Annotated in this window: 53 protein-coding genes, 1 other RNA gene and 1 other annotated feature (1 of these 55 running past the window's edge); of the genes, 22 read left to right on the forward strand and 32 right to left on the reverse strand. The window is 51.3% G+C overall.

Translation table 11 applies throughout. The features are described 5' to 3' along the window. Positions 1–63: 63 nt before the first annotated feature. From A7589_RS04370 to gsk, 3 genes are read right to left on the reverse strand one after another with little or no spacing between them, the layout of a single operon-like run. Positions 64–516, reverse strand: coding sequence for a hypothetical protein (locus A7589_RS04370; RefSeq protein ID WP_001261324.1), 453 nt, complete (start codon positions 514–516; stop codon positions 64–66). A 14-nt stretch (positions 517–530) separates the two neighbouring features. Further along, positions 531–1,004, reverse strand: coding sequence for a hypothetical protein (locus A7589_RS04375; protein WP_235613309.1), 474 nt, complete (start codon positions 1,002–1,004; stop codon positions 531–533). Positions 1,005–1,027: 23 nt separating this feature from the next. Beyond that, complete coding sequence (gene gsk / locus A7589_RS04380; RefSeq protein ID WP_000671589.1) at positions 1,028–2,332, reverse strand: inosine/guanosine kinase; 1,305 nt, start codon at positions 2,330–2,332, stop codon at positions 1,028–1,030. Positions 2,333–2,483: 151 nt separating this feature from the next. Between gsk and aes the strand changes: the two genes are divergently transcribed. Further along, positions 2,484–3,443, forward strand: a complete 960-nt coding sequence (aes, locus tag A7589_RS04385; protein ID WP_108188740.1) for an acetyl esterase — start codon at positions 2,484–2,486, stop codon at positions 3,441–3,443. Here aes and hemH read toward each other — a convergent pair. The 8 genes from hemH to A7589_RS04435 all read right to left on the reverse strand — a co-directional run bounded on the left by hemH (position 3,440) and on the right by A7589_RS04435 (position 11,498). Further along, a complete protein-coding gene (gene hemH, locus A7589_RS04390; protein WP_001250101.1) occupies positions 3,440–4,402 on the reverse strand; it encodes a ferrochelatase in 963 nt (320 codons plus the stop codon). The two genes, aes and hemH, sit on opposite strands and share 4 nt — an antisense overlap. 131 nt (positions 4,403–4,533) lie before the next feature. Beyond that, entirely contained in the window at positions 4,534–5,178 is a 645-nt protein-coding gene (gene adk, locus A7589_RS04395; RefSeq protein WP_001313630.1) for an adenylate kinase, read from the reverse strand. Between the two features lie 217 nt (positions 5,179–5,395). Further along, positions 5,396–7,270 (reverse strand): molecular chaperone HtpG, encoded by a 1,875-nt coding sequence (gene htpG, locus A7589_RS04405; protein ID WP_000678201.1) that lies wholly within the window; start codon positions 7,268–7,270, stop codon positions 5,396–5,398. 109 nt (positions 7,271–7,379) lie between these two features. Then, positions 7,380–7,985 carry a recombination mediator RecR gene (recR, locus tag A7589_RS04410; protein WP_001195025.1) on the reverse strand — a complete coding sequence of 202 codons (606 nt, stop codon included), beginning with the start codon at positions 7,983–7,985 and terminating at the stop codon, positions 7,380–7,382. Then, a complete protein-coding gene (locus A7589_RS04415) occupies positions 7,985–8,314 on the reverse strand; it encodes a YbaB/EbfC family nucleoid-associated protein (protein ID WP_001515903.1) in 330 nt (109 codons plus the stop codon). The genes recR and A7589_RS04415 overlap by 1 nt, the downstream gene beginning before the upstream one ends. A 52-nt stretch (positions 8,315–8,366) precedes the next feature. Then, positions 8,367–10,298: a DNA polymerase III subunit gamma/tau gene (dnaX, locus tag A7589_RS04420; protein WP_108188741.1), complete on the reverse strand. Its 1,932-nt coding sequence runs from the start codon at positions 10,296–10,298 to the stop codon at positions 8,367–8,369. Beyond that, positions 8,970–9,034 (reverse strand) — a sequence feature (DnaX frameshifting element). Its footprint overlaps the gene before it by 65 nt. Before the next feature lie 118 nt (positions 10,299–10,416). Then, positions 10,417–10,968: an adenine phosphoribosyltransferase gene (apt, locus tag A7589_RS04425; protein ID WP_001515901.1), complete on the reverse strand. Its 552-nt coding sequence runs from the start codon at positions 10,966–10,968 to the stop codon at positions 10,417–10,419. Between the two features lie 152 nt (positions 10,969–11,120). Beyond that, entirely contained in the window at positions 11,121–11,498 is a 378-nt protein-coding gene (locus A7589_RS04435) for a DUF454 family protein (RefSeq protein ID WP_001188909.1), read from the reverse strand. A gap of 69 nt (positions 11,499–11,567) precedes the next feature. Here A7589_RS04435 and priC point away from each other — a divergent pair, with 69 nt between their 5' ends. Together priC and rsmS are read left to right on the forward strand one after the other, a co-directional pair. Continuing rightward, positions 11,568–12,095, forward strand: a complete 528-nt coding sequence (priC, locus tag A7589_RS04440; protein ID WP_000858963.1) for a primosomal replication protein N'' — start codon at positions 11,568–11,570, stop codon at positions 12,093–12,095. Between the two features lie 13 nt (positions 12,096–12,108). Beyond that, positions 12,109–12,276: a pleiotropic regulatory protein RsmS gene (gene rsmS, locus A7589_RS04445; protein WP_000051155.1), complete on the forward strand. Its 168-nt coding sequence runs from the start codon at positions 12,109–12,111 to the stop codon at positions 12,274–12,276. A 205-nt stretch (positions 12,277–12,481) separates the two neighbouring features. Here the strand turns inward: rsmS and mscK are convergent, their stop codons facing one another. Together mscK and acrR are read right to left on the reverse strand one after the other, a co-directional pair. Next, on the reverse strand, positions 12,482–15,844 hold the full coding sequence (gene mscK, locus A7589_RS04450; RefSeq protein ID WP_000177767.1) for a mechanosensitive channel MscK: 3,363 nt from the start codon (positions 15,842–15,844) through the stop codon (positions 12,482–12,484). Between the two features lie 121 nt (positions 15,845–15,965). Further along, entirely contained in the window at positions 15,966–16,619 is a 654-nt protein-coding gene (gene acrR / locus A7589_RS04460) for a multidrug efflux transporter transcriptional repressor AcrR (protein ID WP_000101733.1), read from the reverse strand. Between the two features lie 141 nt (positions 16,620–16,760). Here acrR and acrA point away from each other — a divergent pair, with 141 nt between their 5' ends. From acrA to pdeB, 7 genes are all read left to right on the forward strand, one after another. After that, on the forward strand, positions 16,761–17,954 hold the full coding sequence (acrA, locus tag A7589_RS04465) for a multidrug efflux RND transporter periplasmic adaptor subunit AcrA (protein WP_010354108.1): 1,194 nt from the start codon (positions 16,761–16,763) through the stop codon (positions 17,952–17,954). A 22-nt stretch (positions 17,955–17,976) separates the two neighbouring features. Beyond that, on the forward strand, positions 17,977–21,126 hold the full coding sequence (acrB, locus tag A7589_RS04470; protein WP_001132458.1) for an efflux RND transporter permease AcrB: 3,150 nt from the start codon (positions 17,977–17,979) through the stop codon (positions 21,124–21,126). A gap of 555 nt (positions 21,127–21,681) precedes the next feature. Next, a complete protein-coding gene (tomB, locus tag A7589_RS04475; protein ID WP_000344801.1) occupies positions 21,682–22,077 on the forward strand; it encodes an Hha toxicity modulator TomB in 396 nt (131 codons plus the stop codon). Between the two features lie 4 nt (positions 22,078–22,081). After that, positions 22,082–22,300, forward strand: coding sequence for a hemolysin expression-modulating protein Hha (gene hha, locus A7589_RS04480; RefSeq protein ID WP_001280991.1), 219 nt, complete (start codon positions 22,082–22,084; stop codon positions 22,298–22,300). Between the two features lie 171 nt (positions 22,301–22,471). Then, positions 22,472–23,023: a maltose O-acetyltransferase gene (maa, locus tag A7589_RS04485; RefSeq protein WP_000102547.1), complete on the forward strand. Its 552-nt coding sequence runs from the start codon at positions 22,472–22,474 to the stop codon at positions 23,021–23,023. 114 nt (positions 23,024–23,137) lie between these two features. Continuing rightward, complete coding sequence (locus tag A7589_RS04490; RefSeq protein WP_010354104.1) at positions 23,138–23,608, forward strand: YlaC family protein; 471 nt, start codon at positions 23,138–23,140, stop codon at positions 23,606–23,608. A gap of 162 nt (positions 23,609–23,770) precedes the next feature. Further along, a complete protein-coding gene (gene pdeB / locus A7589_RS04495; protein ID WP_108188743.1) occupies positions 23,771–25,321 on the forward strand; it encodes a cyclic di-3',5'-guanosine monophosphate phosphodiesterase PdeB in 1,551 nt (516 codons plus the stop codon). A 38-nt stretch (positions 25,322–25,359) separates the two neighbouring features. On the opposite strand, the gene A7589_RS04500 is transcribed toward pdeB, so the two are convergent. Next, entirely contained in the window at positions 25,360–25,713 is a 354-nt protein-coding gene (locus A7589_RS04500) for a DUF1428 domain-containing protein (RefSeq protein ID WP_000878148.1), read from the reverse strand. 118 nt (positions 25,714–25,831) lie between these two features. Next, an RNA gene (gene ffs / locus A7589_RS04505) (signal recognition particle sRNA small type) lies at positions 25,832–25,928 on the reverse strand. A 162-nt stretch (positions 25,929–26,090) separates the two neighbouring features. Between ffs and A7589_RS04510 the strand changes: the two genes are divergently transcribed. Then, the gene (locus A7589_RS04510; protein ID WP_000409916.1) at positions 26,091–26,402 is read left to right on the forward strand and encodes an MGMT family protein; all 312 of its coding nucleotides are present in this window, start codon (positions 26,091–26,093) and stop codon (positions 26,400–26,402) included. Positions 26,403–26,432: 30 nt separating this feature from the next. On the opposite strand, the gene A7589_RS04515 is transcribed toward A7589_RS04510, so the two are convergent. Then, positions 26,433–27,005, reverse strand: coding sequence for a YbaY family lipoprotein (locus A7589_RS04515; RefSeq protein ID WP_105282606.1), 573 nt, complete (start codon positions 27,003–27,005; stop codon positions 26,433–26,435). Positions 27,006–27,222: 217 nt separating this feature from the next. On the opposite strand from A7589_RS04515, the gene tesB reads away from it, so the two are divergent. Beyond that, complete coding sequence (gene tesB / locus A7589_RS04520; RefSeq protein ID WP_010351654.1) at positions 27,223–28,083, forward strand: acyl-CoA thioesterase II; 861 nt, start codon at positions 27,223–27,225, stop codon at positions 28,081–28,083. Between the two features lie 48 nt (positions 28,084–28,131). Here the strand turns inward: tesB and amtB are convergent, their stop codons facing one another. The 6 genes from amtB to cof form a co-directional block, all read right to left on the reverse strand. Beyond that, positions 28,132–29,418 carry an ammonium transporter AmtB gene (gene amtB, locus A7589_RS04525; RefSeq protein WP_000685029.1) on the reverse strand — a complete coding sequence of 429 codons (1,287 nt, stop codon included), beginning with the start codon at positions 29,416–29,418 and terminating at the stop codon, positions 28,132–28,134. Positions 29,419–29,447: 29 nt separating this feature from the next. Beyond that, entirely contained in the window at positions 29,448–29,786 is a 339-nt protein-coding gene (gene glnK, locus A7589_RS04530; protein ID WP_000780338.1) for a P-II family nitrogen regulator, read from the reverse strand. Positions 29,787–30,145: 359 nt separating this feature from the next. After that, positions 30,146–31,927: a SmdB family multidrug efflux ABC transporter permease/ATP-binding protein gene (locus tag A7589_RS04540; RefSeq protein ID WP_001256162.1), complete on the reverse strand. Its 1,782-nt coding sequence runs from the start codon at positions 31,925–31,927 to the stop codon at positions 30,146–30,148. Further along, positions 31,920–33,692: a SmdA family multidrug ABC transporter permease/ATP-binding protein gene (locus A7589_RS04545; RefSeq protein WP_001235591.1), complete on the reverse strand. Its 1,773-nt coding sequence runs from the start codon at positions 33,690–33,692 to the stop codon at positions 31,920–31,922. The genes A7589_RS04540 and A7589_RS04545 overlap by 8 nt, the downstream gene beginning before the upstream one ends. A 29-nt stretch (positions 33,693–33,721) precedes the next feature. Further along, entirely contained in the window at positions 33,722–34,180 is a 459-nt protein-coding gene (gene decR / locus A7589_RS04550) for a DNA-binding transcriptional regulator DecR (RefSeq protein ID WP_000884589.1), read from the reverse strand. A gap of 152 nt (positions 34,181–34,332) precedes the next feature. Beyond that, positions 34,333–35,151, reverse strand: coding sequence for an HMP-PP phosphatase (gene cof, locus A7589_RS04555; RefSeq protein ID WP_010354098.1), 819 nt, complete (start codon positions 35,149–35,151; stop codon positions 34,333–34,335). A 99-nt stretch (positions 35,152–35,250) separates the two neighbouring features. Here cof and A7589_RS04560 point away from each other — a divergent pair, with 99 nt between their 5' ends. Together A7589_RS04560 and queC are read left to right on the forward strand one after the other, a co-directional pair. Then, positions 35,251–36,951 (forward strand): SgrR family transcriptional regulator, encoded by a 1,701-nt coding sequence (locus A7589_RS04560; protein WP_105282605.1) that lies wholly within the window; start codon positions 35,251–35,253, stop codon positions 36,949–36,951. Between the two features lie 64 nt (positions 36,952–37,015). Next, a complete protein-coding gene (gene queC / locus A7589_RS04565) occupies positions 37,016–37,711 on the forward strand; it encodes a 7-cyano-7-deazaguanine synthase QueC (protein WP_000817217.1) in 696 nt (231 codons plus the stop codon). A 51-nt stretch (positions 37,712–37,762) separates the two neighbouring features. Here the strand turns inward: queC and fadM are convergent, their stop codons facing one another. The 9 genes from fadM to bolA all read right to left on the reverse strand — a co-directional run bounded on the left by fadM (position 37,763) and on the right by bolA (position 48,101). Then, the gene (gene fadM / locus A7589_RS04570) at positions 37,763–38,161 is read right to left on the reverse strand and encodes a long-chain acyl-CoA thioesterase FadM (protein ID WP_001194535.1); all 399 of its coding nucleotides are present in this window, start codon (positions 38,159–38,161) and stop codon (positions 37,763–37,765) included. 105 nt (positions 38,162–38,266) lie between these two features. Continuing rightward, positions 38,267–38,638, reverse strand: a complete 372-nt coding sequence (locus A7589_RS04575; RefSeq protein ID WP_000680286.1) for a helix-hairpin-helix domain-containing protein — start codon at positions 38,636–38,638, stop codon at positions 38,267–38,269. A 150-nt stretch (positions 38,639–38,788) separates the two neighbouring features. Next, positions 38,789–40,660 carry a peptidylprolyl isomerase gene (gene ppiD, locus A7589_RS04580; RefSeq protein WP_000969348.1) on the reverse strand — a complete coding sequence of 624 codons (1,872 nt, stop codon included), beginning with the start codon at positions 40,658–40,660 and terminating at the stop codon, positions 38,789–38,791. A gap of 191 nt (positions 40,661–40,851) precedes the next feature. Then, complete coding sequence (hupB, locus tag A7589_RS04585) at positions 40,852–41,142, reverse strand: nucleoid-associated protein HU-beta (RefSeq protein WP_254892905.1); 291 nt, start codon at positions 41,140–41,142, stop codon at positions 40,852–40,854. Between the two features lie 190 nt (positions 41,143–41,332). After that, positions 41,333–43,687, reverse strand: coding sequence for an endopeptidase La (gene lon / locus A7589_RS04590; RefSeq protein ID WP_001295325.1), 2,355 nt, complete (start codon positions 43,685–43,687; stop codon positions 41,333–41,335). A 187-nt stretch (positions 43,688–43,874) separates the two neighbouring features. Continuing rightward, on the reverse strand, positions 43,875–45,149 hold the full coding sequence (gene clpX, locus A7589_RS04595; RefSeq protein ID WP_000130305.1) for an ATP-dependent protease ATP-binding subunit ClpX: 1,275 nt from the start codon (positions 45,147–45,149) through the stop codon (positions 43,875–43,877). A gap of 125 nt (positions 45,150–45,274) precedes the next feature. Further along, the gene (gene clpP, locus A7589_RS04600) at positions 45,275–45,898 is read right to left on the reverse strand and encodes an ATP-dependent Clp endopeptidase proteolytic subunit ClpP (RefSeq protein ID WP_000122253.1); all 624 of its coding nucleotides are present in this window, start codon (positions 45,896–45,898) and stop codon (positions 45,275–45,277) included. Positions 45,899–46,143: 245 nt separating this feature from the next. Further along, on the reverse strand, positions 46,144–47,442 hold the full coding sequence (gene tig / locus A7589_RS04605) for a trigger factor (protein ID WP_108188742.1): 1,299 nt from the start codon (positions 47,440–47,442) through the stop codon (positions 46,144–46,146). Positions 47,443–47,783: 341 nt separating this feature from the next. Beyond that, the gene (gene bolA / locus A7589_RS04615; RefSeq protein ID WP_000973458.1) at positions 47,784–48,101 is read right to left on the reverse strand and encodes a transcriptional regulator BolA; all 318 of its coding nucleotides are present in this window, start codon (positions 48,099–48,101) and stop codon (positions 47,784–47,786) included. Positions 48,102–48,405: 304 nt separating this feature from the next. Between bolA and A7589_RS04625 the strand changes: the two genes are divergently transcribed. From A7589_RS04625 to A7589_RS04665, 8 genes are all read left to right on the forward strand, one after another. After that, the gene (locus tag A7589_RS04625) at positions 48,406–48,984 is read left to right on the forward strand and encodes a lipoprotein (protein ID WP_000473501.1); all 579 of its coding nucleotides are present in this window, start codon (positions 48,406–48,408) and stop codon (positions 48,982–48,984) included. 43 nt (positions 48,985–49,027) lie between these two features. Beyond that, positions 49,028–50,503 carry a muropeptide MFS transporter AmpG gene (ampG, locus tag A7589_RS04630; RefSeq protein WP_000098461.1) on the forward strand — a complete coding sequence of 492 codons (1,476 nt, stop codon included), beginning with the start codon at positions 49,028–49,030 and terminating at the stop codon, positions 50,501–50,503. A gap of 458 nt (positions 50,504–50,961) precedes the next feature. Continuing rightward, positions 50,962–51,909, forward strand: a complete 948-nt coding sequence (cyoA, locus tag A7589_RS04640) for a cytochrome o ubiquinol oxidase subunit II (RefSeq protein WP_001239436.1) — start codon at positions 50,962–50,964, stop codon at positions 51,907–51,909. 21 nt (positions 51,910–51,930) lie between these two features. Next, positions 51,931–53,922: a cytochrome o ubiquinol oxidase subunit I gene (cyoB, locus tag A7589_RS04645; protein WP_000467154.1), complete on the forward strand. Its 1,992-nt coding sequence runs from the start codon at positions 51,931–51,933 to the stop codon at positions 53,920–53,922. Next, a complete protein-coding gene (locus tag A7589_RS04650; RefSeq protein WP_000179822.1) occupies positions 53,912–54,526 on the forward strand; it encodes a cytochrome o ubiquinol oxidase subunit III in 615 nt (204 codons plus the stop codon). The genes cyoB and A7589_RS04650 overlap by 11 nt, the downstream gene beginning before the upstream one ends. Then, on the forward strand, positions 54,526–54,855 hold the full coding sequence (locus A7589_RS04655; RefSeq protein WP_000019801.1) for a cytochrome o ubiquinol oxidase subunit IV: 330 nt from the start codon (positions 54,526–54,528) through the stop codon (positions 54,853–54,855). Before A7589_RS04650 ends, A7589_RS04655 begins: the two co-directional genes overlap by 1 nt. Positions 54,856–54,866: 11 nt before the next feature. Next, entirely contained in the window at positions 54,867–55,757 is an 891-nt protein-coding gene (gene cyoE / locus A7589_RS04660) for a heme o synthase (RefSeq protein ID WP_000971333.1), read from the forward strand. A 150-nt stretch (positions 55,758–55,907) separates the two neighbouring features. Then, on the forward strand, positions 55,908–57,272 hold the full coding sequence (locus tag A7589_RS04665; protein ID WP_001000995.1) for an MFS transporter: 1,365 nt from the start codon (positions 55,908–55,910) through the stop codon (positions 57,270–57,272). Between the two features lie 138 nt (positions 57,273–57,410). Here the strand turns inward: A7589_RS04665 and yajQ are convergent, their stop codons facing one another. Continuing rightward, positions 57,411–57,671, reverse strand: partial view of a nucleotide binding protein YajQ gene (gene yajQ / locus A7589_RS04670; RefSeq protein ID WP_001138897.1) — the 3' portion only. It continues 231 nt past the right edge of the window; 261 of the gene's 492 nt are visible here — the last part of the coding sequence; its start codon lies off the right edge, out of view; the stop codon is at positions 57,411–57,413.

Genomic DNA, 57,671 nt, shown 5'->3' on the forward strand with positions numbered 1-57,671 from the left:
TGGAAACGCCACCGGCGGGCGAGGTGGTGACGGGGTAAACGCAGGTTGCCGGACGCCGGGTGCTTATCCCGCGTTGGGGGCAATCCATTCCGAGGCTACGTCCCATGAAATGAAGCCCTCTTCCCACCGGGTACGATCAAGCAGCCCTTTATCTGGCTGAATATTGGCAGCATCTTCCTGAAAATAGAGGCAGGCTCGTTCGCGGGCCTGCTCTGCCAGTTCTGCAGTGGTATAAATGCCGAGAAAAGCGTAATCATCGGTCTCATCATCCCGGATGTGCCACAGGCTGAAAACTACCTGGTCGACGGGATCGTCTGCCTGTGTAACGGGAAAATCTCCCCAAAGATCCTGATTAAGGATGTATTCAATAAACTGAAAATTTTCCGGATAATCCACAAAACCAGGCTTATGTTCCACGTCTTTTTTGGCCTGCAAGGCTAGTTCATAACGGGTGTAAATGCCGATACCTTTCATATCGCCAAAATGCGTATGTTGCAGATACCAAACCGTCCTCATCCTATGCATCCTTGTCAGAAGTAAAAAAAGACGCCAGTACTGACTGCCAGCGCCAGGCGTGTTTGTGATAGTAAGATGGTGAGGAATGAGTTTTCTGGGTGGGATATGAGCGTTTGTTCAATAAGCGCAACCATGTGTTTAATCTTGTGTATATCCGTTACATGCTCGTCTTCAAAGTCATCGATACAGATATTTAAGCTGGCGTTGAGCAAGGTAATGATGTCAGTTTCAGCTAATGCCCGTTCGTCGGTGGCGTTTAACACCACCTCAAACAGATCGCCTGGCTTGCAGCAATCATAATCAAGGCGTTCCATTGCCTGTTGTGTGAGCGGCACAGAAATGCATTTCATCTGCTGCTTGATCCTGAAAATTAACCATCCCTGGATTGCGCTGGTTGGATAAACCGCATTGCCGGATGCGATGCTGGCGCATCTTATCCGGCTTACATGTACCTCTTCCGTAGGTCGGATAAGGCGTTTACGCCGCATCCGACTGTCATTGGTTCGATGGCTTAACGATCCCAGTAAGACTCTTCCAGGCTGTCTTCTCGCTCCGGCAGACCGCGCGTTAAGCGTGGTGAATGCTGGTTAAGCACCTGATAACTGACGCGGTTAGCATATTTACACACCTGTGCTAACGACGAATAAGTCAGCCAGGTGAATTTATGCTTGCTGGAATTTGGCACGTTAGTGCGGTGATAGCTATTGGCGGTAATGTCATGCAACAACGCGGCCAGCGCACCGTCTCCGGCACCGTTGGTGTTCATGATTTTTTCTGGTCCGCCCATGTACGGCGCAATGTGCGAATAGACGCGCAGCGGATTCTGGCAATCTTTGTGGCGCATGGCGCGGCTAAACTCATACTGGTTAAATTCCGCGATAGCGCCCGGCAAGAGCGGATGCTGGGTTTTGCGTTTCGCTTCGTCTTCCGTAAAGCCCGCCATATACAAGCCGATGGGCCCGGCGGTGCACAGCACCAGATCTACCCAGTCCAGCGCCTTGTCAGATGCCAGCAGCGGATCGCTTTCTCCGGTCAACGCTTCGGCTTCTTCTTCGTTCATCGCGAGGATGGAGACGTGCTCTTTGAGGAATTGCTGCCACCATTGCGGATTCTCGGCGATGACAAATTTAGTACCCAGCGTTAGCACCACCGGTACGTTATATTTTTTGGCATACTCAATGGCTTTCATGGTCGCTTCCGGCATCGGTTCACCCGGCTTGCAACGCACCAGATAGGACGTTAATACCAGCGCCGACGCTCCGGCGATAACATCTTCCGGAATGCTTTCTGCCCGTAACTGGTTCATATGACCTGGACTGATAGCAAAGGTACGTTCGCCAGACTCGCCAATCAGCGTAAAGCAACGACCAATCGGGCCATCCACGCCCTGCAGATAGTTAAGATCGGTACGGCTGGATGTATTGCACAAGTAACGATAGGCGTAGCTGCCAATTTCAATATTGCTGCACATCACGCCCAGCAGCACCGAACGGTCGTCTGCCAGTACAGAATAGTTGTGCATAGTATTGCCAATAGTGCCACCTGCAAACTGATGAGTAATCAGGTTTTTCTGTTTCAGCTCCTGATAAAGTGCTTCAGCAACATCATCTTCAATGACCAGTGAATGCCCGGCGCTTAATCCATAACGTTCAATAAAATCGTCTTCCACTTTGGCTTCAATATCCACCAGCGTCTGGTCGATACCGACCACCCAGGCTGCGCTGGTTTCGTTTTCTGGTTGGATTTGCTGCAACAGCGGATCGCGTGCATTTACGGGGAAGTAATGTTTGGATTTACGTTTGCCGGGAAATTTCATGGTTGTTTTTACGGGTGGTTAACTGAGCGGCGAATGTTAACACAATCATGCCTGAACGCGCGAGACGCAGGCAGTTTCAATATCAGCCGACGGGATCGCATTTTCATGGGAGATGTTCCTTACAATGACGCAATTTGAAAGGAGTTTTTGCATGAAGCCGGAAAACAAACTACCCGTGCTGGAGCTAATCTCTGCCGAAATGAAGGCGGTTGTTAATACTCTTCAGCCCGATTTACCGCCCTTGCCCGCAACGGGAACGATTGCCGAACAACGCCAGCATTACACGCTTGAGCGCCGATTCTGGAATGCTGGCGCTCCAGAAATGGAAACCAGAGCTTACGCGGTTCCGACAAAATATGGTCAGGTAGAAGCACGGCAATTTTGTCCGAACCCGGATAGCCCGGCGACGTTGTTTTATCTGCATGGCGGCGGTTTTATTCTCGGCAATCTCGATACCCACGATCGCATTATGCGCCTACTGGCAAAGTACACCCAGTGTACGGTGATTGGTATTGATTACACCCTTTCGCCTGAAGCGCGTTTTCCGCAAGCGATAGAGGAAGTCGTGGCTGCCTGTTGTTACTTCCACCAGCAGGCGGGCGATTATCAGATCAATATGTCACGCATTGGTTTTGCCGGTGATTCCGCTGGCGCCATGCTGGCGCTCGCCAGTGCTTTATGGTTGCGTGATAAGCAGATCGATTGCGGCAAAGTTGTGGGCGTTTTGCTGTGGTATGGGCTTTACGGATTACGCGATTCCGTGACTCGCCGTCTGTTGGGCGGTGACTGGGATGGCTTAACGCAACAGGATTTGCAGATGTATGAAGAGGCGTATTTAAGCAACGAAGCAGACCGCGAGTCGCCGTATTACTGCCTGTTTAATAACGATCTCACTCGCGATGTGCCCCCCTGCTATATCGCCGGTGCAGAATTCGATCCGCTGCTGGATGACAGTCACCTGCTTTACCAGACATTGGCGGCGCATCAGCAGCCCTGTGAGTTCAGACTCTACCCAGGCACGCTGCACGCCTTTTTGCATTATTCACGAATGATGAAAACCGCCGACGATGCTCTTCGCGACGGCGCTCAATTCTTTACCGCCCAGCTTTAGCGATACGCTGCAACAAGATTAGCCATCATTTCGATATGTTCCGGCGTGGCATTAAGCGCCGGAATATATTCGTATTTTTTACCGCCTGCACCGAGGAAGACTTCACGGTTTTGCTCGGCAATCTCTTCTAGTGTTTCCAGACAATCCGCAGCAAAGCCCGGACACATCACCTGAATATGGCCGACACCTTTTTCTCCCAGCATTTTCAGCGTTTCGTCGGTATAAGGCATCAACCAGGGTTCCCGACCAAAGCGCGACTGAAAGGTCATCATCACTTTTTCCGGAGCCAGACCGAGCGCAGAAGCCAGCTCGCGGGTCGTTGTGCGACAACGTTGCGGATAATCATCGCCTTCATCGGCATAACGCTGGGGAATACCGTGATAAGAGAGTAAAAGTAAATCTGGTTCGCCATGTTTGGCAAAAGAAGCACGAACACTGTTCGCCAGTGCATTAATGTAATCGTGGTTATCGGCATAATCGCGAATAAACGATATCCCCGGAATGCTACGTTTGCGCGCCAGAATGCGAGCCAGTTCATCCCACACCGCACCGACCGTTGAACAGGAGTATTGCGGGTAGAGCGGCAGCACCACGATATGATCAACATGTTCAGCCAGTAGTTCATCTACGGCGCTTTCCAGCGATGGCGTGCCGTAGCTCATTCCCAGCGCCACGGGCGTATCCGGTAAACGTTGTGCCAGCGCCTGCTGTTGCTGGCGGCTGTAAACCATCAGTGGCGAGCCACCTTCCATCCAGACAGAGGCGTACAGCTTCGCCACACGCGGCGAGCGCAGCGGCAAAATCACGCCGCGCAGCAATGGCCACCACAACAGCCGTGAAGTATCGACTACGCGTCTGTCGCTTAAAAATTGTTTCAGGTAGCGTTTTACCGCTTCAGGTGTGGGGGCATCGGGTGTGCCCAGGTTTGCCAGCAGGATACCGGTTTTTGTCTGACGCATTACCGCCTCTTATCGATTCAACTTGTTGATAATTGTAGCGGAAAAGTGAGGAAGAAGAACTAATTGCTGTAAGAGGTATTGCCTGAGGAGGATGAGCAGACCTGCCCGAAAGCAGATCTGCTGCAACTTGATTAGCCGAGGATTTTTTCCAGAGCCGCGCGAACTTCAGCAACCGGTTTGGTGCCGTCGACTTTCGCGTATTTGGTGTTGCCCGCTTCCGCTTCTTTAGAGTAGTAGCCGATCAGCGGCGCAGTCATCTGATGGTATTCAACCAGACGTTTACGCACGGTTTCTTCCTGATCGTCTTTACGGGTAGTCAGTTCTTCACCGGTAACGTCGTCTTTGCCTTCGACTTTCGGCGGATTGAATTTAACGTGATAAACACGACCAGACGGCGCGTGAACGCGGCGGCCTACGATACGGTCAACAATCAGTTCGTCCGGTACGTCAAACTCCAGAACGTAGTCAACGTTGATGCCCGCTTCTTTCATCGCGTCTGCCTGCGGAATGGTACGCGGGAAGCCGTCAAGCAGGAAACCGTTACGGCAGTCTTCCTGAGCAATGCGCTCTTTAACCAGCGCGATCACCAGTTCGTCGGTGACCAGTTTGCCAGCATCCATAATGTCTTTTGCTTGTTTACCCAGCTCGGAGCCAGACTTGACCGCAGCACGCAGCATATCGCCAGTGGAGATTTGCGGAATACCATATTTCTCCATGATGAACTGAGCCTGAGTCCCTTTCCCCGCGCCCGGAGCGCCAAGCAGAATGATACGCATTGCGAAAATCCCCTTAAAATGTGTCGAATTTTTTGAAAAAGCGATAAACGATACCACCATCAGGCGATTGCCTCAAGAAAGGCACCTGGGGCTGAAACGGTTAAGGGGAGATAATTTGCGGAAAGTGCAGATAATGAAAAGAAAAATGCCGGATGACACGAAGGTCATCCGGCACCACATTCAGCTGTATGCCGGATAAAATTCATCCGGCATTACATCAGGAAACCAGCAGCTGGTTCATACGACGAATAAACAGGTTCGGATCTTCCAGCGTGCCGCGTTCTGCCAGCAGCGCCTGATCCAGCAGCAGTTCTACCCACTCGCTGAACTTCGCTTCATCTTCAGTATCTGCCGCACGTTTCACCAGTACGTGATCCGGGTTCAGTTCGAAGATGTATTTCACTTCTGGCACTTTCTGGCCCGCCGCAGCGAACAGTTTCGCCATCTGGGTGCTCATTTCGTCCGCATCAGTAGACACAATCGCTGGCGTATCGGTCAGACGGTGGGTCAGACGGACATCTTTCACACGCTCGCCGAGCAGTGCTTTCACGCGGTCAATAAACGGAGTCAGTGCTTTCTCCGCTTCTTTCGCGCTCTCATCAACTTCGTCAGCCAGTTTTTCCAGCGACTCGTCAACTTTAGACACAGACTGGAACGGCTTGCCATCGAACTCAGTCAGATAGTTCATCATCCACTCATCGATGCGGTCGGAAAGCAGCAGAACTTCGATACCTTTCTTACGCAGCAGTTCCAGGTGCGGGCTGCTTTTCGCTGCCGCGTAGCTGTCTGCGGTGATGTAGTAGATTTTCTCCTGCCCTTCTTTCATGCGGGAAACGTAGTCTTCCAGAGACACGGTTTGCGCAGAAGAGTCGGTATGAGTAGAAGCAAAACGCAGCAGTTTGGCGATCGCTTCCTGATTAGCGAAATCTTCCGCCGGACCTTCTTTCAGTACCAGGCCAAACTGTTGCCAGAAGGTCTGGTATTTTTCCGCGTCATCTTTCGCCAGTTTTTCTAGCATTTGCAGCACGCGTTTGGTCAGCGCATTGCGCAGGTTACGGGTTACTGTGCTGTCCTGGAGGATTTCACGGGAAACGTTCAGCGGCAGATCGCTGGAGTCAATCAGACCACGCACGAAGCGCAGATAGTTCGGCATGAACTGTTCTGCGTCGTCCATGATGAACACACGCTGGACGTACAGTTTCAGGCCGTGTTTGTGATCGCGGTTCCACATATCCCACGGTGCCTGCGACGGAATGTACAGCAGACTGGTGTACTCTTGCTTACCTTCAACGCGGTTATGGCTCCAGGTCAGCGGATCGTTAAAGTCGTGGGCGATGTGTTTGTAGAACTCTTTGTATTCTTCATCGGTGATTTCCGACTTGTTACGCGTCCACAGCGCCTGCGCTTTGTTGATTTTCTCCCAGGAAATAACGGTTTCGCCGTCTTTCTCTTCGCGTTTTTCGATCTCTACCGGCAGCGCGATATGGTCGGAGTATTTGCTGATGATGGAGCGAACGCGCCAGTCATCGAGGAATTCATCCTCGCCTTCGCGCAGATGCAGGGTAATTTCAGTACCGCGATCTTCTTTGGTGATATCGGCAACGGTGTATTCACCTTCGCCCGCCGATTCCCAGAAGACGCCGTTTTCTGGTTTTTCACCTGCTGCACGAGTGCGCACGGTCACTTTATCGGCCACGATAAACGCAGAGTAGAAACCAACACCAAACTGACCGATCAGCTGGCTGTCTTTCGCCTGGTCAGAACCCAGGGATTCGAGGAACGATTTGGTGCCGGATTTAGCGATAGTCCCCAGATGGTCGATCACTTCGTCGCGGGTCATCCCCACGCCGTTGTCGGAAATAGTCAGCGTGCGCTTGTCTTTGTCGAAAGAGACACGAACGCGCAGTTCGCCATCACCTTCGTACAGGTCCGGGTTAGAGAGCGCACGGAAACGCAGCTTGTCCGCCGCATCGGAGGCGTTAGAGATAAGCTCACGCAGGAAGATTTCTTTATTGGAATAGAGAGAATGGATCATCAGGTGCAGAAGCTGTTTCACTTCTGACTGAAAACCACGAGTTTCTTGTCCTTTCATGTAGGTCTACCTCAATAATGCCATTTTAAGGTTAAAAACAGGATGAGGGAGAGATGGGGACAAGGGAGAATAATTTCAAGCGAGAGCAGGTGATCCTGCTCTCGTTTGTTTAAAAACGAATCTTATGACGCCCGGCAAGGGAATGCGACAACGTGGTGCCGTCGACCATTTCCAGCTCGCCGCCAACCGGTACGCCATGAGCGATTCGGCTGGCTTCCACGTCATATTGCGCGCAAAGCTCGGCAATGTAGTTAGCGGTAGCTTCACCTTCAACCGTGGGATTGGTGGCGAGGATCACTTCAGTGATTTTTTCCTCTGCCAGACGCTGTTCCAGACGATCAAGCCCGATATCATCCGGACCGATGCCGTCCAGCGGTGACAGGTGCCCCATCAACACAAAATAACGACCTGAAAACTGCCCCGTCTGCTCAATGGCGTAAATGTCCGCCGGACTCTCCACCACGCAGATTTGACCGTTTTCCTGACGACGCGGATTCGAACAGATGTTACAGACTTCCTGTTCGGTGAAAGTGCGGCAATCGGCGCAGTGGCCGATTTCCGACATCGCCCGGGTGAGCGCCTGCGCCAGACGCATCCCGCCGCTACGATCGCGCTGAAGCAGCGTGAACGCCATACGCTGCGCCGACTTCGGGCCTACGCCCGGCAGACAGCGCAGTGCTTCCATAAGCTGTGTTAACAGCGGGCTGGTTTGCATCAGAACGGCATCTTAAAGCCAGGCGGCAGCTGCATTCCGGAGGAAACAGAGGCCATTTTTTCTTTCTGAGTTTCTTCGATACGACGTGCTGCATCGTTGAATGCCGCAGCCACCAGGTCTTCCAGCATCTCTTTGTCGTCTTCCAGCAGGCTTGGGTCGATCTCAACGCGACGGCAGTTGTGTGCGCCGTTGATGGTCACTTTAACCAGACCTGCGCCGGATTCGCCGGTCACTTCCAGCTTCGCGATTTCTTCCTGCATCTGCTGCATTTTTTCTTGCATCTGCTGGGCCTGCTTCATCAGGTTGCCCAGACCGCCTTTACCAAACATAGGTTTCTCTCTCAATCACGTTAAGGATGACGATCGTAAGCTGTGCTTACGATCAAATGGGGCGGATACTTTCTTCATCCAGCTCCGCATCGAAGAATCGACGCAGGGTCTGAATATTATTATCCGCAATAATGGACTCGCGCGCCTGCGCAAGTTTTTCTTCGTATATCGCCTGACGCCACTCCAGCGGCGTACGCACCGCTGGATTATCATCTTCAACGATAGTCAGTTCAACCGTTGAGCCATTTAACGTACTCAACGCTTCAGCCAGTTTTTGTTGTGCACCGCTGTTATTCAAATGACGCAGAGAGGAGCGCAAATGCAGACACACCGTGTTGCCGTTCTCCTCTTTCCAGGCATTTAACGCCACCTGTTCGACCAGTTTTGGTAGCGAAAGTTGGCTCACCTGTGCTGCCCACGGATCGCGCTCAATGGCTTCTGCCGCCAGCTTCGCCGCCAGCTCTGGCGTTTTTTCATGTTCCAGCGCCTTTTTCAGCGCCTTTGGCGTGGCGACCACTTCTTTTTGTTGCATCACTGGGGTGGTAGCCTTCCAGCGATACGCTTCTTTTTTGGCTGGCGCTTTTTCCAGCGCCGATGGTGCCGGACGCGACTGAACGCGATCGGTGACCGAAGCCAGTCTTTCCAGCGCAGCGTTATTCACCGGCCGCGCGCGGGTAGCGGCTGTCGGTTCACTCTTTTTTGCTTTGGTTGCTCCCTGTGCGCGCTGTAGTTGCTGGCGCGCCGCCAGCACCTGGCTGGTGGTTTCTGAGAGCGGAACGGTCGGTGCCTGCTGCGGCGCTGATTGCGGCTGTGGCGGCACCTGCATTGGTGTCATTACCGCCGTCGGCGCGACTGGCGCAAAGGACTGGCGCGACACTTCCGGTTCGGGTAGCGGCATACGCGGATGGAACGCCAGCGCGCGCAATAGCGTCATTTCAACGCCCATGCGTCTGTCTGGCGCATACGGTAATTCTTTGCGACCAATCAATAGCGTCTGGTAGTAAAGCTGAATATCTGTTGGCGGTATGGTGCGTGCCAGTTCGCGCATCCGCAGCTCAATGGCGGCCATATCATTGCCAAGCGCAGCAGGCGAAAGCTGTACCATCGCAATGCGGTGCAGCAGGCCGAGCATTTCCACCAGCAACGCTTCCCACTCGATACCACGGGCAGCGGCTTCGTTAATCAGCGCCATTACGCGCTCGCCGTCGGCTTCCACCATCGCTTCTACCAGCGACAGCGCCTGATCGTCGTCGAGCGTACCGAGCATCGAACTGACCGCCTGGGTCGAAACCTGACCATCACCGCTGGCAATCGCCTGGTCAGTCAGACTTAACGCGTCTCGCAGGCTGCCTTCAGCGGCGCGCGCCAGCAGTTGCAGCGCCCGAGGCTCGTGGGCGATATGTTCTTCGTTGAGAATGTGCTCAAGCTGATGACGAATTTGCTCGACATCCAGCGCCTTGAGATGAAATTGCAGGCAGCGCGACAAAATCGTCACCGGCAATTTCTGCGGATCGGTGGTTGCCAGCAGAAACTTCACATGCTCTGGTGGCTCTTCAAGGGTTTTTAACAGTGCGTTGAAGCTGTGGCGCGACAGCATATGCACTTCGTCGATCAGATAGACTTTAAAGCGACCGCGCGCTGGCGCGTACTGAACGTTATCCAGCAGGTCGCGGGTATCTTCGACTTTGGTGCGCGAGGCGGCATCGATCTCAATCAGATCAACAAAGCGCCCCTGTTCGATTTCGCGGCAGTTATCGCATACGCCGCACGGCGTCGCGGTAATACCTGTTTCGCAGTTTAGCCCCTTCGCCAGCAGTCGGGCGATAGAGGTTTTTCCGACGCCACGGGTGCCGGAAAAAAGATAAGCATGATGAATACGCCCTAACGACAAGCCGTTCGCCAGTGCGGTCAGCACATGTTCCTGGCCGACGACGTCAGCAAAGGTTTGTGGGCGCCATTTTCGGGCTAAGACCTGATAACTCATTGGCAGGCTCTGAAACGCTGGAAGGTGGATTCACGAAGGGGTAATGCTAACACAGCCCCGTCAGAACGGCGAGGCTGAATGTACATCTTGTGCTGCCCATGGCGCGGGCTGTCGAAAATTAGTGGCCCGGGAACGGGACAAGGCTATAACAGGTAATGCCTTGATTTTCGAGACGCTGTTCACCGCCGAGGTCGAACAGATTAATGATGAATGCAGCGTCAGTGACTTCACCGCCCAGACGACGGATCAATTTCACTGTCGCCTCAATGGTGCCCCCAGTTGCCAGCAAATCGTCGACTACCAATACTTTGTCACCAGGTTTAATGGCATCAACGTGGATTTCCAGCTTATCGGTGCCGTATTCCAGTTCGTAAGTTTCGCTGATGGTTTCGCGCGGCAGTTTGCCCGGTTTACGTACCGGTACAAAACCTACGCCCAGACCCAATGCTACCGGAGCACCAAACAAGAAGCCACGTGCTTCGGTGCCGACAACTTTGGTAATACCCGCATTTTTGTAACGCTCAACCAGCAGGTCGATGCTGAGAGCGTAAGCTTTCGGGTCTTCCAGTAAGCTGGTGACATCGCGGAACAGAATGCCGGGTTTTGGGTAGTCCTGAATGCTTTTGATGCTATTTTTGAGATACTCAAGCTGCTGTGCAGTCGCGGTCATAAGTGTATGCCTGCTTGTTACGGTGGTACTCACGGCGCGTTTTAAACGTATCAAAAGTAACTTTTGTTTAACCTTTGACCGCCTGCGCCTGTGCTCGAAAACGCCAGAATGTACTGGCTGTGGGCGATAATTGCAACAGCGATTGTTGTGCTTCAGTGCTTTTCTTGCTTTTCATCAATCACCGGGATTCGCCACATAAAAATCAGCAAACAAGTGAGGATCACCAGCAACAAAATGCGTACCCACGTCATATGCACAAACCACAGTGAAATAGCAAAAGTCACGAGTATCAATAAAATCGCCCGTGGTTTTGCGCCACGCGGCATTGCATGGTATTTCTGCCAGAAGCGTAAATAGCTACCAAACCATGAGCGATACAGCAGCCAGGCGTGAAAACGCGGGGAAGAGCGGGCAAAGCACCAGGCAGCCAACAGGATAAACGGCGTAGTCGGTAATACCGGTAATACCACCCCCAGCGTACCCAACACTACCGCCAGCCAGCCAATGATGATTAAAATGATTCGTTGCATATTGAGTGTTGTCAGCTTACAGAGTGGCTACTTTAGCATAACAATTATCATTTTCATTGAGGTCTTATCGTGAAAACGACCCTGCTGCTGGAAAAACTGGAAGGTCAGCTCGCCACGCTGCGCCAGCGTTGTGTCCCGGTGGCGCAGTTCAGCACGTTAAGCGCCCGTTTCGACAGGCATCTTTTTCAGACTCGCGCGACAACGTTACAGGCTTGTCTCGATGAGGCGGGCGATAACATGGCTGCGCTTCGTCACGCAGTCGAACAGCAGCAGCTGCCGCAAGTAGCCTGGCTGGCAGAACACCTGGTCGCCCAACTGGAAGCGATTGCCCTTGAAGCGGCATCCTGGTCACTGCGCGAGTGGGACAGCGCGCCACCAAAAATTGCCCGCTGGCAACGAAAAAGGATTCAACATCAGGATTTTGAACGGCGATTACGTGAGATGGTAGCGGAACGTAAAGCCCGTCTGGCGCAGGCAACCGATCTCGTAGAGCAGCAAACGCTGCATCGTGAAGTAGAAGCCTATGAAGCGCGTCTGGCGCGGTGTCGCCATGCGCTGGAAAAAATCGAAAACAGGTTAGCGCGTTTAACTCGCTAACAATGGAGAAAGTATGTCACTGGAAAATGCCCCTGACGATGTGAAGCTGGCCGTCGATTTAATTGTGCTGCTGGAAGAAAATCAGATCCCAGCCAGCACAGTGCTGCGCGCCCTTGATATTGTAAAACGTGATTATGAAAAGAAATTAACGCGCGATGATGAGGCGAAAAGCGAAAAATAAATGGGGTGGCCGGATGTCGCCCTCTGATTGCCGGCAAACGCAAAATTGCCTGATGCGCTACGCTTATCAGGCCTACACTACTCCTGCAATATATTGAATTTTCGCGGTTTTGTAGGCTGGACAAGGTGTTCACGCCGCATCCGGCATGAACAACGCGCACTTTGTCAGCAATCTCGGGGGCGGCTAAATGCCGCCCCTTTCGTTATTACCCTACCGCAGGCGTCGGATCGTCGCCTTTGTAGTCTCGTTTCACTTCCGTCACTTCATCGCCCTTCTCGTTATGCAGATGCACTTCAAGTTGGTTAAAGGCAATGTTGATGTCGTTTTCACGGCACAACTGATCGATAGTACGGTTCAGTTCATCGACAGTACGGCTACGGTCGCGCAGTTCACGAACGTACAGGCGCAGCTCGTGATCCAGCGTGCTGGCGCCAAACGCAGTAAAGAAGACTTCCGGCATCGGTTCGTGCATCACCCTTGGATGCTCAGTCGCTGCCTGAAGCAGGACTCTGCGTACTTTTTCCAGATCAGAACCGTAAGCCACACCCAGACGGATCACCAGACGAGTGGTGGTGTCGGTTAACGACCAGTTGATCAGACGCTCGGTTACGAACGCTTTGTTCGGGATGATCACTTCTTTGCGATCGAAGTCCGTAATAGTCGTTGCACGAATACGGATCTTACTGACCGTTCCGGAGAAAGTACCGATAGTTACCGTATCGCCAATGCGCACCGGACGTTCGAACAGGATGATCAAACCAGAAACGAAGTTACCGAAGATCTCTTGTAAACCAAAACCCAGACCTACAGATAATGCCGCAGCCAGCCACTGGAGTTTATCCCATGACACACCAAGCGACCCAAACACTGTCATCGCACCAACGGCAATGATGATGTAGTTAAGGATGGTGGTAATGGCGTACGACGCGCCCTGGCGCATGTTCAACCGCGAGAGCACCAGCACTTCCAGCAAACCAGGCAGGTTGCGGATCAGCGCCCAGGCAACCATCGATGCGATAATCGCAAACAACAGACTGCCCATAGTGACGCTTTTCACCACCGCAGCCCCGGCTTCAGTGCCGTTGTAATGCCACAGTGTGATGCTGTCGAGATAGCTGAACACGGTGATCAAATCGGACCAAATCGCCCAGAACATCAAACCAAACAGTGCAAACATCAGCAGCATGGTAATACGCAGCGTCTGCTGGTTAACCTGCTCCAGTGCAATGGTGGGTTCTTCCGGCGGTTCGGCTCCTTCGGCCCCCTCTTTCACCAGATTCTGCCGACGCGCCAGCGCACGACGCCAGGCGATACGCCGTGCCGCCACGCTTAATCCGCGCAGTACGGTCTGGTACAGCAGGTTCCAGATGATCACCAGATAAACGGTTTCAATCCAACGCCCGGAGAGGCGCAGCGTGGTGTAGAAATAACCCGTGGCGGTCAGCACCATCAGCGCAATCGGGATAATCGACAACACGGTAATGGTGACCAGACGCATGGTGTGCGACTCTTTATCACGCCAGCTTTCGCGGCACATCGGCCACACCAGAAAGGCAATCAGCAGCAGGTTGAAGAAAATCATCGCCTGCCCCAGTACATCATCCATCAGATGCAGTGGGGAGAGTTCTGCCACCACAGACCAGAAATGGATCGGCAGCAACGCGAGGCTGATGCGGACAATTTGCCGACGCCAGTGGCTGGTCTGCTGTTCCGGCATACCAAAGTGACGAACAGCAACGCCATTTTTCTCCAGCACCTTCCAGCACAGACCAAATACCAGCCAAAAAATCGCCAGTTTTTTGCTGAACGACCACAGTAGTTCACTGATGTTGAGCTGCATGGTGAGCAGAATTAAACCGACGGCGAGAATAATCAGACACACCGGCAGCGCGCGGATCAGATCGATAAGGATCGCTTTTGGTGTGTTGAGCTGGCTGTCGTTACGCAGGGAACCTACGGCGGAAGCCAGCTTTTGTTGATACGCTTTCAGCCATCCAAGACGCCAGTGAATCAACCCGGCAATCAGCAGCAGCGGCAAACCAGCGAGGAAAGCGATAAAGACGGCAGGCCAGGCTTTTTCCCAGTTCACCGTAATTTTCATTGACTTGAATTCATCCTGCAGCGTTTGTGGGAACGCTTTAATCCAGTCCCAGTCCATCGGGCGGTTACTGTTCACCCAGAAAATTTGCTGGGTCAGGATGGATTTCAGGTTTTTCGATACGCTCATTAACTGTTGCTGGTTGATTTGCAGGTTAATGGCCATCATGAGTTGGTTGCCCAACTGTTTGTTAAGCTGATCCAGCAATTCGCGACGCATATCAACCACTTGCAACAATGCGTCACGAACTTCGTCGTTGACTTCATTCGCATGACCCTCTTCCAGTTTGGCGACATAAGCATCGCTCTGGAAGAGTGCGTCACGCTGCTGGTTCACTTCGAACTGTTCGAGACGCAAATCCGCAATGCGGTTGGTCATATTTTCCAGTTCGTCCGCCGAGGGCAGCGTTTGTTGTTGCTGATAAAGAATACGTGACAGCAGCAGGCTGCCCTTCAGGACAGAAATCTGCTCTTTGATATTGCGTTCCGATTGCAGCGCCCGCTCCAGCCAGTTTTTGACTTTGATGTTTTGCTGCATCAACAAATTGCCGTTTTCAGTGGCGCTAATCAGACGCTGACTTAACTGCTGGTTAATTTCCAGCTCTTGTTTCACCAGCGGATTAGCCTGAATACGCGCAGCTTCGTCCGGCGTTACCGCTTCCTGCGCCGTTTTTTCAGTTAATGTCAGACGCTTGCTGTTCACCGCCTCCTGCAATAGTTGCAGTTCATGTTCCAGACGAGTGCTGTTCGCCGTCACGTAATCGCGTTGCTTTTGCAGGGTATCCTGTAAGACAGTGTTCCCTTCAAGGCTTTTACGTTGCTGATCAATCTCGGCATTCAACAAAGCCTGCTGCGCCTGCATCAGCACTTTCTGGCTGGGACGTAAGGCTGTCTCACCGACTTCCGTGCCATCCAGGCGGCTGCGAATTTGTTGCAGCTGCTGTGAGGCTGTATACATCGCATTTTGCACGCGTTCAGGCTGCGTCTGTAAAGAAACTAACTGGCTGTTATAAGACGCCAGATCGTTTTGTGCGTTTTGCAAATCGTCCAGCGCCTGAGCAACGCGAGTTTCCAGTTGGCGCAACGAAAGCGTGCTCAGAATTTTGCGCGTTTCGTCGTCGTTGTCCACATCGCTAAGTGCGGTTAACGCTGCGGTCGCCTGGCGCATTTTTTCTGGCGCTTCAGCCACTTTTTGTCGTAGCTGAACCGTCTCTTCTTTTACTCGGTCGATTTTATCGAGAGTGGCTAATGTGTCTGTCAGATCCTGCTGAATCAGTTTGTCCTGAGCAGAAAGATCTTTTTGTTTATTAAGCGAGTCAAGTTGTGCCTGTAGATCCGCTTTCGTCGGTAGATCACCATTCGATGACGCCCGCGCAAAGGCCGTGTTCTGGCATAACAAGACCAAAACAAAAGCAATAAATGCTGAAAAAACAAAATGCCGTGATCGTTTGTAATACTGGAACATAGTCATGATGAATGAAGGTTTCTGAACCTGAAGAACGACCTGAAATAGTCAAGCGGCTAGAATAGCACGGCGTAGAGAACCAGAATAGCAACAGCGAAAATGTCCAGGAAAAATCCTGGAGTCTGATTCAGGATTTTTCGTTGCTGGCTGGTGTACGAAGCGTAGGGCAAAGAAGATACATTTCCAGCAATATGGCAACGTAATCGCGGGCTTCTTTTTTGAGGTCAAAAGATTGCGGGGCAAAGAGCCAATTTTCCATTAAGCCGGAAATATAGCCGCGCATAATAATTGCTGCGCGACGCGTCATTAAATCTGCCGGCAACATTTTCGCTTCAATACAATGTCTTAACGTTTGTTCTATACGGTCATAACTTTCCAGACAGAGATTACGTTGTGCCTGTTGAACAACAGCCATTTCCCCGACAAATTCGCATTTGTGGAAAATAATCTCCATCAATAATCGACGCCGCTCTTCTGTCACCGTCGATTCAAGAACATGAATTAGTATTTCTCTTAATACTGAGAGTGGATCGTCAGGGAATTTTGCCTGATACTCAAGCTCTAGTTCACCAATATTGGATTCTGACAGCTCCCAGATCTCACTGAACAAATCCGACTTATCTTTAAAATGCCAGTAGATTGCACCACGCGTAACGCCTGCTGCTTTTGCAATCTCTCCCAGCGAGGTGGATGATACCCCCTGCTGTGAGAAAAGACGTAAAGCCACATCGAGGATGTGTTGGCGCGTTTCTTGCGCTTCTTGTTTGGTTTTTCGTGCCATATGTTCGTGAATTTACAGGCGTTAGATTTACATACATTTATGAATGTATGTACCATAGCACGACGATAATATAAACGCAGCAATGGGTTTATCGACTTTTGACCATTGACCAATTTGAAATCGGACACTCGAGGTTTACATATGAACAAAAACAGAGGGTTTACGCCTCTGGCGATCGTTCTGATGCTCTCAGGCAGCTTAGCGCTTACAGGATGTGACGACAAACAGGCCCAACAAGGTGGCCAGCAGATGCCCGCTGTTGGGGTAGTAACAGTCAAAACTGAACCTCTGCAGATCACAACCGAGCTTCCGGGTCGCACCAGTGCCTACCGGATCGCAGAAGTTCGTCCTCAAGTTAGCGGGATTATCCTGAAGCGTAATTTCAAAGAAGGTAGCGACATCGAAGCAGGTGTCTCTCTCTATCAGATTGATCCTGCGACCTATCAGGCGGCGTACGACAGTGCAAAAGGCGATCTGGCTAAAGCGCAGGCAGCAGCCAATATCGCGCAATTGACTGTTAATCGTTACCAGAAGCTGCTGGGTACTCAGTACATCAGTAAGCAAGAGTACGATCAGGCGCTGGCTGATGCGCAACAGGCAAATGCGGCTGTCACTGCGGCGAAAGCGGCTGTTGAAACCGCGCGCATCAATCTGGCTTACACCAAAGTCACCTCTCCGATTACCGGCCGTATTGGTAAATCGAACGTGACGGAAGGCGCATTGGTGCAAAACGGTCAGGCAACTGCACTGGCGACCGTGCAGCAACTGGATCCGATCTACGTTGATGTTACTCAGTCCAGTAACGATTTCCTGCGTCTGAAACAAGAACTCGCCAACGGCACACTGAAGCAAGAGAACGGTAAAGCCAAAGTGTCGCTGATCACCAGTGACGGCATTAAGTTCCCGCAGGACGGTACGCTGGAGTTCTCTGACGTTACCGTTGATCAGACCACCGGTTCTATCACTTTACGCGCTATCTTCCCGAACCCAGATCACACCCTGCTGCCGGGTATGTTCGTGCGCGCACGTCTGGAAGAAGGGCTTAATCCAAACGCTATTTTAGTCCCGCAACAAGGTGTAACTCGTACACCACGCGGCGAAGCTACCGTACTGGTCGTTGGCGCGGATGACAAAGTGGAAACTCGTCCGATCGTCGCAAGCCAGGCCATTGGCGATAAGTGGCTGGTGACTGAGGGTCTGAAAGCAGGCGAACGAGTAGTAGTAAGTGGGCTGCAGAAAGTGCGTCCTGGTGTCCAGGTGAAAGCACAAGAGATAACCGCTGATAACAACCAGCAAGACGCAAGCGGTGCTCAGCCTGAACAGTCCAAGTCTTAACTTAAACAGGAGCCGTTAAGACATGCCTAATTTCTTTATTGATCGCCCGATTTTTGCGTGGGTGATCGCCATCATCATCATGTTGGCAGGGGGGCTGGCGATCCTCAAACTGCCGGTGGCGCAATATCCTACGATTGCACCGCCGGCAGTAACGATCTCCGCTTCCTATCCTGGCGCTGATGCAAAAACAGTGCAGGATACTGTTACACAGGTTATCGAACAGAATATGAACGGTATCGATAACCTGATGTACATGTCCTCCAACAGTGACTCCACGGGTACTGTGCAGATCACCCTGACCTTTGAGTCAGGTACTGATGCGGATATTGCGCAGGTTCAGGTGCAGAACAAACTGCAACTGGCGATGCCATTACTGCCGCAGGAAGTACAGCAGCAAGGGGTGAGCGTTGAGAAATCTTCCAGTAGCTTCCTGATGGTTGTCGGCGTTATCAACACCGATGGCTCCATGACGCAGGAGGATATCTCCGACTACGTAGCGGCGAATATGAAAGATGCCATCAGCCGTACATCAGGCGTCGGTGACGTTCAGCTGTTCGGTTCACAGTATGCAATGCGTATCTGGATGAACCCGAATGAGCTGAACAAATACCAGTTAACGCCGGTTGATGTCATTACCGCTATCAAAGCACAGAACGCCCAGGTCGCAGCCGGTCAGCTCGGTGGTACGCCGCCGGTGAAAGGCCAGCAGCTTAACGCCTCTATTATTGCTCAGACGCGTCTGACCTCCACTGAAGAGTTCGGCAAAATTCTACTGAAAGTGAATCAGGACGGTTCCCGCGTACTGCTGCGTGATGTGGCGAAAATTGAGCTGGGTGGTGAGAACTACGACATCATCGCGGAGTTTAACGGACAACCCGCTTCTGGTCTGGGTATCAAACTGGCGACCGGTGCGAACGCGCTGGATACGGCTGCGGCTATCCGTGCTGAACTGGCGAAGATGGAGCCGTTCTTCCCGTCAGGTCTGAAAATCGTTTACCCGTACGATACTACGCCGTTCGTGAAAATCTCCATTCACGAAGTGGTTAAAACGCTGGTTGAAGCGATCATCCTCGTGTTCCTGGTAATGTATCTGTTCTTGCAGAACTTCCGCGCGACGTTGATTCCAACCATTGCCGTACCGGTGGTATTGCTGGGAACCTTTGCGGTCCTTGCAGCCTTTGGCTTCTCGATAAACACGCTAACGATGTTCGGGATGGTGCTCGCTATCGGCCTGTTGGTGGATGACGCCATCGTTGTCGTAGAAAACGTGGAACGTGTGATGGCGGAAGAAGGTTTGCCGCCGAAAGAAGCCACTCGTAAATCGATGGGGCAGATTCAGGGCGCGCTGGTTGGTATTGCGATGGTGCTCTCTGCGGTATTCGTACCGATGGCCTTCTTCGGCGGTTCGACTGGTGCAATCTATCGTCAGTTCTCCATTACCATTGTTTCGGCAATGGCACTGTCAGTACTGGTGGCATTGATCCTGACTCCGGCGCTTTGTGCGACCATGCTGAAACCTATCGCTAAAGGCGATCACGGTGAAGGCAAAAAAGGCTTCTTTGGCTGGTTTAACCGCATGTTCGAGAAGAGCACGCACCACTACACCGACAGCGTAGGCGGTATTCTGCGCAGTACGGGGCGTTATCTGGTGCTGTATCTGATCATCGTGGTCGGCATGGCCTATCTGTTTGTGCGTCTGCCAAGCTCCTTCTTGCCGGATGAAGACCAGGGCGTATTTATGACCATGGTTCAGCTGCCTGCAGGCGCAACGCAGGAACGCACGCAGAAAGTGCTCAACGAAGTGACGAATTACTATCTGACCAAAGAAAAGAACAACGTTGAATCGGTGTTCGCCGTTAACGGCTTCGGCTTTGCGGGACGTGGTCAGAACACAGGTATTGCGTTCGTTTCGTTGAAGGACTGGGCTGACCGTCCGGGTGATGAGAACAAAGTTGAAGCAATTACCACGCGTGCAACGCGCGCCTTCTCGCAGATTAAAGATGCGATGGTGTTCGCCTTTAACCTGCCTGCGATTGTGGAACTGGGTACGGCAACCGGTTTTGACTTTGAGTTGATTGACCAGGCCGGCCTCGGTCACGAAAAACTGACTCAGGCACGTAACCAGTTGCTGGGCGAAGCAGCGAAACATCCTGATCTGCTGACCAGCGTGCGTCCAAACGGTCTGGAAGACACGCCGCAGTTTAAGATTGATATCGACCAGGAAAAAGCTCAGGCGCTGGGTGTTTCTATCAACGACATTAACACCACTCTGGGTGCTGCATGGGGCGGCAGCTACGTGAACGACTTTATCGACCGTGGTCGTGTGAAGAAAGTTTACGTGATGTCAGAAGCGAAATACCGCATGTTGCCGGAAGATATCGGTAACTGGTATGTCCGCGCTGCTAATGGTCAGATGGTGCCATTCTCGGCGTTCTCCTCTTCCCGTTGGGAATACGGTTCGCCACGTCTGGAACGTTACAACGGTCTGCCATCCATGGAGATCTTAGGTCAGGCGGCACCGGGTAAGAGTACCGGTGAAGCGATGGCGTTGATGGAACAACTGGCGAGCAAACTGCCTACGGGGGTTGGCTACGACTGGACGGGGATGTCCTATCAGGAACGTCTCTCTGGCAACCAGGCGCCTTCGCTGTACGCAATTTCGTTGATTGTGGTGTTCCTGTGTCTGGCGGCGCTGTATGAGAGCTGGTCGATTCCGTTCTCCGTTATGCTGGTTGTTCCGCTGGGGGTTATCGGTGCGTTGCTGGCAGCCACCTTCCGTGGCTTAACCAATGACGTATACTTCCAGGTGGGCCTGCTTACAACCATTGGGTTGTCGGCGAAGAACGCGATACTTATCGTCGAATTCGCCAAAGACTTGATGGATAAAGAAGGTAAAGGTCTGATTGAAGCAACTCTGGACGCGGTGCGTATGCGTTTACGCCCAATCCTGATGACCTCACTGGCATTTATCCTCGGCGTTATGCCGCTGGTTATCAGCACTGGTGCTGGTTCCGGCGCACAAAACGCAGTAGGGACCGGCGTAATGGGCGGGATGGTGACGGCAACAGTACTGGCAATCTTCTTCGTTCCGGTGTTCTTTGTGGTGGTTCGCCGCCGCTTTAGTCGCAAGAATGAAGATATCGAACATAACCATACTGTCGATCATCATTGATAGATCTCGTAATCACTAAGGCCGCGTAAGCGGCCTTTTTAATACGTATAATCTTAAAATAACAATGTTTACAGCTAAGCTCACAAACGGAAGTTAGTTTTAACGCTACATAAAATTCATAAAAAATGCTTATTGTTAGTTAATTTATATTAAGTGGTAGCAATAGGTATAATAACCCATAGACATCTAGAGGCTATTCTTAATTATTTGCGGCAATCCTTTATTTATTCATATCAATTACATCATAATCAGAGTAATCCTGGGTATTAGTGTGACAAATTCCCGTCTCATTTTATCACCCCCGACGCAAGGATCCTGATTACGTTATGAATAGCATCAAACAAACTGCTTTAGCCTTTACGTGGTTGATGCAGGGTGAAAAAGTAAGCCTTTTCCCCCTCCTCCCACTAATTGTAATTTTTCGTAATAATGCGATGAAAACCTTCATAGAGTGGATTATAGTTAATCTAACAACTGTGAGGGCAAGTCCAGGTCAGTAGGTTTTCCCACCCCGAAAGGTGTCCGTTAGTTCAACCACTAAGAAGGGGACGCGTTATGGATGAATACTCACCAAAAAGACATGATATTGCACAGCTTAAATTTCTCTGCGAAACCCTGTATCATGACTGTCTTGCAAACCTTGAAGAAAGCAATCATGGTTGGGTTAACGACCCTACCTCGGCTATCAATCTGCAGCTTAATGAACTCATTGAGCATATTGCGACCTTCGCACTTAATTACAAAATTAAGTATAATGAAGACAATAAGCTCATTGAGCAGATAGATGAATATCTGGACGACACCTTTATGTTGTTCAGTAGTTATGGTATTAATATGCAGGATCTCCAGAAATGGCGGAAGTCAGGTAACCGACTGTTCCGTTGTTTTGTGAACGCCACTAAAGAGAATCCTGCGAGTTTATCTTGTTCTAATTATTACAACCATGGGTAGAAGTATGTCCGATAAGCCTTTAACGAAAACCGATTATTTGATGCGTTTGCGTCGTTGTCAGACAATTGACACGCTGGAACGTGTTATCGAGAAAAATAAATACGAATTATCAGATAATGAACTGGCGGTATTTTACTCAGCCGCAGATCACCGTCTTGCAGAATTGACCATGAATAAGCTTTACGACAAGATCCCTTCCTCGGTGTGGAAATTTATTCGATAATTAAACAGTATAACCCCTGAACTATAACCATCTGTTTATTAGACATATTTTATTTTTACTATGACGACATGCCGCGTGTGACCTCCGTCACACAGAGGTAACGGGAACGTTCTCATCACTGACATTTCGTATTACTGTGTTGCCCCAATTCCAGCAACCGGGTCGTCAGTAATGAGCACAGAAAAAGAAAAGATGATTGCTGGTGAGTTGTATCGCTCGGCAGATGAGACTTTATCTCGCGATCGCCTGCGCGCTCGTCAGCTTATTCACCAATACAATCATTCCTTGCCGGAAGATCAATCATTACGCCAACAAATCCTCACCGATTTACTCGGTCAGGTTGCGGATGCGCATATTGAGCCCTCCTTTCGCTGCGACTATGGCTATAACATTTTTCTCGGTAAAGGGTTTTACGCGAACTTCGATTGCGTGATGCTTGATGTCTGCCCTATTCGTATAGGCGATAATTGTATGCTGGCGCCTGGCGTCCATATTTATACCGCGACCCATCCTGTCGATCCCGTAGCACGTAATAGCGGTGCTGAACTAGGGAAACCGGTGACTATCGGTAACAACGTCTGGATTGGTGGTCGTGCCATCATTAACCCGGGGGTTACTATTGGCGATAACGTCGTAGTGGCATCAGGAGCCGTCGTCACCAAAGATGTTCCTGATAATGTTGTCGTAGGCGGTAACCCGGCCAGAGTCATTAAAAAACTGTAACTACAATTTGCAACTGTTATGCAAAATTGTAGTTAATCTGTTACTTTTCTCATATCATTCCCACGTTAAAATAGGGTGTTCCCTGGAGAGTTGCAGATACCACGAAGGCAAAAGATGACCGAAATACAACGCCTGCTGACCGAAACAATTGAATCTCTGAATACGCGCGAAAAACGCGACAACAAGCCCCGCTTTAGTATCAGTTTTATCCGCAAACATCCGGGGCTGTTTATTGGCATGTACGTTGCCTTTTTTGCCACGCTGGCAGTGATGTTGCAGTCCGAAACGCTGTCAGGTTCAGTCTGGCTCCTGATAGTGTTATTCATCCTGCTCAACGGTTTCTTCTTTTTTGATGTCTACCCACGCTACCGCTACGAAGATATCGACGTACTGGATTTTCGCGTTTGCTATAACGGCGAATGGTATAACACGCGCTTTGTCCCTGCTGCGCTGGTTGAAACCATACTGAACTCGCCGCGTGTCGCGAATATCCACAAAGAACAGTTGCAAAAAATGATCGCCCGTAAAGGTGAGCTGTCTTTTTACGATATTTTCACCCTGGCTCGCGCCGAATCAACATCTTAAGTCAGGATTTCACACCAGGCGTAAGCTCTGCGCCTGGTCAATTGACAAGGATCGTTGCCACCCATCATTTCATGAAATACTGACCTTACCCACTTATCTCCTGCCAGCCTTTTTTCACAATCAGATATACTTTCCCTACACTGTGTTAATAAGGACATGCTGGTGAGAACACGACATCTGGTCGGCCTGATTTCGGGAGTACTGATTCTTTCAGTACTGCTGCCTGTCGGCTTAAGCATCTGGCTGGCCCATCAGCAGGTAGAAACGTTGTTTGTTGAAGAGCTGAATACCTATTCCTCCCGCGTCGCTATTCGGGCCAATAAAGTGGCGACGCAAGGGAAAGATGCACTACAAGAGCTGGAAAGATGGCAAGGCGGAGCCTGTAGTGAAGAGCATCTCATGGAAATGCGCCGGGTTTCATACAGCTATCGCTATATTCAGGAAGTGGTTTATATCGATAACAACGTTCCCCAATGCTCTTCTCTGGAACATGAAAGCCCACCGGATACCTTCCCGGAGCCGGGGAAGATTTCAAAAGATGGTTATCGGGTCTGGTTAACCTCACACAATGACTTAGGTATTACCCGTTACATGGTTGCTATGGGAACCGCACATTATGTAGTGATGATCGACCCCGCTTCCTTTATCGACGTGATTCCTTATAGCTCATGGCAAATTGATGCCGCTATTATTGGCAATGCCCATAATATAGTCATAACCAGCAGCGACGAAATTGCCCGGGGTATTATTACCCAACTGCAAAAAACCCCCGGTGAGCATATCGAAAATAATGGGATCATTTACGATATTCTGCCCTTCCCGGAGATGAATATTTCCATCATCACCTGGGCTTCAACGAAAATGTTGCAAAAAGGCTGGCATCGGCAGGTCTTTATCTGGTTGCCTGTAGGGTTGTTAATTGGCCTGCTGGCAGCAATGTTTGTGTTGCGCATTTTGCGCCGTATCCAGTCTCCGCATCATCGCCTGCAGGATGCCATCGAAAATCGTGATATTTGCGTGCACTACCAGCCGATTGTCTCCTTAGCCAATGGCAAAATTGTCGGAGCTGAAGCACTGGCGCGCTGGCCGCAGACAGACGGTAGTTGGTTGTCGCCAGATAGTTTTATTCCGCTGGCACAGCAAACGGGTCTTTCTGAGCCACTGACGCTGCTGATTATAAGAAACGTGTTTGAAGATATGGGCGACTGGCTGCGACAGCACCCGGAACAACATATTTCCATCAATCTTGAATCCACCGTGCTCGCCTCGGAAAAAATTCCGCAACTGCTGCGAGATATGATCAATCACTACCAGGTTAACCCCAAACAGATCGCTCTTGAACTCACTGAACGTGAGTTTGCCGCTCCGAAAACCAGCGCCCCGATAATTTCTCGCTACCGGGGGGCGGGCCATGAAATTTATCTCGATGATTTTGGTACGGGGTATTCAAGTTTAAGTTATTTACAGGATCTGGATGTCGACATTCTGAAGATCGATAAATCTTTCGTTGATGCGCTGGAATATAAAAACGTCACACCACATATCATCGAAATGGCAAAAACGTTGAAACTGAAAATGGTGGCGGAAGGGATCGAAACGGATAAACAGGAAGAGTGGCTACGTCAGCATGGCGTGCATTACGGTCAGGGTTGGCTGTACAGCAAAGCGTTGCCAAAAGAAGATTTCATACGCTGGGCAGAATACCATCTGTAAATTTTGGGGGCTGGCGGCACGCCGCACAGCCCGTCACGCTACTCGTCGATGATTGACTCAAACCCGCCGTAAATCATCCGTTTGCCATCAAACGGCATTGATTCGCCGAACTCTTTCATTCGTGGGTCAGACATCATTTTTTGATTGGCAGCGTCGCGGACCTCTTTTGAAGGATATTCAATCCAGCTAAACACCACTTCCTCATTCTCTTCCGCTTTCACTGCCATGCGAAAATCGGTCACTTTGCCGTCTGGCACATCGCTGGCCCAACATTCAACAATGCGAAGCGCGCCAAACTCTTTAAACAGTGGCGCGGCCTTTGCGGCCATTTCTCGATAGGCATCTTTATTTTCGGCAGGAACAGCAACCACAAAACCATCAACATACTTCATCAGAAATACCTCCGAAGCGTACTGCGCAGCCAGACAATTCTTGCGGCGTCAGTCGTGGTTAAAGTTTAGCCATATTAGGATTTTTTGACGAAACGGCGGGAGCAGAAATGGGTGGGGGCCCTGCCAGCTACATCCCGGCACACGCGTCATCTGCCTTGGCTGCTTCCTTCCGGACCTGACCTGGTAAACAGAGTAGCGTTGCGGGAGAACCAACAGAGCCCCCATTGAGAGCGTTGAGAACCAACGCGCAGGCGCATTATCACTGCTGCCCCTACTAATTGCAACCCATTGCGTGCCGGATGCTGGTTTCTTGCGCAATGCGGCTTCACTCTGGCGTTTTTCCAGATTATGCTGAAAAATTACCTCAGGAAGAAAAGATGGAAAAAGAAGATTCATTTCCCCAACGCGTCTGGCAAATCGTCGCCGCTATTCCCAAAGGCTACGTCACCACTTACGGCGATGTCGCGAAACTGGCGGGATCACCCCGCGCCGCACGCCAGGTCGGTGGAGTGTTAAAGCGTCTCCCCGAAGGCAGCACCCTCCCCTGGTATCGGGTGGTTAATCGTCACGGCACAATTTCGTTAACCGGCCCGGATTTGCAGCGTCAACGGCAGGCATTACTGGCAGAAGGCGTGATGGTATCGGGAAGCGGGCAAATCGACTTACAGCGTTATCGCTGGGACTATTAACCCTCTCCAGGCGGAGAGGGTTAATGGCGCTTAGTATTGCGTAGGGGCCGGAACTGCCGAAGACGGATTCACCTGAGTTGGTGAAGTCGAAGGTACGGTAGTCGTCGCACCACCGTTGGCCTGAACCGGCACGGCGGTTTGCTGAACCGGCACTAATGTCAGGTCAGCTTTGGTTCCGCCCTGATTGATCACCGGTTGAACGGTATCGGTGATAAACACCAGTTTGTCGTTCACGGTAACCGCCGCACTCAACAGGATACGTGCGTTCGGTTGAACGTCTGCCGGGTTAAATGGCAGAACAAAACTGAACGGTGACTGTTTACCTTCGGTACGTACTGCTTTCTGCGCCAGAACTTTAGAAGGCGCATCCGCTAACGACGCGTCAGAAAGTGTCACGGTCAGCACAGCATCAGGCGGCAGTGCGACTTTCTGACGGATCCAGACCGTACCGGAAACATTCGGTTGTTGTATAGCAGGTTGCTGTGTCGCTGCAATAGACGTATTTGCAGCCGGTGCTGGCGTCTGGATATCCGCGCTTTTATCCGCGCAAGCCGCCAACGCAATCGCAACCGCTAAACCACTGGCCATGTGCACGAGTTTCATTCACTTCTCCTTATTATCAATGCACCAGCGGGCTAACTTTCCTCGCCGGAAGAGTAGTTAACAAAATAGTAACGTCAATAAGTGTGGCACATGTCACGTATTAACGCCTGCATTTAGCCCGTAATTCAGACCATTGCACCCATCGGACCAGTACCAAAATTGCGTTATACTCAACTCACTTTGGCTTGCTGCGGCAGCTTTGTTACTGGAGAGTTATATGAGTCAGGCGCTAAAAAATTTACTGACATTGTTAAATCTGGAAAAAATTGAGGAAGGACTCTTTCGCGGCCAGAGTGAAGATTTAGGTTTACGCCAGGTCTTTGGTGGCCAGGTTGTGGGTCAGGCCTTGTATGCTGCAAAAGAAACTGTCCCTGAAGAGCGTCTGGTACATTCGTTTCACAGCTACTTTCTTCGCCCAGGCGATAGTAAAAAGCCGATTATTTATGATGTTGAAACGCTGCGTGACGGTAACAGCTTCAGCGCCCGTCGGGTTGCTGCTATTCAAAACGGTAAACCGATTTTTTATATGACGGCCTCTTTCCAGGCACCAGAGACCGGATTCGAGCACCAAAAAGCAATGCCGCCCGCACCAGCACCTGATGGTCTGCCTTCAGAAACGCAAATCGCCCAATCGCTGGCGCACCTGCTGCCGCCAGTGTTGAAAGATAAATTCATCTGCGATCGTCCGCTGGAAGTCCGTCCGGTGGAATTTCATAACCCGCTGAAAGGTCACGTCGCAGAACCTCATCGTCAGGTATGGATCCGCGCAAATGGTAGCGTGCCAGATGATCTGCGCGTTCATCAGTACTTACTCGGTTACGCTTCTGATCTTAACTTCCTGCCTGTTGCCCTGCAGCCGCACGGCATCGGTTTTCTCGAGCCGGGGATCCAGATTGCCACCATCGACCATTCGATGTGGTTCCATCGTCCGTTTAATCTGAACGAATGGCTGTTGTATAGCGTGGAGAGCACATCTGCTTCCAGCGCACGCGGCTTTGTGCGCGGTGAGTTTTATACCCAGGACGGCGTACTGGTTGCCTCGACCGTTCAGGAAGGGGTGATGCGTAATCACAATTAAAAAAATAGCCGGAGGTGAAAACCGTCCGGCTGTTTTTTGCAGTGCTTGTTACGCGTTATAGGCATTCTCGCCGTGGCTGTTGACGTCCAGCCCTTCGCGCTCCTGTTCTTCCGGCACACGCAGGCCAACCGTCAGATCCGCCAGTTTGTAGCCAATAAATGCCACCACACCGGACCAGACAATCGTAATGGCGATGCTTTCCAGCTGTACCAGCAGCTGATGCCCCATCGTCACACCTTCGGCGAAGCCCACACCACCCAGCGAACTGGCGGCAAAAATCCCGGTCATGATACAGCCGACAATGCCACAAACGCCGTGCACACCGAAGACATCGCAGGGATCATCCACCCGCAGCAAGCGTTTGAGCATGGTAACGCCCCACAAGCCCGCCAGACCAGCTACCACGCCGATAATCAACGCGCCGCCAACCCCAATGTAGCCGCACGCTGGCGTCACGCCGACCAGACCGGCAATCGCGCCAGAACACGCTCCCAGCAGAGAAGGCTTACCACGCAGCGCCCATTCACCGAAGATCCAGCCAAGAATTGCCGCCGCCGTTGCGACCACCGTATTCACAAATGCCAGTGCCGCGATTTCATTCGCCGTGCCCGCTGACCCGGCGTTAAAGCCAAACCAACCGATATAGAGAATGGCAGTCCCGGTGAAGACCATCGGCAGGTTGTGCGGTTTAAACGCCTCTTTACCGAAGCCCACGCGTTTTCCTATCAGATACGCGCCCACCAGACCGGCGATTGCGGCGTTAATGTGCACCACCGTGCCACCCGCGAAATCCAGCGCACCGTGAGAAGCCAGCAAACCACCGCCCCACACCATATGCGCAATCGGAATGTAAGAGAGCGTCAGCCATACCACCACGAAAATCAACACAGCTGAGAAGCGGATTCGTTCCGCCAGCGCCCCAACAATCAAGCCTACGGTAATGCAGGCAAACGATCCCTGAAACGCTACGTGGATATACTGATAAATGCTGCCCATCACCGCCGTCAGTTCGATGTTTTTCAGCATCAGCCAGTTAATGTTCCCGAAGAAGTTGTTGCCCTCACCAAACGCCAGCGAGTAGCCGTAAACCACCCAGAGAATACAGACCAGTGCAAACGTCACCGTCACCTGCGTCAGCATCGACAGCACGTTTTTGCCGCGAATCAACCCACCGTAAAACAGGGCAATCCCCGGAATAGTCATAAACAGCACCAGCGCAGTACAGATCATCATAAACGCATTGTCGGCTTTATCGGCCACCGCAGGTGCAGCCATTACCAGTCCCGGCAGCATCGCCAGTGAAGCAAGCCCAGTTTTTATCGTCGCTATCTTCATTTTTCGTTCCTGTAGCTGTGTGCCAGAGATTACAGCGCCGCTTCGTCGGCTTCGCCGGTACGAATACGAATGACGCGTTGCAATTCAGCGACGAAGATTTTGCCGTCGCCAATTTTTCCGGTGTAAGCCGCCTTGCTGACGATATCGATCACTTCATCGAGTTGGTCATCAGCAATCGCCACATCAATTTTTACTTTTGGCAGGAAGTTGACGCTGTATTCCGCCCCCCGGTACAGCTCGGCATGTCCTTTCTGACGCCCGAAACCTTTCACTTCGGTGACGGTCAGGCCCTGAATACCAATGGAAGATAACGCTTCACGAACATCTTCCAGCTTGAATGGTTTGATTATCACGGTCACCAGCTTCATAGATCCCCTCCGGTCAGAATTCGGTAATGGTTCTGCTACACGAAGAAGGTATTGCAAGCGGTGTGCCAGAAATGAAAAACGAAGGGATAGTTGGCAGGAAGGTGGATAGAAAGGGAATACTGACAAACTGGCTTAATGGCCAACCTAAGCGCGCTTTTCTCACTCGCCCTTTCAGGGAGAGGGCCGGGGTGAGGGTAATTAATCGCACAGTCGCTGGCCTGATCCCCCTCACCCTAACCTTCTCCCTGAGGGGCGAGGGGACAGCCCGAATCCTTTTGAAGCTTTGTCATCTATAGAACCGCACTATAACAGTGCACAGTGCGTTACATTTTTGCACCAACGATGAAATATTGCGCTATTCAGGCGCTCAATGATTCCTCTTCACGCACGCTGGCTGCCAGCTCTTCGCCCGCAAGTTGCAGTTGATACATCTGCCAGTAGCGTCCCTGGGCCGCCAGCAGCTGCTGGTGAGTGCCCTGCTCCACGGCTTGCCCACGATGAAGCACCAGAATGGTGTCGGCATCAACAATAGTCGATAAGCGGTGAGCAATCACCACCAGCGTGGTATGTTCACGCACCGCCGCCAGTGCGTGCTGGATCGCCTGTTCAGTACCGGAATCGATACTGGCGGTTGCCTCATCAAGGATCAGGATTTGCGGCGTCTCCACCAGCACGCGCGCCAGCGCCAGCAGTTGCTTCTGCCCGACGGAAAGATTATTCCCCTGCTCGCCCAGCGGCGTATAAATACCGTCGCTCATGCTGCGCGCCAGATCCGCCAGTTGCACGGTTTCCAGTGCCTGCCAGACGCGCGCTTCGGAGATATCGCGCCCCAGCGTCACGTTGGCGAGGAAAGTATCCGCCAGCACCACCGGATCTTGCTGTACCATCGCCACACCCTGGCGTAATGCGCTGTGACTTAGCGAATTTAATGGACGACCGTCGAGACGAATCTCACCTTCCGTTAGCGGGTAATAGCCCATCAATAAACTGGCGAGGGTACTTTTACCGCTGCCGGTATGCCCCACCAGCGCCACAAAGTTACGCGAAGGCACAGAGAGATTAATGTTCTTCAGTACCAGATTGTCATCGCGATAAGCAAATGACACGTTATCGACTTCGATGGTGCCACTCTGTAACGGGCGATCATCATTGCCATATTGCTGACGCGGCCCATCCATCAGTTCGAACACGCGTTCACCCGCCACCACAGCCTGTTGCAGCATCGCCTGTTGCGTGGTCAGTTCGATTAAGGGTTCGTTAAGCCGCCCAAGATAGCTGATAAACGCATACAGCACGCCCACTTCAATGGTGCCGCTGGCGGAGAAGCCAAACAGCATCAACAAGCCACAAAGAATGAGCGATGAAAACAAACTCAGCAAGGGACGCAGCAGAAAACCGTCGAGGCGCAGGGTTTGCATCCTCGCCATATAGTGTGAACGACTGGCCTCACCCATACGTTCGCCAAATCGCGCCTGCTGACGGAATTGCTGGATAACGCTCATGCCGTTGATAATTTCGTTAAAGCCGTCGTTAATATCCGCCAGATAGGCGCGAACACGGCGGACAATCGGCGTACTGTAACGCTGGTATATCACCATCACCACCAGCACCACCGGGAAAATCATTATCGCCACCAGTGCCATTCTCCAGTCGAGACTGAACATTGCCACCAGCATCGCACCCACCAGTGCGGCGCTGCGCAGGACAGTTGCCACTACGGTAACGTAGAGGTCGCGGATCACTTCAGTGTCATTAGTGACGCGGGAAATCACCTGACCGACCGGCTGGGTATCAAACTCGCTTAATGGCTGGCGTAGCGCAGCATCCATCACATCCGTTCGCAACTGTTGTACCACGCCAACCGCCGCCCGATTAAACAACAGCGACTGTGCGTAGTGCAGTCCAGCGGCAAACAGTTGCAGCCCAACATACGCCGCCGCCAGACCGGCAACCACTTTCAACGGCAGATTATTTTTTGCCACCATATTATCGATGAAATAGCTGATGAGTAGCGGTCCACTGACTTCTGCCGCCGCCGCAATCCACATCATCAGAACCGCAATCCCCAGCGGTTTACGCCACGGCGAACCATACGCTAACAGGCGCTTGAGAGTCGGCCACAGTTGGCTAAAACTACGCATCGGCGGCCTCCTCGCGAATTTCCGGAGCGTCGTCGAGCGCCGCCTCCAGTTGTTGATAGCGATACATATCGCGATACCAGCCGCTTTGTTGCGCCAGCGCATCATGATTGCCACGCTGGGCGATGTGTCCGTGTTGCATCACAATTATTTCACTGGCTTCTGTCAGTGCAGAAAGTCGATGGGCGCTGATAATCACCGTTCTCCCCTGCCCCCACTGACGCAGGTTATGCAGGATCTGGTGCTCTGTGCGTCCGTCCACCGCCGAAAGCGCATCATCCAGAATAAGGATTTCCGCGTTGACTAATAACGCACGAGCAATAGAGATACGCTGCTTTTGCCCACCGGAAAGCATCACGCCGCGCTCGCCCACTTCAGTGTCGTAACCTTGCGGTAGACGCAAAATATCGTCATGTACGCTGGCTAACCGCGCTACGTGTTCAATCTCTTGCTGGGTGGCATTCGGGCAACCCAGCGCGATGTTATTCGCCACGGTGTCGGAAAAAAGGAACGGCGTCTGGCTGACCACCGCCAGGCGGCTACGCCAGCTATCGAGTTGAAGCTGCGTCAGGGGAATATCATGAAAGCGAATATCCCCCTCGCTGACGTCGAAATGACGCTGAATGAGTGACAGCAGGGTACTTTTGCCAGAACCGGTCGGCCCGCAAATACCCAGCATCTGACCGGGTTTGAGTGCAAAACTGACATTCTCCAGCGCAGGATGATCAGTTTGTGGATAAGTAAACTGGCGAATATTTACATCCAGTTCGCCACGCCCTTGCGGCACTGGTTCGCTACCATCGTTCACCACCGGTGCTTCAGCCAGCATCGTCCGAATACGGCTATATGCCGCGCTGCCACGTTCCACAATGTTAAACATCCAGGCCAGCGCCAGCATCGGCCAAATCATTAACCCCAGATACATCATAAAACTGGTGAGCTGTCCCAGCGTTAAGCTGCCCTGCACCACCATCCAGCTTCCCCCACCAATCGCCAGCAAATTCGCCATGCCAATCGCGATATAGATTGTCGGATCAAAACGGGCATCAATACGCGCCACACGCATGTTTTTCTTGCCAGTGTCTTCAGCATCTGCGGCAAATAGCGCCGACTGGCGATCTTCCAGACCAAAGGCTTTGATCATGCGGATACTAGTGAGGCTCTCCTGGGTGCGATCGTTGAGACTGGAAAATGCCGCCTGCGCCAGCTTAAAGCGTTCATGCAAAGCATCGCCGTTGCGCTTAATCATGATTGCCATCACTGGCATCGGTAATAGTGCGAATAAGGTCAACTGCCAGCTAATTTGCGTTGACATCATAATCAACACTGCGCAGCCCATCACCAGTGAATCCACCAGCGTCAGCACCCCTTCCCCGGCAGCAAACACGACCCGATCGACGTCATTGGTCGCACGAGCCATAAGGTCGCCCGTGCGATGACGCAGGTAAAATTCTGGATGCTGGCGGCTTAGCTGGTGGTAATAATCTTCACGCAGTTCAACAGCCAGTTGATAAGACGCGCCAAACAGCAGTACGCGCCAGACGTAACGCAGGAGATAAACCACGACTGCAATCAGCACCATGGTGGCGATCCACATCAGGATCTGCCCGGTAGTAAAGTGTTGTTCCGTCACTCCATCGACAACAATACCGACCACTTTCGGCGGAACCAGTTGCAGCATCGCGATAATGACAAGCAAGGCCACAGCCCCGAGATAGCGACGCCATTCCCGACGGAAATACCAGCTTAGTTGAGCAAATAATCGCACGCGTTGTGTCCTGACCTGATTCTGGATATTTATTCGATGGGTAAAGAAGTGGTGTATTTAATCTGTTCCATCGCGAAGCTGGAAGTAACGTCCGACAGCCCTGGAACGCTGTTGACCAGACGCTTATAAAACTCGTCATAGCGTTTCATATCGGCAACCTGAACACGCATCAGATAATCATATTCCCCGGCCATGCGCCAGAACCCCAGCACTTCTGGCATTTCCGTTACCACCGTGACAAAGCGGCAATACCATTCGCTGCTGTGATGTTGCGTTTTAATCAGCACAAAAGCAGTCAGCCCAAGGCCAATTTTTTCCGGATCCAGCAGGGCGACTTTGCCGATAAGGATACCGTCATCCTCCAGCCGTTTCAGACGCTTCCAGCAAGGCGTGGTCGTCAGATTAACGGCTTCTGCCAGTGCCTGCAAAGAGAGGGTGCAATCCTGCTGTAGTAAGGCCAGCAGCTTACGGTCAATTTTATCTAACATCGCCAATCCACAGAGAATTATTTTCTCTTTTAATTCTATTTTAAAGGCGAAATACCGACAATTTATTCTGTGCGGTTTAAACGACACTGCACAAAATGACAAATTCAAAGTAAAAAAAACCGGGCTATTGCCCGGCGCTGGAAGAGATCTCGTTATTCGGGGGAATAAGGTAGATGTGGATTGTCCAGCCAGTGCGTCAAATAGTGAGAGACCGCCTGATTTCGGCAATGTCCAATCACTGGTAAATGAGGGAGTTCCGCGCGCAGTTGTGGCATCGCATTGCCCATAATAAAACCGCTACCGACGCTGCCTAACATTTCGCGATCGTTCATCGCATCACCAAAGGCCATGCAGTCGCGCAGTGAAAAACCTAAATGTTGGGTCAGCACCGCCAACGCCGCGCCTTTATTACACCCCACCGGCAGCACTTCCAGGCAATTAATTGCCGAAAAACACAAATGTGCGCGCTCGCCTAATGCTTCGTTTAGTTGGGTATGCAAGCGCATAAGATCGTCGTGATCGCCACAGAAACAGATCTTGGTGACGCTGTCGAGCGGCATTTTTTTGACATCGATAATCTGATAACGGAAACCGCTATACACAAATGCCTGCAACAATGCTGGGATCTCTTGCCCGGTAAACCAGCCATTGTCATTGAAGATATGCATACTGGCCTGGGTATCCCATTTCTGGTAGAGCACTAATTCCGCCACGTCCGCAGGCAAATCATCACGATGTAAAAGTTCGCCTTCCAGAGAGTGCACGCGCGTACCGTTGCCGGTAATTAAATACGCATCCAGCGATAGCACCCCGATAATATGCTGCATCTCCAGCGCATGGCGACCTGTAGCAAAAGTGAGGGTAATATCACGTTCACGCAGACGCGCCAGAGTCGAGAGGGTTTTCTCACCTAAATGGTGATCAGGCATCAATAAAGTGCCGTCCATATCAAATGCTGCCAGACGAGCCATTTCTTTCTCCACTCTGTGACACGGTTAATGGTGATTGAGTATCACCTGATATATACGGAAGTAATAGTGAATAGTTAAATAATATTGTTCCGGGTTTATATGCGACTGCTTAACCGTCTTAACCAGTATCAACGTCTGTGGCAACCTTCTGCCGGAGAGCCGCAATCCGTCACCGTCAGAGAACTGGCCGAACGCTGTTTTTGCAGCGAACGCCATGTGCGCACACTATTACGTCAGGCTCAGGAGTCGGGATGGCTGGAGTGGCAGGCGCAGTCAGGACGCGGAAAGCGCGGACACCTACGCTTTCTGGTCACGCCAGAATCGCTACGCAATGCGATGATGGAACAGGCACTGGAAACCGGAAAGCAGCAAGATGTGCTGGAGCTGGCGCAACTGGCCCCAGGTGAGCTGCGCACTCTGTTACAGCCGTTTATGGGTGGACAATGGCAAAACGATACACCCACGTTGCGTATTCCCTACTATCGCCCGCTCGAACCGCTACAACCGGGCTTTTTGCCCGGCCGTGCCGAGCAGCATCTCGCCGGACAGATATTTTCTGGTCTGACCCGATTCGACAATAATACCCAGCGCCCGATTGGCGATTTAGCACATCACTGGGAAATCTCTGCTGATGGGCTACGCTGGGATTTTTATCTTCGTTCAACGCTGCACTGGCATAACGGCGATGTGGTAAAAGCCTCACACTTACACCAGCGATTATTGATGCTGTTACAACTGCCAGCACTGGATCAATTATTTATTAGCGTGAAGCGTATTGAGGTCACCCATCCGCAGTGTCTGACCTTCTTTTTACATCGCCCCGATTACTGGCTTGCTCACCGGCTGGCGAGCTATTGCAGCCATCTGGCGCATCCGCAATTCCCACTGATCGGCACGGGTCCTTTTCGCTTAACACAATTCACAGCGGAACTGGTGCGCCTGGAAAGCCATGATTATTACCATTTACATCACCCACTGCTAAAAGCGGTTGAGTACTGGATAACCCCACCACTTTTTGAAAAAGATTTGGGAACCAGTTGTCAGCATCCAGTACAAATAACCATCGGTAAACCTGAAGAGTTGCCACGGGTCAGCCAGGTCAGTAGCGGCATCAGTTTAGGTTTTTGCTATTTAACGTTGCGCAAAAGTCCCCGACTGTCCCTCTGGCAGGCGCGAAAAGTGATCTCCATTATCCATCAATCCGGTTTACTACAAACGTTAGAAGTCGGAGAAAATCTGATCACTGCCAGTAATGCATTGCTGCCTGGCTGGGCTATTCCACAATGGGATGTACCGGATGAGGTCAAACTACCAGAAACATTAACGCTGGCTTATCACCTGCCAGTGGAACTTCATGCAATGGCAGAACAATTACGAACGACGCTGGCAGCAGAAGGTTGCGAATTAACGACTGTTTTTCATAACGCGAAAAACTGGGACGACACTACCCCACTGGCACAGGCAGATTTGATGATGGGCGACAGGTTAATTGGCGAAGCGCCGGAATATACCCTGGAGCAATGGCTGCGTTGCGATCCACTCTGGTCATATGTTTTCGACGCTCCAGCATATGCACATCTGCAATCGACACTGGATACCGTGCAGTTGATGGCTGATGAGGAAAAGCGGAATAACGCGCTGAAAACCGTGTTTAGCCAGTTAATGGAAGAAGCAACGCTGACGCCGCTGTTCAATTATCACTATCGCATTAGCGCCCCGCCTGGAGTAAATGGTGTGCGACTGACACCGCGCGGCTGGTTTGAATTTACCGAAGCCTGGCTTCCCGCGCCGTCGCAATGAAGCACTGGTCGGGGTTAACCGCAGGCGTTACCATAACGCTTTTATCGATTTAGCAGGATAATTTATGAAACGTGCCGTCGTTGTGTTTAGTGGAGGTCAGGATTCCACCACCTGTCTGGTACAGGCATTGCAGCAATATGATGAAGTCCATTGCGTGACGTTCGATTACGGTCAGCGCCATCGCGCTGAGATTGACGTGGCACACGAACTGGCATTGAAACTGGGTGCACGCGCGCATAAGGTGCTGGATGTGACGCTACTCAACGAGCTGGCGGTCAGCAGCCTGACGCGTGACAGCATTCCGGTGCCTGATTATGAACCTGAAGCCGATGGTATCCCGAATACGTTTGTCCCTGGGCGTAATATTTTGTTCCTGACGCTGGCGGCGATATATGCGTATCAGGTTAAAGCAGAAGCAGTGATCACCGGCGTCTGCGAAACAGATTTCTCCGGTTACCCGGATTGTCGCGATGAGTTTGTGAAAGCACTGAACCATGCCGTCAGTCTGGGCATGGCGAAAGATATTCGTTTTGAAACGCCGCTAATGTGGATTGATAAAGCGGAAACCTGGGCGCTGGCGGATTATTACGGCAAGCTGGATTTAGTACGTAACGAAACACTGACCTGCTATAACGGCATTAAAGGCGACGGTTGCGGTCATTGTGCAGCGTGTAATTTACGCGCCAACGGTTTGAATCATTATCTGGCTGATAAGCCGGCGGTGATGGCAGCGATGAAGCAGAAAACCGGATTGCAGTAATTATTCGGGGTCTCGCCGGATGCGGCTTGAGCATCCGGCACAACAAAATTTTTACTGAACCATCTGCTCCAGTTTTTCGCGCAGTTCCCCTTCCAGAGCTAATGCTTTCTGCGTTTTGAGATCGATACAAACAAACGTGATAAGCGCATCTGCCACCACCTGCCCTTCCGGCTCCAGAGTAATGACCTGACTTAAGATGCCGCTTTTACCGTTTAATTGCTGCAACTGACTGGTAATGGTTAACAGGTCGCTTAGTACCGCCGGGCGACGATAGTTAATATTGATATTGACCACGACGAAAGCGATGTTATGGGCGGTCATCCACTGAAAGCTGTCGCTATTTTCCAGCCCATCCCAGCGGGCTTCTTCGAGAAACTCAAGGTAGCGGGCGTTGTTAACGTGCTGGTAGACGTCGAGATGATATCCACGAACTTTGATTTGTGTTTGCATAGCGCAATAACCTTACGTTGTTGTTATAAGAACTGTTATAAGTACAGAGGTCATAACTGGTATGACCTCTTCAGTCTGGCAAAAAATTGCCACTATGCAAATTAATTACAGGGTTAATACCGCCAGATTACGTTCCACCAGCGAATTGCCCATTCCCGGCACCTGTTTTAGATCCTCCACCGTTTTAAACGGGCCGTACTCTTCGCGATAACTGACAATTGCCTGCGCTTTCTTCAGGCCAACGCCATTCATCGCGCGGGCTAACTCTTCCGCGCTGGCATTATTAATGCTGACCCTGGTGCCTTCTTCGTCACTGGCTTTTGCCGGTACTGCCGCTTTGCTTTGTGCTGCAGGAGCTTCCGCTTTGGTTTCTACCGCTGCCGGTTTCGCCGCAGGAGCTGCTGCCAGCGCACTATGAGACATTCCGGCACAGGCCAGGGACAGGGTAATGAACAATGCTTTAATTCCGTGTTTCATACTGTTTTCTCCTTGTTTGTTAACAGTGGAATCACCTTAACGGCAGTGAAAACAGTAAACAAATGGCAATGTTCAGAAATGGAAAAGGCCGCGAAAGCGACCTTTTCTTGTTACAGCTGCAAAGCATTTTTTTGCGAGGCGGCTTCCGGATTATTGCTGTTCCAGCGCATCGCCAATTTTGATTTTCGCCTCTTTACGCAGGTTACTCATCAGAGCTTCAAAGACGATTTGTGCGTTGTTCTGGGTGATACCCTGCACCATCGCTTTTTTCTGATCTTCCGGCATAGAACCTTGTTTCACTTCGTCCAGCGCCAGCAGAACGACATTGCCTTGCATATCGGTCGCCATACCGTAGCTCGGTTTGTCTTTCGCTGGCAGTGGCAGTGCAAACGCGGCCTGGCTAATCGGGTCACGACCGGAACGGCTTAAGGTTTTCGGCTCGCCAAATTTCAGACCGGCTGCCTGCATAGCTTCCGCACCTTTACCCGCTTTCAAATCAACCAGCAGTTTTTCAGCATCTACTTTCGCCTGTTGCTCAGCTTTGTTGTGCTGAACCAGCGCCTTAACCTGTTCCTGAACATCTGCCAGCGGTTTCACCGCATCCGGTTTGTGCTCACTGATGCGCAGTACGAATGCGCGGTCGCCGTCTACGGTGATGATGTCAGAGTTGATGCCCGGCGCGCCGTTTTCACCTACCAGACCGCCGTTAAAGATAGCGTCTGCCACCGGCTTGAAGTTTAACTCTTCCGGCAGGTTATCTTTGCTGAACCAGCCAGTCTGAGTGGCTTTAACGCCCGCAGCCTGCTCTGCACCAGCCAGAGATTCGGTGTCGTTGCTTGCCGCATCGCTCACTTTCTGCTGCAGCGCGTAGTACGCATCGAGGGCTTTTTCGTGTTTCACTTTCGCCGCAATGTCGTCACGTACTTCGTCTAACGATTTCACTTTCGCTGGCTGAATGTCGTCCAGACGTACAATCAGGAAACCAACCGAAGATTTTATGACACCAGACAGTTGGCCTTTTTCTTTCAGACCGGCATTTTTCAGTTCGTCCGGGATAGTGGCATCTTCTAACCAACCCATATCGCCGCCGTTACGGGCAGAGATAATATCGGCAGATTTTTCTTTTGCTAACGCAGCAAAATCACCGCCTTTATTCAGCTCCTCAAGTACTGCTTTCGCTTCATCTTCAGTTTTAGTCTGGATGATGCTGTAGCGGGTACGCTGTGGCTGGGTGAATTGATCCTGATGCTGATCGTAGTAGCTCTGGATATCCGCATCGCTAACCGGTTGCTGCATCGTTGCGGCATCCAGCTTGATGTAGCTCACGCGGAATTGTTCCGGAGTCATGAAATTGTTTTTGTTTTGCTCGTAGTAGCTGGCGATTTCTGGTTCGGTCACAGCTTGTTTAGCCGCCAGCGCGTTAACGTCGATAGTCGCTTCACGCACTACACGTTGTTGAGCGACCAGCGCAGCCAGTTCGTCGGTTTCACCTTTCAACATAAAGTCGGTGCCCGCAACGCCGTTAATCAGCTGCTGGGTAGTGAGCTGATTACGCAGCGCCTGCGCGTACTGATCGGCACTCATTCCCATTCGGTTAAGGATATCGTTGTAGCGGCTGTTATCGAACTTGCCGTCAACCTGAAACGCTGGGGTTGCGAAAATCGCCTGTTTAACCTGCTCATCGCTGATACCCAGTTTTAGTTCGCGAGCGTACTGATCCAGCAGCGCCTCGTCGATAAGACGATTCAGCACCTGTTGACGCAGGGTTTTCATATAGCCTTCGTTCGCCGCCAGCTCAGAGTATTGATCGCCCAACTGTTGCTGCATACGATTACGTTCGCTGTTGAAGGCGTTCTCGAACTGCCCACGGCTGATTTCCTGGTCATTCACTTTTGCGGCGTAGTTATTGCCTGCGCCAATCAGGTAACCACTCACGCCGGTCAATATGAACGACACGATAATGATACCGAAAATAATCTTGAGCACGAGACTGTTTGCAGCCGTGCGTAAGCTGTCCATCATGGTGTAACAACACTCCGCTGTAGATGACTGTGTACCTCACGCAACATATCGCTGCGCGCAAAGGCCTATTGTGACAAGAAACGGGGGCAATTGTCAGCCCACAATGCGCAGAAAGTCACGGAATACAAATAAAAAAGGCACATCAGTAGATGCGCCCTTGAACTTCGTCACATCCCCAATGGGGACAACACTTAGTTTACCGCGTCTTTCAGTGCTTTACCTGCACGGAAGCTCGGTACTTTAGCAGCAGCGATGGTGATCTCTTTACCGGTCTGCGGGTTGCGACCAGTACGGGCGGCACGCTCTTTAACGGCAAAAGTACCAAAACCTACCAGTGCTACATCATCCCCTTCTTTCAGGGATTCAGTTACGGAAGCAATAATAGCATCTAACGCACGGCCAGCCGCAGCTTTAGAGATATCAGCCCCTGCAGCAATCTTGTCAATCAATTGAGATTTATTCACTCTTCTCTTCCTCTTTATAATTTATCTCGCACTTGAATCCTTCAAGGTGCGAACGCGCAGCAGTTATATCAGGCCAGCCATCCCCTTACAACACCCCTTAATAAGGGCAAGCCTAATCCGCCCTCTAACTTAACGAGACAAAAAAAGGCTGGCAAGTCCGAATTGGCCCGCCAGCCCTTTTTTTATTAGTGCAATTTGCGCAAGGTCACTATTTTGCAGTCACAACCTGCATACCAGACGGTTCATTTTGCAGCGCCAGAGTCAGAACTTCCTCAATGCGCTTCACAGGATGAATGTCCAGATCGGCAATCACGTTGTCCGGAATCTCTTCCAGATCGCGTTTATTTTCGAACGGAATTAACACTGTTTTAATCCCGCCGCGATGCGCAGCCAGCAGTTTTTCTTTCAAACCACCGATTGGCAACACCTGACCACGCAGAGTAATCTCGCCAGTCATCGCCACATCGGCGCGAACCGGGTTACCGGTCAGGCAAGAAACCAGCGCAGTGCACATGGCAATACCGGCACTCGGACCATCTTTCGGCGTCGCACCTTCCGGTACGTGAACGTGGATGTCGCGTTTTTCGTAAAAATCAGGGTTGATCCCCAGTTTTTCCGCACGCGCACGAACCACCGTTAACGCCGCCTGAATGGACTCCTGCATTACTTCACCAAGCGATCCGGTATAGGTCAGTTTACCTTTGCCCGGGACGCACGCGGTTTCAATGGTCAGCAAGTCGCCGCCGACTTCCGTCCACGCCAGACCCGTTACCTGACCGACACGGTTTTCATTATCTGCGCGACCATAGTCGAAACGCTGAACACCGAGGTAGTCATGCAGGTTATCGCCGTTAATTTCGATATGTTTTAGAGACTTATCGAGCAGTAACTGCTTAACCGCTTTACGGCACAGTTTGGAGATTTCACGCTCCAGACCACGCACGCCCGCCTCACGGGTGTAGTAACGAATAATGCCGATAATGGCGCTATCGTCGACGGTCAACTCACCTTTTTTCAGCGCATTACGTTCAATCTGCTTCGGCAGCAGGTGACGTTTGGCGATGTTCAGTTTTTCATCTTCGGTATAACCAGAGAGGCGAATCACTTCCATACGATCCAGCAGCGGTGCCGGAATGTTCATGGAGTTCGACGTCGCGACAAACATCACGTCGCTGAGGTCGTAATCCACTTCCAGGTAGTGATCGCTGAACGCTACGTTCTGCTCTGGATCCAGCACTTCAAGCAGTGCGGAGGCCGGATCACCACGCATGTCAGAAGACATTTTGTCGATCTCATCGAGCAGGAATAGCGGGTTTTTCACGCCCACTTTCGCCATTTTCTGGATCAATTTACCCGGCATAGAACCGATGTAAGTACGGCGGTGACCACGGATTTCCGCTTCATCACGCACGCCGCCCAGCGCCATACGGACATATTTACGTCCGGTAGCTTTGGCGATGGACTGCCCCAGAGAAGTTTTACCTACCCCCGGCGGCCCAACCAGGCAAAGGATCGGCCCCTTGATTTTGTTTACACGGCTTTGAACCGCAAGATACTCAAGAATGCGATCTTTCACGCGCTCCAGACCATAATGGTCGGTATCAAGGATTTCCTGCGCCTGACGCAGGTCTTTTTTGACCTTGCTACGCGCATTCCACGGCACCTGCACCATCCAGTCGATATAGCCACGCACCACGGTCGCTTCTGCCGACATCGGAGACATCATTTTCAGCTTCTGCAGTTCTGCTTCCGCTTTCTCTTTTGCCTCTTTCGGCATTTTCGCCGCGTCGATTTTGCGCTTCAGGGCTTCGTTTTCGTCCGGCGCGTCGTCCATTTCGCCGAGTTCTTTCTGAATAGCTTTCATTTGCTCGTTCAGATAGTACTCACGCTGGGATTTCTCCATCTGCTTTTTAACGCGGTTGCGAATGCGTTTCTCAACCTGCAGCAGATCGATTTCCGATTCCATCATCGCCATCAGATATTCCAGACGTTCGTTAACGTCGGACATCTCAAGAACGGACTGTTTGTCAGCCAGTTTCAGCGGCATATGCGCGGCAATGGTATCCGCCAGGCGCGCCGGATCGTCAATGCTGTTCAGCGACGTCAGCACTTCTGGTGGGATTTTTTTGTTCAGCTTGATGTAGCCTTCGAACTGGCTGATTGCGGTACGCACCAGCACTTCCTGTTCCCGCTCATCAATGGTCGGCGACTCCAGATACTCCGCCTTCGCAGAAAAGTGTTCGCCATTGTCAGAGAGCGCAGAAATACGCGCGCGCTGTAACCCCTCGACCAGCACTTTGACGGTGCCGTCAGGCAGTTTCAGCATCTGCAATATAGAGGCCACGGTCCCGACGGTGAAAAGATCGTTTACACCCGGCTCATCCGTTGAGGCTTCTTTCTGCGCGACCAGCATAATTTTTTTATCATGGTCCATCGCCGCTTCCAGACAACGGATAGATTTTTCCCGCCCGACAAATAAGGGGATGACCATGTGCGGATAAACCACCACATCGCGCAGCGGCAATACGGGGATTTCAATGCGTTCAGAACGCTCAGGATTCATAGAGCTCTCTCTTAGTTTAATTTCCGCCAGGTAATCAGATGACACGACTGTGCTTCACGCCATCTATTAACATGTACGTCAGTATATGGGGATGTTTCCCCCACATTCAACGTCGAGAATAGAGGAAAAATTAAAGGGGAGATAAAATCCCCCCTTTTTGGTTAACTAATTGTATGGGAATGGTTAATTATTCACCAGATGCCTGCTGAGCTTCCGGCTTGCCATAAATCAGCAACGGTTTGCTTTGGCCATCAATTACCGACTCGTCGATAACCACTTTTTCGACATCTTCCATGGACGGCAGATCGTACATGGTATCGAGCAGCGCAGCTTCTACGATGGAACGCAGACCACGGGCACCGGTTTTACGCGCCATCGCTTTCTTAGCGATAGCATCCAGCGCCTCGTCACGGAATTCCAGATCCACGCCTTCCAGATTAAACAGCGCCTGATACTGCTTGGTCAGGGCGTTTTTCGGCTCTTTGAGGATCTGAATCAGGGCTTCTTCGCTCAGTTCATTCAGCGTTGCGACAACTGGCAGACGACCGATGAACTCAGGAATCAGACCAAACTTGATCAGATCTTCCGGTTCAACCTGCGCCAGCAGCTCGCCTTCGCTTGCTTTGTCGGATTTCGCTTTTACCGTCGCGCCAAAACCAATGCCGGAGCCGGTTTCTACACGATGGGAAATGACTTTATCCAGACCAGCGAACGCACCGCCACAGATAAACAGGATCTTAGAGGTATCTACCTGCAAGAATTCCTGCTGCGGGTGTTTACGCCCGCCCTGCGGTGGAACGGCGGCAACCGTACCTTCGATCAGTTTCAACAGTGCCTGCTGTACGCCTTCACCGGAAACGTCTCGGGTAATAGAAGGATTGTCCGACTTACGAGAAATTTTGTCGATTTCATCGATGTAGACAATCCCGCGCTGCGCTTTCTGTACGTCATAGTCGCACTTCTGCAACAGCTTCTGAATGATATTTTCAACGTCTTCGCCCACATAACCGGCTTCGGTCAGCGTGGTCGCGTCGGCCATGGTGAACGGAACGTCCAGCAGGCGCGCCAGCGTTTCTGCCAGCAGCGTTTTACCAGAACCGGTCGGACCGATCAGCAGAATGTTACTTTTGCCCAACTCGACACCATTGCTGGTATCGCCGTTGCGCAGACGTTTGTAGTGGTTGTATACCGCGACCGCCAGCACTTTTTTCGCCTGTTCCTGACCGATAACGTAATCGTCCAGGTGGTTGCGAATTTCATGCGGCGTCGGTAGCGCACTGCGTTCACGATGCGGTGCAACTTCTTTAATCTCTTCGCGAATGATGTCATTACATAAATCAACACATTCGTCGCAGATATACACGGATGGACCGGCAATCAGCTTGCGCACTTCATGCTGGCTTTTGCCGCAAAAAGAGCAATACAGCAATTTGCCTGAGCCATCTTTGCGTTTATCTGTCATGGGTCAAAACCTCTTCTTTGTTCTTTGTGCCGCACACGACGACGCAAATGCCATTCTCAGGCGCAAGCCGCTTACAGCGTTGTGCCGCTCTGAATAAGTATAGCGGCACAGTTGCGCCTCTGGCATCAATTACGATGGGTCAGAATCGAATCGACCAGACCGTATTCCACCGCTTCAGGGGCGGAAAGGAAGCGATCGCGCTCGGTATCACGTTCAATCTGTTCTAATGATTGACCCGTATGAAGCGCCATAAGTTCATTCATGCGCCCTTTAACTTTCAGAATTTCACGGGCATGAATTTCGATATCGGTCGCCTGGCCCTGATAGCCGCCCAACGGCTGGTGAATCATCACGCGCGAATTCGGCAGGCAGAAACGTTTACCTTTTGCCCCTGCGGTCAGCAAGAAAGCACCCATCGAGGCCGCCTGGCCCATACAGATGGTGCTGACATCAGGCTTGATAAACTGCATGGTGTCATAGATAGACATCCCGGCAGTGATCACCCCGCCTGGGGAGTTAATGTACAGATAGATATCTTTTTCTGGATTTTCTGCTTCCAGGAACAGCATCTGCGCCACAATCAGGTTAGCCATGTGGTCTTCAACCTGGCCAGTCAGAAAAATGACGCGTTCCTTAAGTAGACGAGAATAGATATCAAAAGAGCGCTCACCGCGTGAGGTCTGTTCAATGACCATCGGCACCAGCGCCATATGGGGTGCAAAGTTATCTCGTTCGCCGCTGTATGACATTTCCGTCTCCTGGATAAAATTGAAAAAACCTGCTGTACCGATTGTAACCTTATGGACGGATTATCAGCTAGTCCCTGTGTTATGGGTACGGCATCATCCTATTTCAAGCATAACAATCTTTTGTTGTTACGCTAACACCGAAAGAGGGTTTTCGCACGGTTCCATGCAAAATTCATGACAAAAAAAAGCCCACCACCTGGCGGTGACGGGCCTTTGTGCGAATTTAGCGCGTTATGCTGCTTAAATTACGCCTGCTGGTTCATCAGCTCGTTGAAAGTGGTTTCTTTTTCAGTCACTTTCGCTTTCGCCAGTACAGCTTCAACAGCCTGTTCTTCCAGAGCAACATTGCGCATGTTGTCCATCAGTTCTTTGTTTTTGCTGTAGAATTCGATAACTTCTTTCGGATCTTCGTACGCAGAAGCCATCTCTTCGATCAGGCCTTTCACGCGCTCTTCGTCAGCTTTCAGCTCGTTGGTGCGGATAACTTCACCCAGCAGCAGGCCAACAACTACGCGGCGTTTAGCCTGTTCTTCGAACAGTTCACGCGGCAGTTCCAGAGCTTGTTTCTCGTTGCCACCGAAACGCTGTGCAGCCTGACGACGCAGAACGTCGATTTCGCTGTCGATCAGCGCAGCCGGTACGTCGATGTCGTTAGCTTTTACCAGACCTTCGATCGCCTGAGACTTAACGCGGTTACGGATGGCGCTCTTCAGCTCGCGTTCCATGTTTTTACGCACTTCAGCGCGCAGACCTTCTACGGAACCATCTTCAACGCCGAAACGTTTGATGAATTCAGCAGTCAGTTCCGGCAGTTCACGCTCTTCAACTTTCTTCAGGTTGATAGCGAATTTCGCTGCTTTACCTTTCAGGTTTTCTGCGTGGTACTCTTCCGGGAAGGTTACGTCGATGGTGAATTCTTCGCCCGCTTTGTGGCCTTTAATACCGTCTTCAAAGCCCGGGATCATACGACCCTGGCCCATCGCCAGTACGAAATCAGACGCTTTACCGCCTTCGAACTCTTCGCCGTCTACAGAACCAGTGAAGTCGATGGTCACACGGTCTTCTGCTTCAACAGCACCGTCTTTTTCTTTCCAGGTCGCCTGCTGTTTACGCAGAGTATCTAACATGCCGTCAACGTCAGCGTCGGTCACTTCAACGATCGGTTTTTCAACTTCAATCGCTTCCAGACCCTGCAGTTCAACTTCCGGATAAACTTCAAACTCTACAGAGTAGGTGAAGTCTTCACCCAGCTTGTATTCGCCCGGAACGTAAGTCGGTGCGCCAGCCGGATTGATTTTTTCTTTAATGATGGCGTCAATGAAGTTACGGCTCATCAGGTCGCCCAGAACGTCCTGGCGTACAGACGCGCCATAACGCTGAGCAACGATATTCATTGGCACTTTGCCTTTGCGGAAGCCGTCAATACGTACTTTTTTCGCAATGTTGACCAGCTCGCTTTTAACAGCGGTCTCGATGCTGTCAGCAGCGATAGTAATCGTTACACGGCGGCCAAGGCCTTGAGTGGTTTCAACTGAAACTTGCATCTTGTTACCTCAAAAAATCACAGTGCTCGGTCAACTCTTACCCCGCAAGCACAGGTTGTTGGCTTCGCGGAACCGGGATGTTCTTATAATCAATCACATTCCCTGTTACCAGAATCATCCCGAAAGCATTCAAATAGGACGCGGCATTATAGCGGCATCACTTTTATGAGTCGAGAACGGTTATTGCGCGCTGCCGCGTATTTTTTCACAATTCCCAGGTAATTTTCGTCTGAATGCTGGGCAAAAAGCGCAAAATCCAGACAAAACAAAACGGCCCGCAGGCCGTTTTTCATAAAATCTTTAACAACATACTGGAAAAACGCTAACTGTTGCAAATGCGTTTAGGCAATGCTTCCTGCTCCACGACAGGGAGGAGAAGCAAAGATGGTATCCTGCAATCCTTCCCACTCTTTAATGGTATAAGTATGCAGAGCCAGCGCATGAACGGTAGTAGAGAGTTCCTCCGCTAAAGTACTGTAAATCATTCGATGACGATTCAGAAAACGTTCACCCATAAAACGATCGCTGACCAGCACAACTTTAAAATGGCTTTCAGAGCCGGCTGGGACATTGTGACGATAGCTTTCATCCACAACTTCGAGGAATACGGGTTGGAACGCCGTCCTTAATTTTTCTTCTATCCGCTCACGTATCATCATGAAATATCTCCTCCGACAACGCTGAGATGTCACCCATCCCTTTAAATACTAGCCGCTTTAACCGTTTCCATTACAGCTTAACAACAAATAATTAGCTTTCATCCTGTTTTTTCTGTCAAGCGTATGAAGTTTACTGATTTAAAGATTGATTCACCGGCTTCACATCGGTGTTTCTTTTACCCAAGGCGATTATTTCGTCAACATAATGAATTTACATGTCTTACCCACTTCCCCTCGTCGTTGGCGATGTTATGATGGCGGGAATCTTTACCAAACACGCTAAAAAGTCTCTGAGAGCCAGAACATGTTCAAAAAAATCCTCTTCCCGTTAGTTGCTCTGTTTATGCTTGCAGGGTGTGCAAAACCGCCAACAACCATTGAAGTTTCCCCGACGATGACGCTGCCACAGCAAGATCCAAGTCTGATGGGCGTCACCGTTAGCATTAATGGTGCCGATCAGCGTACCGATCAGGCGCTGGCAAAAGTCACCCGCGATAATCAAATCGTTACCCTGACCGCTTCCCGCGATCTGCGTTTCCTGCTGCAAGAAGTGCTGGAAAAACAGATGACCGCTCGCGGTTATATGGTTGGCCCGAATGGCCCGGTTAATCTGCAAATCATCGTTAGCCAACTGTATGCCGACGTGTCCCAGGGCAACGTGCGCTACAACATTGCTACCAAAGCAGATATCGCCATCATTGCCACCGCGCAGAATGGCAACAAAATGACTAAAAACTATCGTGCCAGCTACAACGTTGAAGGTGCGTTCCAGGCCTCCAACAAAAACATCGCTGATGCGGTTAACAGTGTGCTGACCGACACCATTGCTGATATGTCTCAGGACACCAGCATCCACGAATTTATCAAGCAGAACGCACGTTAATTTCTGCCCTCTGGCCCGGTGTAAATCGGGCCTGTAGACGCCCATGTCCAGTCAATATTTACGTATTTTCCAACAGCCACGTTCAGCTATTTTGCTGATCCTGGGTTTTGCTTCCGGGCTGCCGCTCGCCCTGACATCCGGCACGTTACAGGCGTGGATGACAGTCGAGAATATCGATCTTAAAACCATTGGTTTCTTCTCTCTGGTGGGCCAGGCTTACGTATTTAAATTTCTCTGGTCGCCGCTGATGGACCGCTATACCCCGCCGTTCCTCGGACGTCGACGCGGATGGCTGCTCGCTACGCAAGCGTTGCTGTTACTGGCGATTGCGGCGATGGGTTTTCTCGAACCAGGTACGCAACTTCGCTGGATGGCGGCACTGGCGGTGGTTATCGCTTTTTGCTCCGCTTCTCAGGATATTGTCTTTGATGCGTGGAAAACGGATGTACTTCCTGCGGAAGAACGCGGCGCAGGTGCAGCAATCAGCGTGTTGGGTTACCGTTTAGGGATGCTGGTTTCTGGTGGTTTAGCCTTATGGCTGGCAGATAAATGGCTGGGCTGGCAAGGCATGTACTGGTTGATGGCGGCTCTGCTGATCCCCTGCATTATCGCAACGTTGCTTGCGCCAGAACCAACCGACACCATTCCTGTACCCAAAACGCTGGAACAAGCCGTTGTAGCACCGTTGCGTGATTTCTTTGGTCGCAATAACGCATGGCTGATTCTGCTTTTAATCGTGCTGTATAAGCTGGGCGATGCTTTCGCCATGAGTCTGACTACCACCTTTTTGATTCGCGGCGTCGGGTTTGATGCCGGTGAAGTAGGCGTGGTTAACAAAACGCTCGGTCTGCTGGCGACCATCGTCGGCGCGTTGTACGGTGGTATTCTGATGCAGCGTCTTTCGCTGTTCCGTGCATTACTGATTTTCGGCCTTTTACAAGGTGCGTCCAACGCCGGTTACTGGCTGCTTTCGGTGACTGATAAGCATCTCTACAGCATGGGCGCAGCCGTCTTTTTCGAAAACCTATGTGGCGGGATGGGCACATCGGCATTTGTGGCGCTGTTAATGACGCTGTGTAATAAGTCATTCTCCGCTACTCAGTTTGCCCTGCTCTCGGCGCTTTCCGCTGTCGGACGGGTTTATGTCGGCCCCGTGGCGGGCTGGTTTGTTGAATCACACGGCTGGTCGACATTCTATCTTTTCTCCGTCGCCGCCGCCGTACCTGGGCTTATTTTACTGCTGGTTTGCCGCCAGACGCTTGAATATACACGGGTCAACGACAACTTTATCCTACGTACCGAATATCCGTCAGGTTATGCTTTTGCCATGTGGACACTGGCGGCGGGCGTCGGTCTGTTAAGCGTGTGGTTACTGCTGTTGACGCTGGACGCGCTGGATTTGACCCACTTCTCTTTCCTGCCAGCTCTGCTGGAAGTCGGCGTTTTAGTCGCCCTGGGCGGCGTCGTGCTTGGCGGTTTTCTGGATTATCTGGCGCTACGAAAAACGCATCTGACGTAATCTGTGAATATAATTTAGCTGTAGTAATCACACGACGTAATTATTACGGCTAAATAAGCATCAGCATCGCTTAATAATATTTGTTCTTTTGTGCGGCTTAGATTTCGGAAATTATTGACGTAATTTATATGTTTTATTTTTTTACACGATTCAGCTAATGACTCTTTATTTTTCCACGCCTGCTTTGTCACCTTCATGATAATTAATTGTTAAATAATTGTTTTATTTTAGATTGGTTATACCAATTACCATCCCCACCACCTTCTGCACTCCCCTTTCGTTATAACGCCCTTTTGCAACAGCTTCTTAAAATCAACCTGATATGTTTTGCAACATATGTGACCTGACAGCCAAATCCAAGTAACAGGAATTTAATCATGTTTACAGTAATGTAACCTTCCCGTAAAATGCCCACACACTTTAAACGCCACCAGATCCCGTGGAATTGAGGTCGTTAAATGAGACTCAGGAAATACAATAAAAGTTTGGGATGGTTGTCATTATTTGCAGGCACTGTATTGCTCAGTGGTTGTAATTCTGCGCTGTTAGATCCCAAAGGACAGATTGGTCTGGAGCAACGTTCACTGATACTGACGGCATTTGGCCTGATGTTGATTGTCGTTATTCCCGCAATCTTGATGGCTGTTGGTTTCGCCTGGAAGTACCGTGCGAGCAATAAAGATGCTAAGTACAGCCCGAACTGGTCACACTCCAATAAAGTGGAAGCTGTGGTCTGGACGGTGCCTATCTTAATCATCATCTTCCTTGCAGTACTGACCTGGAAAACCACTCACGCTCTTGAGCCTAGCAAGCCGCTGGCACACGACGAGAAGCCCATTACCATCGAAGTGGTTTCCATGGACTGGAAATGGTTCTTCATCTACCCGGAACAGGGCATTGCTACCGTGAATGAAATCGCTTTCCCGGCGAACACTCCGGTGTACTTCAAAGTGACCTCCAACTCCGTGATGAACTCCTTCTTTATTCCGCGTCTGGGTAGCCAGATTTATGCCATGGCCGGTATGCAGACTCGCCTGCATCTGATCGCCAACGAACCCGGTACTTATGACGGTATCTCTGCCAGCTACAGCGGCCCGGGCTTCTCAGGCATGAAGTTCAAAGCTATCGCAACGCCGGATCGTGCCGCATTCGACCAATGGGTCGCAAAAGCCAAACAGTCGCCGAACACCATGTCTGACATGGCTGCGTTCGAAAAACTGGCCGCGCCTAGCGAATACAACCAGGTGGAATATTTCTCCAACGTGAAACCAGATTTGTTTGCCGATGTGATTAACAAGTTTATGGCTCACGGTAAGAGCATGGACATGACCCAGCCAGAAGGTGAGCACAGCGCACACGAAGGTATGGAAGGCATGGACATGAGCCACGCGGAATCCGCCCATTAAAGGGGTTGAGGAAGAATAAAGATGTTCGGAAAATTATCACTTGATGCAGTCCCGTTCCATGAACCTATCGTCATGGTTACGATCGCTGCCATTATTTTGGGAGGTCTGGCGCTCGTTGGCCTGATCACTTACTTCGGTAAGTGGACCTACCTGTGGAAAGAGTGGCTGACCTCCGTCGACCATAAACGCCTTGGTATCATGTATATCATCGTGGCAATTGTGATGCTGCTGCGTGGTTTTGCTGACGCCATTATGATGCGTAGCCAGCAGGCCCTTGCCTCGGCGGGCGAAGCTGGCTTCCTGCCGCCTCACCACTACGATCAGATCTTCACCGCGCACGGCGTGATTATGATCTTCTTCGTGGCGATGCCTTTCGTTATCGGTCTGATGAACCTGGTGGTTCCGCTGCAGATCGGCGCGCGTGACGTTGCGTTCCCGTTCCTCAACAACTTAAGCTTCTGGTTTACCGTTGTTGGTGTGATTCTGGTTAACGTTTCTCTCGGCGTGGGCGAGTTTGCGCAGACCGGCTGGCTGGCCTATCCACCGCTATCGGGAATAGAGTACAGTCCAGGGGTCGGTGTCGATTACTGGATATGGAGTCTCCAGCTATCCGGTATTGGTACGACGCTAACCGGTATCAACTTCTTCGTTACCATTCTGAAGATGCGCGCACCGGGCATGACCATGTTCAAGATGCCAGTATTTACCTGGGCATCACTGTGCGCAAACATTCTGATTATTGCTTCCTTCCCAATTCTGACGGTTACCGTCGCGTTGTTGACCCTGGATCGCTATCTGGGCACCCATTTCTTTACTAACGATATGGGTGGCAACATGATGATGTACATCAACCTGATTTGGGCCTGGGGCCACCCGGAAGTTTACATCCTGATCCTGCCTGTTTTCGGTGTGTTCTCCGAAATTGCGGCAACCTTCTCGCGTAAACGTCTGTTTGGTTATACCTCGCTGGTATGGGCAACCGTCTGTATCACCGTGCTGTCGTTCATCGTCTGGCTGCACCACTTCTTTACGATGGGTGCGGGCGCGAACGTAAACGCCTTCTTTGGTATCACCACAATGATTATCGCCATCCCGACCGGGGTGAAGATCTTCAACTGGCTGTTCACCATGTATCAGGGCCGCATCGTATTCCATTCTGCGATGCTGTGGACTATCGGTTTTATCGTCACCTTCTCGGTGGGCGGTATGACTGGCGTGCTGCTGGCAGTACCGGGCGCGGACTTCGTTCTGCATAACAGCCTGTTCCTGATTGCGCACTTCCATAACGTTATCATCGGCGGCGTGGTCTTCGGCTGCTTCGCAGGGATGACCTACTGGTGGCCTAAAGCGTTCGGTTTCAAACTGAACGAAACCTGGGGTAAACGCGCGTTCTGGTTCTGGATCATCGGCTTCTTCGTTGCCTTTATGCCGCTGTATGCGCTGGGCTTTATGGGTATGACCCGTCGTTTGAGCCAGCAGATTGACCCGCAGTTCCACACTATGCTGATGATTGCAGCCAGCGGTGCGGTACTGATTGCGCTGGGTATTCTCTGCCTCGTGATTCAGATGTACGTTTCTATTCGCGACCGCGACCAGAACCGTGATCTGACTGGTGACCCGTGGGGTGGCCGTACGCTGGAGTGGGCAACCTCTTCCCCGCCTCCGTTCTATAACTTTGCCGTTGTGCCGCACGTTCACGAGCGTGATGCATTCTGGGAAATGAAAGAGAAAGGCGAAGCGTACAAAAAGCCTGACCACTATGAAGAAATTCATATGCCGAAAAACAGCGGCGCCGGTATCGTCATTGCGGCTTTCTCCACCATCTTCGGTTTCGCCATGATCTGGCATATCTGGTGGCTGGCGATTGTTGGCTTCGCAGGCATGATCATCACCTGGATCGTGAAAAGCTTCGACGAGGACGTGGATTACTACGTGCCGGTGGCAGAAATCGAAAAACTGGAAAACCAGCATTTCGATGAGATTACTAAGGCAGGGCTGAAAAATGGCAACTGATACTTTGACGCACGCGACTGCCCACGCGCACGAACACGGGCACCACGATGCAGGCGGAACCAAAATCTTCGGATTCTGGATCTACCTGATGAGCGACTGCATTCTGTTCTCCATCTTGTTTGCTACCTATGCCGTTCTGGTGAACGGCACCGCAGGCGGCCCGACAGGTAAGGACATTTTCGAACTGCCGTTCGTTCTGGTTGAAACCTTCTTGCTGTTGTTCAGCTCCATCACCTACGGCATGGCGGCTATCGCCATGTACAAAAACAACAAAAGCCAGGTTATCTCCTGGCTGGCGTTGACCTGGTTGTTTGGTGCCGGATTTATCGGGATGGAACTCTATGAATTCCATCACCTGATTGTTAACGACATGGGCCCGGATCGCAGCGGCTTCCTGTCAGCGTTCTTTGCGCTGGTCGGGACACACGGTCTGCACGTCACTTCCGGTCTTATCTGGATGGCGGTGCTGATGGTGCAAATCGCCCGTCGCGGCCTGACCAGCACTAACCGTACCCGCATCATGTGTCTGAGCCTGTTCTGGCACTTCCTGGATGTGGTGTGGATCTGTGTGTTCACTGTTGTTTATCTGATGGGGGCGATGTAATGAGTCATTCTAACGTGAGCGGCGGCGCATCCCATGGCAGCGTAAAAACCTATATGACAGGGTTTATCCTGTCGATCATTCTGACGGTGATTCCGTTCTGGATGGTGATGTCAGGTTCTGCCTCTCCGGCCGTAATTCTGGGAACAATCCTGGCAATGGCAGTGGTACAGGTTCTGGTGCATCTGGTGTGCTTCCTGCACATGAATACCAAATCAGATGAAGGCTGGAACATGACGGCGTTTGTCTTCACCGTGCTAATCATCGCTATCCTGGTTGTAGGCTCCATCTGGATCATGTGGAACCTTAACTACAACATGATGATGCACTAAGAGCGGCGGTTATGATGTTTAAGCAATACCTGCAAGTAACGAAACCAGGCATCATCTTTGGCAACCTGATCTCGGTGATTGGGGGATTTTTGCTGGCCTCGAAGGGCAGCATTGATTATCCCCTGTTTATCTACACGTTGGTTGGGGTGTCACTGGTTGTGGCGTCGGGTTGTGTGTTTAACAACTACATCGACAGGGATATCGACAGAAAGATGGAAAGGACGAAGAATCGGGTGCTGGTTAAAGGCCTGATCTCTCCTGCTGTCTCGCTGGTGTACGCCACCTTGCTGGGTATTGCTGGCTTTATGCTGCTGTGGTTTGGCGCGAATCCGCTGGCCTGCTGGCTGGGGGTGATGGGCTTTGTGGTTTATGTCGGCGTTTATAGCCTGTACATGAAACGCCACTCTGTCTACGGCACGTTGATTGGTTCTCTCTCCGGCGCAGCGCCGCCGGTGATTGGCTACTGTGCAGTGACAGGCGACTTCGATAGCGGCGCAGCAATCCTGCTGGCTATCTTCAGCCTGTGGCAAATGCCCCACTCTTATGCTATCGCCATTTTCCGCTTTAAGGATTATCAGGCGGCAAACATTCCGGTACTGCCGGTGGTGAAAGGCATTTCGGTAGCGAAGAATCACATCACGCTGTATATCATCGCCTTTGCTGTTGCCACGCTGATGCTCTCTCTTGGCGGTTACGCTGGATACAAATATCTGGTGGTCGCTGCGGCAGTCAGCGTCTGGTGGTTAGGTATGGCTCTGCGTGGTTATAAAGTTGCTGATGACCGAATCTGGGCGCGCAAGCTATTCGGCTTCTCTATCATCGCCATCACTGCCCTTTCGGTAATGATGTCCGTTGATTTTATGGTGCCGGACTCGCATACGCTGCTGGCTGCAGTTTGGTAACTGCGACTTCCCTGTTAAAAAAGGTGCTACGGCACCTTTTTTCTTAGCATTAGAAACATATCCCTCACGAAATATTTACTAAAAAATCCGCATGTTTACCCCATTCGTTTGCCGCTTTACACTAGTCGCGAATTTAAAACAGAGGTGGTAATGAACGATTATAAAATGACGCCAGGCGAGCGGCGCGCGACCTGGGGTTTAGGAACCGTATTTTCATTGCGTATGCTGGGCATGTTTATGGTTCTGCCGGTTCTGACCACGTACGGCATGGCTCTGCAAGGCGCCAGTGAAGCGTTGATCGGTATTGCGATTGGCATTTATGGTCTGACTCAGGCCGTTTTTCAGATTCCATTTGGCCTGCTTTCCGACCGCATAGGCCGTAAACCGCTTATCGTTGGCGGGTTAGCTGTGTTTGTCGCGGGTAGCGTGATTGCCGCGCTTTCCGACTCCATCTGGGGGATCATTCTGGGTCGGGCGTTACAAGGCTCCGGTGCGATTGCCGCCGCCGTTATGGCGCTGCTTTCCGATCTCACTCGTGAACAAAACCGCACCAAAGCGATGGCATTTATCGGTGTCAGTTTTGGCATTACCTTCGCCATTGCAATGGTGCTTGGCCCGATCATCACACACAAACTTGGGCTACACGCGCTCTTCTGGATGATCGCTATTCTGGCAACGACCGGCATTGCGTTGACCATTTGGGTTGTGCCTAACAGCCGCACGCACGTACTTAATCGTGAGTCCGGGATGGTGAAAGGCAGTTTCAGTAAAGTGCTGGCGGAACCACGCCTGCTGAAACTCAACTTCGGCATTATGTGTCTGCACATGTTGCTGATGTCGACGTTTGTTGCTCTACCTGGGCAACTGGCTAACGCGGGTTTTCCGGCGGCTGAACACTGGAAGGTCTATCTGGCGACGATGTTAATCGCCTTTGGCTCGGTTGTGCCTTTCATTATCTACGCCGAAGTTAAGCGCAAGATGAAGCAAGTTTTTGTCTTCTGCGTCGGGTTGATCGTGGTTGCGGAAATTGTGTTGTGGAACGCACAAACGCAGTTCTGGCAACTGGTGGTCGGCGTGCAGCTTTTCTTTGTGGCGTTTAATTTGATGGAAGCCCTTCTGCCTTCACTTATCAGTAAAGAGTCGCCAGCAGGTTACAAAGGCACGGCGATGGGCGTTTACTCCACCAGCCAGTTTCTTGGCGTGGCGATTGGCGGTTCGCTGGGCGGCTGGATTGACGGCATGTTTGACGGTCAGGGCGTATTTCTCGCTGGTGCAATGCTGGCTGCGGTGTGGCTGGCAGTCGCCAGTACCATGAAAGAACCGCCATATGTCAGCAGCTTACGCATTGAAATCCCGGCGGACATTGCCGCAAACGAGGCGTTAAAAGTGCGTTTGCTGGAAACTGAAGGCGTCAAAGAAGTGTTGATTGCAGAAGAAGAACATTCGGCTTACGTGAAAATCGACAGCAAAGTGACGAATCGCTTTGAGGTTGAACAGGCAATTCGCCAGGCATAAAAACGAGGCTAAATTGCCTGATGCGCTACGCTTACCAGGCCTACAAAGTTGCTGTAATCTTTTGAAATCACAAACTATTGCAGGCCAGATAAGGCGTTCACGCCGCATCCGGCATGAACAGAGCGCACGTTGTCGAGATTAATCGCGGAAGTTTTTGAACTGGAACGGCTGACCGAGATCGCCACCGCGAACCATCGCCATCACAGCCTGCAAATCGTCACGGGATTTGCCAGTTACGCGGATCTCATCGCCCTGAATTTGCGCCTGCACTTTCAGTTTGCTGTCTTTGATCATCTTGACGATTTTCTTCTGAGTCGCGCTCTCAATGCCCTGCTTCAGTTTCGCTTCCACAAACCAGGTTTTACCGCTATGAACGATATTTTCCGGCACATCCAGCGA

It is taken from the genome of Escherichia sp. MOD1-EC6475, from assembly GCF_003046645.1.
In the GTDB taxonomy this organism is placed as follows: Bacteria; Pseudomonadota; Gammaproteobacteria; order Enterobacterales; family Enterobacteriaceae; genus Escherichia; species Escherichia ruysiae.

What these genes read in the sequence shown, in the direction of transcription:
- glnK (WP_000780338.1), bottom strand. Translation starts at nt 29,786, where the DNA reads ATGAAGCTGGTGACCGTGATAATCAAACCATTCAAGCTGGAAGATGTT.
- ampG (WP_000098461.1), top strand. Translation starts at nt 49,028, where the DNA reads ATGTCCAGTCAATATTTACGTATTTTCCAACAGCCACGTTCAGCTATT.
- tig (WP_108188742.1), bottom strand. Translation starts at nt 47,442, where the DNA reads ATGCAAGTTTCAGTTGAAACCACTCAAGGCCTTGGCCGCCGTGTAACG.
- clpX (WP_000130305.1), bottom strand. Translation starts at nt 45,149, where the DNA reads ATGACAGATAAACGCAAAGATGGCTCAGGCAAATTGCTGTATTGCTCT.
- cyoA (WP_001239436.1), top strand. Translation starts at nt 50,962, where the DNA reads ATGAGACTCAGGAAATACAATAAAAGTTTGGGATGGTTGTCATTATTT.
- A7589_RS04370 (WP_001261324.1), bottom strand. Translation starts at nt 516, where the DNA reads ATGAGGACGGTTTGGTATCTGCAACATACGCATTTTGGCGATATGAAA.
- recR (WP_001195025.1), bottom strand. Translation starts at nt 7,985, where the DNA reads ATGCAAACCAGCCCGCTGTTAACACAGCTTATGGAAGCACTGCGCTGT.
- A7589_RS04650 (WP_000179822.1), top strand. Translation starts at nt 53,912, where the DNA reads ATGGCAACTGATACTTTGACGCACGCGACTGCCCACGCGCACGAACAC.
- A7589_RS04510 (WP_000409916.1), top strand. Translation starts at nt 26,091, where the DNA reads ATGGAAAAAGAAGATTCATTTCCCCAACGCGTCTGGCAAATCGTCGCC.
- acrA (WP_010354108.1), top strand. Translation starts at nt 16,761, where the DNA reads ATGAACAAAAACAGAGGGTTTACGCCTCTGGCGATCGTTCTGATGCTC.
- aes (WP_108188740.1), top strand. Translation starts at nt 2,484, where the DNA reads ATGAAGCCGGAAAACAAACTACCCGTGCTGGAGCTAATCTCTGCCGAA.
- A7589_RS04540 (WP_001256162.1), bottom strand. Translation starts at nt 31,927, where the DNA reads ATGCGTAGTTTTAGCCAACTGTGGCCGACTCTCAAGCGCCTGTTAGCG.
- A7589_RS04415 (WP_001515903.1), bottom strand. Translation starts at nt 8,314, where the DNA reads ATGTTTGGTAAAGGCGGTCTGGGCAACCTGATGAAGCAGGCCCAGCAG.
- rsmS (WP_000051155.1), top strand. Translation starts at nt 12,109, where the DNA reads ATGTCACTGGAAAATGCCCCTGACGATGTGAAGCTGGCCGTCGATTTA.
- queC (WP_000817217.1), top strand. Translation starts at nt 37,016, where the DNA reads ATGAAACGTGCCGTCGTTGTGTTTAGTGGAGGTCAGGATTCCACCACC.
- mscK (WP_000177767.1), bottom strand. Translation starts at nt 15,844, where the DNA reads ATGACTATGTTCCAGTATTACAAACGATCACGGCATTTTGTTTTTTCA.
- htpG (WP_000678201.1), bottom strand. Translation starts at nt 7,270, where the DNA reads ATGAAAGGACAAGAAACTCGTGGTTTTCAGTCAGAAGTGAAACAGCTT.
- tesB (WP_010351654.1), top strand. Translation starts at nt 27,223, where the DNA reads ATGAGTCAGGCGCTAAAAAATTTACTGACATTGTTAAATCTGGAAAAA.
- hemH (WP_001250101.1), bottom strand. Translation starts at nt 4,402, where the DNA reads ATGCGTCAGACAAAAACCGGTATCCTGCTGGCAAACCTGGGCACACCC.
- A7589_RS04435 (WP_001188909.1), bottom strand. Translation starts at nt 11,498, where the DNA reads ATGCAACGAATCATTTTAATCATCATTGGCTGGCTGGCGGTAGTGTTG.
- A7589_RS04625 (WP_000473501.1), top strand. Translation starts at nt 48,406, where the DNA reads ATGTTCAAAAAAATCCTCTTCCCGTTAGTTGCTCTGTTTATGCTTGCA.
- lon (WP_001295325.1), bottom strand. Translation starts at nt 43,687, where the DNA reads ATGAATCCTGAGCGTTCTGAACGCATTGAAATCCCCGTATTGCCGCTG.
- A7589_RS04665 (WP_001000995.1), top strand. Translation starts at nt 55,908, where the DNA reads ATGAACGATTATAAAATGACGCCAGGCGAGCGGCGCGCGACCTGGGGT.
- fadM (WP_001194535.1), bottom strand. Translation starts at nt 38,161, where the DNA reads ATGCAAACACAAATCAAAGTTCGTGGATATCATCTCGACGTCTACCAG.
- acrB (WP_001132458.1), top strand. Translation starts at nt 17,977, where the DNA reads ATGCCTAATTTCTTTATTGATCGCCCGATTTTTGCGTGGGTGATCGCC.
- A7589_RS04560 (WP_105282605.1), top strand. Translation starts at nt 35,251, where the DNA reads ATGCGACTGCTTAACCGTCTTAACCAGTATCAACGTCTGTGGCAACCT.
- acrR (WP_000101733.1), bottom strand. Translation starts at nt 16,619, where the DNA reads ATGGCACGAAAAACCAAACAAGAAGCGCAAGAAACGCGCCAACACATC.
- A7589_RS04655 (WP_000019801.1), top strand. Translation starts at nt 54,526, where the DNA reads ATGAGTCATTCTAACGTGAGCGGCGGCGCATCCCATGGCAGCGTAAAA.
- clpP (WP_000122253.1), bottom strand. Translation starts at nt 45,898, where the DNA reads ATGTCATACAGCGGCGAACGAGATAACTTTGCACCCCATATGGCGCTG.
- A7589_RS04375 (WP_235613309.1), bottom strand. Translation starts at nt 1,004, where the DNA reads ATGCGGCGTAAACGCCTTATCCGACCTACGGAAGAGGTACATGTAAGC.
- bolA (WP_000973458.1), bottom strand. Translation starts at nt 48,101, where the DNA reads ATGATGATACGTGAGCGGATAGAAGAAAAATTAAGGACGGCGTTCCAA.
- adk (WP_001313630.1), bottom strand. Translation starts at nt 5,178, where the DNA reads ATGCGTATCATTCTGCTTGGCGCTCCGGGCGCGGGGAAAGGGACTCAG.
- hha (WP_001280991.1), top strand. Translation starts at nt 22,082, where the DNA reads ATGTCCGATAAGCCTTTAACGAAAACCGATTATTTGATGCGTTTGCGT.
- dnaX (WP_108188741.1), bottom strand. Translation starts at nt 10,298, where the DNA reads ATGAGTTATCAGGTCTTAGCCCGAAAATGGCGCCCACAAACCTTTGCT.
- cyoE (WP_000971333.1), top strand. Translation starts at nt 54,867, where the DNA reads ATGATGTTTAAGCAATACCTGCAAGTAACGAAACCAGGCATCATCTTT.
- A7589_RS04490 (WP_010354104.1), top strand. Translation starts at nt 23,138, where the DNA reads ATGACCGAAATACAACGCCTGCTGACCGAAACAATTGAATCTCTGAAT.
- decR (WP_000884589.1), bottom strand. Translation starts at nt 34,180, where the DNA reads ATGTTAGATAAAATTGACCGTAAGCTGCTGGCCTTACTACAGCAGGAT.
- apt (WP_001515901.1), bottom strand. Translation starts at nt 10,968, where the DNA reads ATGACCGCGACTGCACAGCAGCTTGAGTATCTCAAAAATAGCATCAAA.
- gsk (WP_000671589.1), bottom strand. Translation starts at nt 2,332, where the DNA reads ATGAAATTTCCCGGCAAACGTAAATCCAAACATTACTTCCCCGTAAAT.
- cof (WP_010354098.1), bottom strand. Translation starts at nt 35,151, where the DNA reads ATGGCTCGTCTGGCAGCATTTGATATGGACGGCACTTTATTGATGCCT.
- A7589_RS04500 (WP_000878148.1), bottom strand. Translation starts at nt 25,713, where the DNA reads ATGAAGTATGTTGATGGTTTTGTGGTTGCTGTTCCTGCCGAAAATAAA.
- ppiD (WP_000969348.1), bottom strand. Translation starts at nt 40,660, where the DNA reads ATGATGGACAGCTTACGCACGGCTGCAAACAGTCTCGTGCTCAAGATT.
- A7589_RS04515 (WP_105282606.1), bottom strand. Translation starts at nt 27,005, where the DNA reads ATGAAACTCGTGCACATGGCCAGTGGTTTAGCGGTTGCGATTGCGTTG.
- cyoB (WP_000467154.1), top strand. Translation starts at nt 51,931, where the DNA reads ATGTTCGGAAAATTATCACTTGATGCAGTCCCGTTCCATGAACCTATC.
- tomB (WP_000344801.1), top strand. Translation starts at nt 21,682, where the DNA reads ATGGATGAATACTCACCAAAAAGACATGATATTGCACAGCTTAAATTT.
- amtB (WP_000685029.1), bottom strand. Translation starts at nt 29,418, where the DNA reads ATGAAGATAGCGACGATAAAAACTGGGCTTGCTTCACTGGCGATGCTG.
- maa (WP_000102547.1), top strand. Translation starts at nt 22,472, where the DNA reads ATGAGCACAGAAAAAGAAAAGATGATTGCTGGTGAGTTGTATCGCTCG.
- A7589_RS04575 (WP_000680286.1), bottom strand. Translation starts at nt 38,638, where the DNA reads ATGAAACACGGAATTAAAGCATTGTTCATTACCCTGTCCCTGGCCTGT.